This is a genomic window from Streptomyces sp. NPDC055140 (assembly GCF_053607285.1).
This window is the reverse complement of record NZ_JBSGTG010000037.1, coordinates 1-57671: the sequence shown is the minus strand read 5'-3', so window position 1 is coordinate 57671 and position 57671 is coordinate 1. Positions and strand designations below refer to the sequence as shown.

Genomic DNA, 57671 nt, shown 5'->3' with positions numbered 1-57671 from the left:
GGCCACGCCCGCCAGCAGGTGCTGGCAGGCGAGGGGGACGAGACGCTGAAGGGGCAGACGCTCGTCGACCGGTTCCACGGGTGGTGCCGCCGTGCCGGTCACCGGTCCAGCCACGGCAGCTCGGCCGCGGAGTAACGGTAGGAGCGGAACACGGCGTTGGGCTCGGACGGGAAGAGCTTGCGGACCTCTTCCTCTTCATAGCCGCCGAAGAACGGGACGATGTACTCCCAGCACAGATAACCGTCCTCGGTCACCTCGAAGAGGCGGCCCGCGGGGGAGTCGGTGACCAGGGTGTTGCCGTTCGGGAGGCGCTGGGCGCTGCCCATGAACGGCGCGAAGAACGCCTCGCGGGCCGGGTCGTGGTACTCCCACACGACCTTGCCGCTGGAGCGCTCGATCTCGATGACACGGCTGAAGGGCACGTCCCAGTGCGGCCGGAAGACGCCGTTGTCGAAGACGAGGATGTTGCCGTTCGGCAGTTCGGTCGGGCAGTGCTGCTGCGAGACGACGCCCGGCTCGGAGCGCCAGACGATGTCGCCGGTGGCGCGCTCGATGACGACGACGGCCGACACCGAGCGGAAGCTGGCGAGGATGTTCCCGTCGGCGAGCGGCAGCACGCTGTTGATGAGGGGATAGTGCTCGCGGGAGTAGTCGGGATGGAGCGGGAGGTCGCCGCGGTCGAGGCGCTCGGAGACCTTCCACTCCCAGGTCCGGTTCCCGTCGGCGTCGACCTCCACGATCGTGTCCGCCCACACCGTGTCGCCTCCCGCCTCGGAGCCGGGCACGCCGCCGCGCACGGCGGCAGCCGCCTCACCGGTCAGGGCTTCCAGGGCGGTGTAGAGGATCCGGCCGTCGCCGTAGTGGTGGGCGTCGTGGTGCTGGAGCGGGTCGCGGTGTTCGCGTACGACGGTGCCGTCCGGGGTGATCTCCTGCATGAGGCCGCCGCGGTACTTGTGCCACATGGGGAACAGGGCGGGCTCGTCGGGCAGGACGCCGTTGTGGGCGAGGTTGCCGTTGGTGAGGATGCGCGCGTGCCGGCCGGGGCGGTGCGGCAGGTTCCACTGGTGGGCGACGGTGCCGCGGATGTCGACGAGATACACCTCACCGCTGCCGGTCAGAGGCGCGAACAGCGTGTAGCCGCCGTACGAGGCGTCCTCGTCCAGGGCTATCAGGCCGGTGCCGCGCCGGCGTCGCTGGTTCTGGTCCACACGAGCCATTTGAGACCCTCCAAAGGTCCGGGGCGTCGTCGCTTACTTAACTTTTTTAAGTGACAGTGAAGGAGTTAACCACGGCGGTAGGGTGTTCAGGAACAGCGGTCGGACCGAAAGGGCGTTACAAGTTCATGAACGGCGACAAGGGAGACGGCGACGACACCCCGCGCGTGGGCCCCGGCATCCGGCGCAGGCGCCGCTCTCTGGAGCTGACCCTCGCCGAGGTTGCGCGCAGGGCCGGGGTCTCGGTCCCGTTCCTCAGCCAGATCGAGAACGGGCGCTCGCGCCCCAGCATGAGTTCGCTGCAACGCATCGCCGACGCCCTCGACACGACCGCCGTCCAGCTGCTCGCCTCGGCCGAGGCCCCGCGGCCGGTCGACGTCGTGCGCGGCAGCACCCGCTCCGCGGCAGACGGCGGCACCCGCCCGCTGGTCCGCGGCCACCAGCCGCTGCATGCCCTGGAGTTCACCGGCGACCACGACTGGGACCGCCAGTACCGCCACCGCGGCGACGAGATTCTCTACGTCGCCGACGGCTCGGCCGAGGTCGAGGCGGACGGCAAGCGCTACGTTCTCGAGCGCGGCGACACTCTGTACTGTGCAGCCGAAATCCCGCACCGTTGGCGCCCGTTGGAGCCCAGCACCCGGGTCCTGGTCGTGGGCATCGCTGACCATGTGCAGATCCTCGGCGACCGGGACCGCTGACCCAGCGGTACGCCATGTTCGGTCAGCTCGCCGCGGCCGGGCGAGGTGACGGAGATCGATTCAACTCCGCTGCACATGCTGGTCGTTCGCGATGACGGAACGGCGGACACCGTAGAGCTGACCAGCATCGTCGACATCGCCATGCCGCCGGCAGTGGCGGTGCTGCGGCCGTCGACGAAGGCGGTGGACACCGCGCTGCTGCCGGCCAGGCCGATGAAGCCGGTGCGGCCGGGCCGGTGCCCCTTGTCCAGAACGCCCCGTCTCCCGCAAGGCACCTTCCGGGGTCCGTGCGCCAGCAGGATGGGCACGGCGATGTCGGGGATCGTTCGCGGGAAGCCGGCGCAGGAGATCGTTCGTACGGTGCGTGAGGCGAGGACCGTGCGCATGACGTCGTCGCGGCACCACATCCCCGTGGGCGTCGGCGAAGCGAGTTCGGCCGGACCCGGCACCGCGAACGTGCCGGCGACAGCGGTACACGGCTGGCGCAAGCGATGTTGGGCCCAATCGGAGACACTGCTCGGCCGGGCCGCAGCGCTGACCGCTGTGGACCGGCACCCGCACGGCCGGGTCCGGAGGCGGCCCGACTGCCGCCGGACTGTGCCCGGGAACGACCAGCTCAGTATTTGTCGGCGGCGATGAGCGGCCCGTAGTAGCGGCCCGGGATAGGCCGGTGCGGGTCCCCGAAGAAGCCGTACCGGCGGTCGTGGTCGTTGTATTTGCGTGCGTCGTTGACCAGCATGCGAAGGTTGCGGGCGGGGGAGGAGTCGCCGCAGCGTCCGGTGTCGATGCACAGGGCGAGTACGCCGGATACGACGGGGGCGGCGAAGCTGGTGCCGTCGCCGAACGCGTGGTGGTGGGGGAGGGGGGAGTTGCTCTCATTGCAGACGCCGGGCGCGGCAAGAGTGTGCTTGCGATCGGCCGCCGACCGGGCGAAGTTGCTGAACTCCAGCGCGGCCTCGTCGTCGGCTTCTCCGAAGAAGCCGAAGTCGCGGCCGTAGCAGATGGGTGCCACCTTCGCGCCGGGCCTGCCGTCGAAGTCGGCCATCGCGGTGGTGGTGATCACCTCGTTGTAAGCCGCAGGAAGGACGCTGGCCACGTCGACATGCGCATTGCCGGCGGCGGCCACCGGCGTGACGCCGACTGCCACGGTGTTGCAGATCGCGAGGTGGAAGGGGTCCTGGTTCACCACGCCGCACTGACCGTCGTCCCTCTCCGCCGGCGTGAAGTCAGTGCTGGCAAGACTCATGTTGAAGAGGGCGATGTCGTTGTCGGGGTCAGCGTCCGTACGGGTGGAGGACACCCAGTCGATCCCGCACAGCAGGGCCGCGTCAGTGATATCCCCTTGGTCGTCCGCGACCTTCACCGCCCACTGCGGAGTGCCAGGCGCGACTCCCACGAGGCCTTGGTCGTCGTCCCTGGCGCCGATGATCCCGGCGGCCATGGTTCCGTGGCCGCTCGGATCCTGCAGGCTCGTGCCGGGAAGGACAGGACTGCCGCTCAGGCAGTCGACGCCTCCCCGGACGTTGAGGTCGGGCACGTCAGCCGCGATGCCGCTGTCCAGGACGGCGACATTCACGTCGACCGATCCCTTGCCGTTGCCGGACCGGGCAGAAGAGCGGTCGGCCCGGACCCGGTTCGCGAACACGGGCTGACATTGCCGGATCGGGGGGACGTCGTCGAGTACTTCCTGACAGTCGCGCAGCGGGGGGTTCGGCAGGGGAGGCGGGGGAGCCGGCAGGGGAGGTGGGGAGGCCTTGTACGACCGCTGCGCGGCGACGAACCGGACCTGCGGGTCCTTCTCCAACGCGGTGGCCTGGGCCGGAGTCATGGTTGCCGCGTAGCCCTTGAGCGCGTGCCTGTACACCGCCGTCGCACCGGATCCGCCGTAGGCGCGCGTGTGCCGGCTTGCGGCGGCCGTCGGGTCAGCCACCGAGTCCTGGAGCACGACCACGTAGCCGCGCTCGTCCTCAGCGGCCGCCGCCGTGTGCCGGGGCAAGCCAGCCAGGCTGATCAGGGCAAGGCAGGAGATGCTCACCGCTGCCCTGCGGCCGAGACGTTTCACGCGAATTCCTCTCATCGTCGCCTCCCCGGTCCCGCAGGCCGAGCTCGAGGCATCGTGACCGTGCAGGAACGAACGGAGCCGCAACATCCCTCGAACGAGGGCGTGCCCATGGTCGATCCGGACGTGTGCTGGAAAGCCGCTTCCCTCCCAATACCGAACCGAGCTGCGGCACCATGTGCCGTTGGCTTCACGGATTGCGACCGGAGCGTCGCGAAACGACCGTCTGGCGACACTCGCACCCGGTGATCACGAACCCGTGGTGCCGGTAGGAACCGTGTCACCGGTTCATGCTTTGTTAAGTTCCGGCTCTGGCCTTTTTTGTGCTGAGGCGCGCGCACGGTGGGCAGCGGTTGAGGTACTCCTGCGCCGCGAACTCGCGCCCAGCCGCCCACACGGGCTCCGGTGGCTCCAAGGGCGTCGGAGAGCTTCACCCCTGCCCTCGCCTGTTTAGCAGCGAGCTGCGCGGCGAAGCTGTGGCCCCCGTCCTGCCACTGGGCTTCAGCAGCAGTGGGTCTCGACGGCGCCGGCGACGGCTTCGAGACGGCAGAAGCAGGACGCCTCGATCGGTACGTCCGCCACGGCGACCGCAATCTTCAACTGCTGGGCCACAATGTGTGCCTCCCCCACCTTGCCCAGACGGACCAGGCACTCGTGGAATCCATGCAACGCCCAGACGTTGCCGGGGTGTTGCAGGGAGCGAGGCAGCGTGTCGTCGAGCCCCAGGTCGGCGCGGTAGACGGCAGCCGCCTCCGCGACGCGCCCCTGTTCCAGGAGCAGGGCTCCGTATGCGTGTCGGGCGGGCTGCATCCAGCCCCACGGCTCGTCGTAGGGAAGGTTGTCGTCCAGGGCGATCGACCGCTCAAGCGCGGCGAAAGCCGCGTCGTAATGGCCCCGGCGGTACTCCAGTTCGCCGTCGAGCATCGCTGAGGCGATCGCGAGGATGTCGGCGCAGGTGTTGTTGAAGAGCATCCGCGTCTCCGGGACCCGGGAGACCGCCTCATGGAACAGTTCACGCTCGGCCTCTGCCTCAGTGATCCGCGCGGTGGCCGAGAAGGCGACACCGCGGGCGTAGTGGAGCATCGCGGTCGTCACGCAGTACAGCCGCGGTTCGGCAGGCATCGGCAACTGCAGGATGTCGGACCAGCGGCCGAAACGGATCAGCACATGGACGCGCATGGCGAGGAAGCCCTCCAGCCAGTCCGCCATGGGTGGGCTCTCCACCCGCAGCAGTTCTTCGGGGATGGAGGCTTCGAGTTGCGCGGCGGTCTCCAGCGCGGTCTTGGACTGGCCGAGGAACATCGCACCGTAAATCTTGAAGTGGTAGTTGTGCGACCGGTACAGGGTGTAAAAGTTCATCGCGCCGGCCCGCGCGTGGAACTTCTCGTCGGCGACGATCGCGCTGCTGTTGTCCGACACGACGCGTCGGTAGTCGCCGCAGAGCACATCCAGATGCGTGGGCATGTGCTGAAGATGGCCGGCGTCCGGCACCAGGCCACGCAGCCGATCGGCCACGGGCAGCGCGGTCTCGGGGGTGGACGACATCTCCGTCAGGTGGATGTACATGTGCAGCAGTCCGGGGTGCTCCGTCCCGGCCTCGGTGGCCATGGCCCGCTCCAGGACGGCTCTGGCCTCCAGCGTGCGAGCGCCCTCCGCCGGCTCGCCGGTCCGTAGGTTCCACAGCTGCCAGGGCGTGAGGTTCATCAGGGCGTCGGCATAGAGCGTTGCTACATCAGGATCTTCGGGGGCGAGTTCGTACACGGCGCGCATACTGTCCGCGTACGCCTCGCTCCACACCGAGCAGTCCTCGACGGCCTCCGCGTGCGGGTAGCGGGCCTGCAGCGCCCGGATCAAAGCCTGTTCGACGGGGGTGGCTGCGGCCGCCTTCCTTTGCGCCCGCTCCACGGCGGCGTGGGCGCGGTCGACGCTCCGGGCCAGGTCATCGTCGTCGAAGAACTCCCAGGGCTTGTTGTAGTTCGGGCCGAGGGCGTAGGCGATGCCCCAGTAGGCCATGGCGCAGTCGGGATCCGCCGCGGCGGCCGCCTCGAAACAGCAGACGGCTTCCTCGTGGTGGAAGGCATAAGACCAGACCAATCCGCGATCGAACCACGTCTGGGCAGAGGGAGAGGACGTCGTCACGGGGCGGCTGTGGGTGCCGAGATCGTAGTAATCCATGCGTCTCTCCTCAAGGAGACCCGGTGGAGAGAATGAGCCGGTCCGCCCGGCCGGACATGGACACGCGCCACGCCCGGCACGCGCTGTCCCCCCGCGGTCGAGGCTCCGAGGGACATCTACCGTCGAGGCTAGGCCGTTTCTTGAGGATCATCGGAGCGCTGGTCTGGTGTGTCTTTGACTGACGCCCAGCTGCACGGCCTGCATAAGCTGTTCCACCGCCCCAAGCCTCGTACCCACCACCAGGCGAGATCGGCAGAGCCCCTCAGCCTCGCCGGCCCGCCCGGATCAGGGCAGCGTCGTCGGCAGGCATCCACGCGGGACGAAGTACCAGCTCTGCAGCCCCACGCCGTCGGTGCTGCCGCCGCGCGGATCGCGCACCATCACGTAGTGGCCGTCGCGGCTGACGTAGCGCCACAGCACTGTCTGGCCGATAGCGACCTGGGTGTTCAGCGGAGCACTCGGGGTGGTGGGCACCGCCCACGGGCGCACGTTCCCGTAGCCCGTGATGTGGCTGCCGTCGTACGTGGCGCAGCCTGATCCGGCGACCGTGGTCACGGTGGCACCGTCCGACGTTCCGCCTCCGATCTGGCCGTTGGTGAACTCCGACGTCGGCATGGTCACCGGGTCACCGCACTCGTTGGCGTGCGCCTCGTCGCCGGAGGCCGCGCCGTCGTAGATCCACAGACATGAGTTGAGGTCGCCGTAGATGTGGCCCCAGCGATAGCCGCCCTGGGGGTCGCCCTGGATGTCGACGGTCCAGCCGCGGTAGGCGGTGCCGATGACGTACGAGGCGGGGGAGCGGCGCAACAGTGTGTAATCGCTGTCGACGCTCTTGCGGACGGCGGCCTGAGCGGCGGGGACGCCGCCGGTGTACGGCAGGGCGAGGCCGACGGCGGCGGCAGCTGCGGCGAGCGCCGCGGTCAGGGCCGCGCGGCGGGGTGAGCGGGTGGTGCTCCTGTTTCGCATGACTTCTCCTGCCGTGAGGTGACCACGACGGCCTTGCCGGCCGCCCGGGTGAGCGTGGTGCGGCCGAGCGGGGCGTGGACGGCGGCCGGGCGGAATCCGGGCCAGGCGCGCCGCGTGCCGGCAACTGACCTCGATTAATGGGGACTTGGGGTGATTCGAGTGACGGGCGGTGCGATCCCAGGACCATGGCACCCCCCAAATCCCGGAAGGCGCAAGGGTTTCACGGAATCCGTGCTGCGGACCGTCACCGCCTGCTCATCGTTCCCCCGGATTGGCCGGATTGGCCGGATTGGCCGGATTGGCGCGTCCGGCGGCCCACGCCCACTGCGCATCAGCCGACGGCACAACCCGAGAGCGAAGGTGGGTGACGTTGGTGACACAGGCCGATGCCGGTGAAACCCAGATGCTTCGACAGGTACCGGTCGGGTAGCGTGCGCGCCATGTCGAGTCCTGAGTCAGACAAGGTGGGGGCTTTCGGTCACGCCGTCAGCCCCCTGAAGCCCTGAACGCGTAGCCCTGTCGTTGCGCCGCATTCTGCGGTGGGACGAGTGTGCCCGTGGGGCTGGCCGCGGTGACGAGATGACCTTCTCGTGCTTCTCCTCACCTCGGAGCCTTCGATGCCTTTCCCGCTGTACCTGCTTGCCATGGCGGTCTTCGCCATGGGCACCTCGGAGTTCATGCTCGCCGGGCTGTTGCCGGACATCGCCTCAGATTTCGACGTCACAGTCGGGACAGCAAGCGTGCTCACCTCAGCCTTCGCGATCGGCATGATGGTCGGCGCCCCGCTTGTGGCCGCGCTTGCGCGCAACTGGCCCAGGCGCTCCAACCTTCTCGGATTCGTCCTTACTTTCGCGGCAGCTCACGCTGTGGGCGCCATCACCACGAGCTTTCCGGTCCTGGTTGCCACCCGGGTCGTTGCCGCGCTCGCGAACGCAGGGTTCATCGCCGTCGCCCTGACGGCTGCCGCCACGCTGGTTCCGGCCGACAAGAAGGGGCGTGCGCTGGCCGTCCTGCTGTCGGGCACGACGGTGGCGACCGTCGCCGGTGTCCCTGGCGGGTCGGTACTCGGCACGATGCTCGGCTGGCGGGCCACATTCTGGGCAGTCGCCGCTTTCTGCCTGCCTGCAGCCCTCGGCATTCTGAAGGGCATCCCAGCTGGACAGGGGAAGGAAGACGCGACTGGCGGGCCGACCTTGCGAGCGGAGCTCGCCCCGCTCACACGGCCGCGGTTGATCCTGGTGATGCTGCTCGGCGCGCTGGTGAACGCGGCAACTTTTGGAAGCTTCACCTTCCTCGCCCCCGTCGTGACCGACACCGCCGGGCTGAGCGAGCTGTGGATCTCTGTCGTTCTGGTGCTCTTCGGAGCCGGTTCCTTCGTCGGCGTCACCGTCGCGGGCCGGCTGTCCGACCGGCGTCCAGGTCTGGTCATCGCAGTCGGTGGTCCGCTGCTGCTCGTCGGCTGGCCGGCCCTGGCGGTACTGGCCGACAAGCCGGTCGCCCTGTGCACCCTGGTGTTCGTACAAGGTGCGCTGTCGTTCGCACTCGGCAGCACGCTGATCACGCGGGTCCTCTACGAGGCAGCGGAGGCCCCTACCATGGCCGGCTCGTATGCGACCGCAGCACTCAACTTCGGTGCCGCCGCCGGTCCCCTCGTCGCCGCGACCACCCTCAGTACCGAGGTCGGGGACCTCGGACCGCTGTGGGCGAGCGGGCTCCTGGTCGCTGTCGCGCTGCTCATCGCGTTCCCCCTCCGCACTGTGGTCGCGGCCGGCCGAAGCGCCGACGTGCTCCAGCGACGCATGTGAACGCTCTCCGCCCTTGGGACAACGGGATGAACCCGCCGCCCCAACTCTCGGAAGACCTACCGCCCCCCACATAAGCGGTGCCATCCAATGCAACTCGTTCTGACTGAGAGGAGAGCGGTTCTGTTCTCTGTCGGCTGCTGGTCAGCCGTGGGGTGTCAGTGGTGCCGCATAGCATCCCCATCATGCGTGAGTTCTTCGTGGTCGACGGGCGGAAGCTGTCGTATCTGGACTTCGGTGGTCCGGGTACTCCGCTTTTGGCCCTGCACGGGCACTACAACGAGGCGACGGCGTTCGCGTCCATGGCTGAGGCGCTGGCGCCGCGGTGGAGGGTGATCGCGCTCGATCAACGCGGGCACGGTGAGTCCGATCGTGCTCAGAGCTACGAGCGGGACGATTACGTCGCTGAAGTAGCTGCGTTCCATCGGCATCTGAACATCGGCCCGGTGGCGGTGCTGGGCCACTCGCTGGGCGGAGTGAACGCATACCAGTACGCTGCCCGGCAGCCGGATCGGGTCTGTGCGCTGATAGTCGAGGACATCGGCGCGGTGGTGGACAGTGACTGGTCATTCACCCTGCGCCTGCCTCGCCTAACGCCTTCGCGTCAGGAACTGGTGGCCGCACTGGGCTCGGCGGCTGCCTACCTGGAGTGTTCCTTCCGCCGGTCCGAGGGCGGCTGGGGATTCTCGTTCGACATCGAGCACACGGTGGCGTCCCAGAAGGCACTCAATGGTGACCACTGGCAGGACTGGACGGCGGTGGCCTGCCCCACTCTGCTGATCCGTGGAACACGCAGCGATGAGCTGGCGGCCGCCCATGCCGGGGAAATGATCACCCGTCGTGTCGGCAAGGCCTGCCTCGCCGAGCTGCCTGCCGGTCATGTCGTGCACCACGATGCTCCGGCCCAGTTCGCCGCCGCCGTCGAGGATTTTCTGTCCGTTCAGGGCTGATCCGCAGAAGAGCTGCATGGGGATGGCCGGAAACCGTACGGCGTGAAGAACCGCGCTGATGAATTGAAGCGCTCTGGGGCATTCAAGCAGCTTGCCTTCCACTCCTGTTGTGCCTACGAGAAGCCGGATGGCAGCCACGTGACGGGCGACAGCTGGGACCTGGAGTCGTGGCGCCCCGACGTCTTTTGGGACTACGCGCTGAACCCGGTCACCGTTCCCGTCCACCGGTGCAACTGGACCTGACCGGCCGATGGCCGCACCGTCCCGTCCTGAGAGAACGCGGGCGGGGACGGCGCGCCGTAAGCCAGAGGTGGCTGCCCCACGTGTGGTCGGCGCAGACCATTACGCCATCCGCGAGGGCCGCCACTACGGCACTGTCCTCGTCGGCATCGAGGCCGGCGGCCCCATCGATCTGCTGCCCGACCGGGAGGCATCGAGTCTGGCGGCGTGGCTCGCCGACCGGCCAGGTGTTGGAATCGTGTGCCGGGACAGGTCACCGTTCTTCACCGAAGGTGCCGCCACAGGCGCCCCTCAGGTCATCCAGGTCGTGGACCGGTTGCATCTCTGACACAACCTGGGCGAAGCCGTCGAACGGGCCGTCGCCCAGCTCCGTCGATGCCTCCGAGCCCTCGTCCCTGCGGTCCGCGAATCCGAGCGGAGCCCGACCCGGAAGAGGAACCGTCCAACTCACCGAGAAAGCGATACCAGGAGCCCTAGGGTTGTCCCGCAACTGATATCAGCCTGAGGGTGGTTGGTCAGGACTGGATCCTGGGGATCACTGGAGCGCTCCGCCGCCACGGTCGCGTCGTTCTCGTGGACTGGGTTTGATCACTTGAAGTCCAAGGCGGCCCAGGACGCAACGGGTGACGGGCGGATCCTCCTGGGGAAAAGAGCGGCAGGATCCTCCTGGTACGCGGTACGGTGCGCCGATGTCAGCGATCAAGAAGTTCCAAGTCACCTTTGACTGCGCAGAACCGGAGCGCCTCGCTCGCTTCTGGTGTGAAGTGTTGGGGTACGTCATACCGCCGCCACCGGAGGGGCTCACCACCTGGGACGATTTCAACCGCACTCTGCCTCCTGAGAAGCAGGGATCCTGGTTCGCCTGCAGTGATCCCTCAGGCGTGGGCCCGCGCCTGTACTTCCAGCGCGTCCCCGAAGGAAAGATCGTCAAGAATCGGGTGCATCTCGACGTCCGGGTCGGCACCGGGCTTGTGGGGGACGAGCGCCTCGCCACGCTCGAAGCCGAGTGCGCACGACTGGTCGCGCTCGGTGCGACCCACGTGCAAACGCTGTACGCCGATGAGGAAAACGAGTCGTGCATCCCGATGCTGGACATCGAGGGCAACGAGTTCTGCATCGACTGAACATTCTCCGAGCCGGCGAGGTAGGGAGCCACCTTGCGGTGAGAGGTGTTGTGCTCCTCTTTCCAAGCCGGCAGTTCGGTCTGGCCGTGTCCTCGGTCCGGTGCTCGGAATTGGGTCGCTCGTGAGCGGTGAGCGGACGTAGCGTCCGTCCATGGACTGGAGCGCATGGCACGATCAGTACGACCTGGCCGACTCGTGGATGGCACGACGGTTACAGACGGTTCAAGCCCAGGTCGGCGCTGCGCTGTCCGGTGCCCCGGACGGTGATTTGAGGGTGATCAGCCTCTGCGCCGGGGAGGGCCGCGATCTTCTGGACGTTCTGGCTGGGCACCCCCGTCGCGACGATGTACGGGCGAAGCTCGTCGAGCTGGATCCGCGCAACACGTCGGCCGCGGCGGAACGGGCCGGCCGGGCCGGCCTGCAACACGTCGAGGTGGTGACGGGTGACGCCGGCCTTATCGACCAGTACGAGGACACGGCCCCTGCGGATCTCGTCCTCATCTGCGGCGTCTTCGGCAACATCACCGACGCTGACATCGAGCACACAATCGCCGCCTGCAGTCAGCTGTGCAAGGTCGGCGGAACCGTCATCTGGACCCGGCACCGCGCCGCACCCGACCGAGTACCGCAGATCTGCGAATGGTTCGAAGCGCAGGGCTTCGAACTTCAGTGGCTATCGGCAGCGGACGCCGGTTTCGGGGTCGGTGTGCACCGGTTCGCCGGAACACCCCACCCCGTGCACCGCGGCGACCGCCTGTTCGAGTTCGTCGGCTACGACGTGCTCCGTCAGGCAGCCACCACCGAATCCACCGCCGGAAACAAGCGCACGCCTCACGGCCAACGCCAGCTGTAGCCGACTGGAGCGTGCTCAGCGGTACTCCACCCATCACCAAGTTGCTATCGACGCCGACACCCTTCGCGTCGTCGCGGTCGGCCGGCCTCTGCCGGGCAACCGCAACGACTGCAGAGCCTGGGGGGAATCGGGAGCGAAGGCCGCCGTCGGCAACACCATGACGATCGCCGACGGCGGCTATCCAGGAACCGGACTCCTGATGCCGCACCGCCGCCGGGCCGGCGAGGAACTGCCCGACTGGAAACAGGACCACAACCGCTCCCACAAGCAGGTACGCGCCCGCGTCGAGCACACCTTCGCCCGAATGAAGACCTGGAAGATCCTCCGCGACTGCCGTCTCAAGGACAACGGCGTTCACCACGCCATGCTCGGCGTCGCCCGCCTGCACAACCTCAACCTCTCCAGAGAGGTCGGTCGTCACACAGCGACCGGCTCGCACTCATCCGAAGATCATTGCGGGACAAGCCTTTGCACGGGAATGTGGGAAACCGGCCCGTTCGACAGCGACCTCGCCGCAGATTTGTCGATGGACTCGACCTGATGACGATATGCCGGGGTCGCGAGGTCGCCGTGCCCGCCGCGGCCGTCGTCGGCGCAGTCGTGTCTACGGAGCGGTGCGCGCGGCATTGGCCCGCTCACGCACCTGGTCCGGATAGCGCTCCGTGAAGCGGGCCGCCAGGACAAGCAGGACCACCGGGATGATCCAGTTGAACCAGTCGGCGCCGGACGTCGTGTGCAGCGCGACCAGTCCGAGTGCGGCCGTGGCGACGAAGACGCAGCCCCAGACCAGGGTGAGCACACGGTTCACGTGCCGGAAGAGGGGAGTGCCCCAGACCTCCCGGGGCGTGGACTCCCGCGCGTACTGCTCGGTGAACGGCACGAATGCCAGCGATCCCAGCGCCACCGCCGCGATGACCGAACTGGACAGCACCTGGGCGTACGTCTCCAGCCAGAGCATGTCCTGACGGTCGAGAAAGAGTGCCAGGACAGCCATGACGCCGAAGAAGAGGATGCCGGCGACCTCCAGTGCCTTGAAGGAACCCCGGCGCAGATCCGGCAGGTTCAGCACCACTGCGGCGACGAGAGCCGCCAGCGCGGCGTACTCCCAAGTACTGGGAGACGCAATGACGTCGAAGATGATCCACGGAGCGAATGCGAATAGCAGATTCCCGGTCCGTCGCCCGGAATTCGCTGGCTCCACCGTGCACCTCCGGTGTCTGGCCCGAAGCGGCACAGTGCCGCCTGTCCATGGTGATTCCGTGCGGCACGGCGCCGCCTCTCCATGGTGATACGGAGCCGCGGCGCCCGCACCATCTCACTCACGCGTTGCAGCAGGTCCGCTCCGGCGATTGAATGGAAGGTCGGAACGGCACCCGACCAGGTGCGAACATCCCCCGTCGAGGGAGGCCATCACGGCCACGCACGCCCCGTAGCCGTTCGGCCAGACCCGCGTCCTCCACCTTTCAGGCCGGTTCGCCCCGGTCGCCGAGGAAGTGGACGAGACCGGGCTGCAGGTGACGGGGGACGGGCGGCAACTGGTGGGGCGAGCTGCAGGACGTTGAAGGGACGGTCAACGGGGCCAGCGGCGCCGACGCCGGATCTCCCTGACCGTCTACTGCGGTGTCGACGGTGTTCGGCTGACTTCTTCATTGCTGCCGGCGGTCAAGGCTTCCCGGGAGTTTGGACGCGGGTGCCGTAATCGCGAAGCCAACTGATCGTGCGATGGCGTGGTTCTGACGCGTGGTCCCGGACATGCCCTTTGAGCTGGGGTTGCTGCAATCCAACGCCGTTTCCTGGAACCGAAGTTGCTGAGACAGAACCCGGACATGCACAGGATCATTTCAGGATCGACTCGGCCCTAGTGTCATCGGTGTCAGTCAGGAAACACCGCAACCGACAGCCGCTGGAGATCATGATGCGTTCGCGTCTCGCCGCCCGTTCCGCCCGTCTCGTCCTGGCCGCGGCGGCCGTGACGGCTCTCGCCGCCACCACCACCGCCTGCAACAACGACGACACCGCGGACGCCGGCAGCTCCGCGACTCCCTCCGCCGTCGCCTCCGCCGACAGCGGCGGGAGCGGCAGCTCCTCCAGCGACAGCCCCTCCACCGCCGGCTCCAACTCCGGCGGCTCCACGGACAAGACCGGCTCCGGCGGCTCCACGGACAAGACCGGCTCCGGCGACGACAGCAAGAGCGGCTCCGGAGGCGGCGGGAAGAGTGGCTACGGACAGTCCTGTGGCACCAACGACCTGGACTTCACGGTCACCTCTCAGTCCCAGGCCGGCGGCTACTACCTCGTCGCCGCCAAGGCCAAGTCCGGCATCACCTGCTACTTGGATGTCAACACGCCCAGCGTGTCCTTCGGCTCCGGCGCCGACGGCGTCGCCTCGCCCGTCGGACAGGGTGGCGAAGACCCCATCAAGCTCACCGGCTCCGCCGTCGCGTACACCGGTATCAGCCCCAAGACCACCAAGAGCAACGCCGGCAAGGAATTCGAGAACGTCATCATCGCCACCACCGACAACGATCCCAACCCCGCCGAGCTCAAGCTCCCCGACACCGCCAACGTCGACAAGCCCATCGTCACCAACTGGTCCACCAACCGCGCCGAGACCGTCCCTGTCATCGTCTGACGAAGCCGACCGGGATCGTCGACATCGCGCTACGCACCACGACATCCGTCGACGCGGCCATCCCCGCGCACGAACAGCGGTGGCTGGGACCACATAGCCGTGTCGCTCGGTTGGACGGAGGGCCGGTGTCGTCGTGACCGCGTTCGAGCTGTGGTGGCCCGGCGAGGGCGCGTCTCCACACACGCGTCCTCCTGCTCGACGGGGACGAGGTGTTCACCACCCCCGCCCAGCAGCTCTTCGCGCGCCGCCCGCCGCGGCTGCCGAGTCGACGTCTCACAGTCCGAGTACCCGGTGAACACACCCGTGTACGGGACAAGCCGTAGTCATTTGGGCGGCGGAGCCTAGCTGGTCGTGCCAGGGCTGCCGACGATCTCGAAAGCGTCGTGACGCGAGTCGGCACGGGCCCAAATCCCACACCCACCACGGTGGTTGAAGGCTCCTGACCAGAGAAAATGGGCGGGAGCCGTCGCCGCTTCCGGTCCCCGTGGGGTGTCGCTGTTGCCCGTTGTTCCCCGCCCGATCGGGCACGGGAGGGGCACGGCCCGGCAGCCGGTCACCACCTGAACTCGGTTCTCCGCCCCGGCCGACTGCGGCCTGAGTGGGGTCGGGACTGGCGCGTGGGCGCCACTGTCCGGGAGTGTGTGAGCGTAACCGCACGGCCGTCCGAGGGAGTACCACATGGTGCAGCAGGGGATCATCGCGGTGGAGCGCATGGCCGGCTCGGCCGCAGCACAGGATGTGGACGCGTTCAGGCTGATCTACGCCGAAGCCTTCGCCGAGCCTCCTTATGACGAGACCGAGGACGACGTCGCTGCCGCCTTCCGCCGTTTCCCCGTCCAGGCTCGCAACCGCACCTTCCGCGCCACCCTGGCACGGTGCGAGGACGGCGAGCCGGTCGGCATGGCGTACGGCTACTCGCTCGGTTCCGACACGGGCTGGTGGGACGAACTGACCGAGCCGGTGCCCGAGGACATGCGGCGCGAGGACGGGCACCGCACCTTCGGGCTCATGGAACTCGCCGTGCGCGGACCGTGGCGTGGACAGGGCATCGCGCGTCGTCTGCACGAGATGCTGCTCGACGGCATCGGGCCCAAGCGGGTGCTGTTGAACGTCCACCCGGGCAGCAAGGCGGCGTCGGCCGCTTACCGGGCGTGGGGATACCGCAAGATCGGCGAGGCGCGGCTGTGGGGGGAGAGCGCGGACCTGCATGACGTGATGCTGCTCGATCTGCGCTGAGAGCAGTCAGTGAACGGATGAGTGTATTCCGGGTCGAGTTGCATGCAGGAGACGGCGGCGACGGCAATACCTCGGGTTTTTCACCGTGGGGGATATCCCGCTCGGATCTCCCCAGCCGGGAGCGGCGACGGACTCCGACTCTCTTGCGCCCAGACCGACGTGGACCATGGCCTGCAGGTCGTCGTCGGTGCAGTGGAGGGCTGCCCGGTGGGCGGCAGCGGGTTCGACGATGGAACGGACGTCGGCCAGGTCGCGCATGAGGCGCTGTGCGCCGCCTCGTTCGACCTGCCAGCGGATGAGGTCCGCGTCCAGCAGGGAAGTGCACCTGGCCGAGATCGACGAGGTGCCGACCGCCGGCTCCCTCTTGTGTCCCTGAGCTTGCCCGGTCAGCAGTCTCCGCCGACGTCGCTGCGGGCGGCCGAGCAACTGCCCGAGCACGGATGTTGATCCGCTTCTGGTGACAGCCCGTCACAGCGGAGATAGGTAGGCAGCCGCGCAGGTGGGACAGCCGCTCCTCACCGGACGAAGTACTTCCGATTGCCGTGGGGTGAGGCCTTGTCAGGGCGCTGCTTCCTGGATAGGACTGTCCGCGTAGGTGATCACCGGAACGTGCGTGTGCCGTCCGGGTGGTCACCTCGGTCGTGGTTGCCGGCTGCGCGGTGGAGGTGACGATCAGGGTGATGGCCGAGGGCGTCATTCCGTTGGGGTCTCACGGGCGTAGGGCGATGGGAGCGCCCTACCGGGCGGACAGAGCGCCAAGAGGTCGGCACGCGGACCACCGATGACCACACCGGGTGAGACCGAATGATCCCCTGATCCTCGAAGGAGAGTGGAGCAACTCTTGACGCTCGCCTCCCTGAAGGGAGGGGATTCTTACGGCTCGCGCCGTGAGGTTTCCTGTTTCATTGCCGACTGCCCGCCCGGAGAACACCGTTGAGGTCTTACATCAGCTCCGCAGGCTGCAACCGCCCGTCCGGCGGCCAGAAGGTTCTTCGCTGCGTTCACGTCCCGGTCATGGGTTGTGCCGCAGTCACACGTCCATGTGCGGACGCTGAGCGGCATCTTGTCAGCCAGGGTGCCGCAGGAGGAGCACAGTTTCGAGGAGGGGAACCATCGGTCGATGGCGATCACCTCGCGCCCGTACCAGGCGGCTTTGTACTCCAGCATGCTGCGGAACTGGGACCATGCGGCATCGCTGATGGCGCGGGCCAGTTTCCGGTTCTTGACCATGTTGTGCACGGTCAGGTTCTCGATCACGAGCGTTTGGTTTTCACGCACGAGCCGAGTGGTGATCTTGTGCAGGGTGTCGCGGCGGCGGTCTGCGATCCGGGCGTGGATCTTGGCGACTTTGCGCCGCGCCTTGGCCCGGTTCGCCGAGCCTTTGGTCTTCTTCGCCAGCCTGCGCTGAGCTTTCGCCAGTGCGGCGCGGTCGCGGCGCTCGTGCCGCGGGTTGGCGATCTTCTCGCCCGTCGAGAGGGTCAGGAGGTGGTCGAGACCGGCATCGATGCCGACCTCGGCATCAGTGGTGGGCAGGTGCTTGATGCTGGGGTCGTCGCACAACAGGGACACGAACCAGCGTCCGGCCGCGTCCTGCGACACGGTCACCGTGGTGGGGCTCATCCCTTCCGGCAACGGTCTCGACCACGCGATGTGCAGGGACTCGCTCATCTTCGCGAGTCTCAGCTCGCCGTCCCTGAAACGGAACGCCGAGGTGGTGTACTCGGCGGACTTCCGCGACTTCTTCCGGCTCTTGAAGCGCGGGTATTTGGCCCGCTTGCCGAAGAAGTGGATAAACGCCGCCTGCAGGTGCCGCAGGGCCTGCTGGAGCGGGACCGACGACACCTCGTTCAGATACGCCAGTTCCTCGGTCTTCTTCCACGCCGTCAGCATCGCGGAGCTCTGGCTGTAGTTGATCCGCTCCTGCCGCGCCCACGCTTCGGTCCGGGCGGCAAGCGCCAAGTTGTAGACCTTCCGCACACATCCGAACGTGCGCGACAGCTCCGCTGCCTGCGCGTCCGTCGGATAGAAGCGGTACTTGAATGCCCGCTTCACACGGCTCGTGGTCACACTCACAAACTAGCGTCGCCTCACGTGACGCCCAAACTCGCGGGTCAGAGCACTGCGATCCGCCCTTGCGGCGCATCCCAGCCCGCTGCCCTGCTCTGCAGGAGTCCGATTCTTCTTCGCCCTGAAGGGCGGAGTATCTACGGAGGTATCCGATGAGTCATGCGCAGAACTCCGGGGTGAGCCGGCGTCGCGTTCTGGGAGCGGCCGGGCTGGCCGTTGCCGCGGCGGGGCTGCAGGCCGGCGCCGCGTTCGCGCTGCCGGCGTCGGCACTGCCCGACGAGGCCCGCCGGCGCCGACACGCCGCACGGGTCACGATCACGCGCGACGACTGGGGTGTTCCCCACATCGTGGGCGAGACCGATGCCGACGCGGTGTTCGGGATGATGTACGCCCAGGCAGAGGACGACTTCAACCGGATCGAGCGGAACTACCTCGTCGCCATGGGCCGTCTCGCCGAGGCCGAGGGCGAGAGCGCGATATGGCAGGACCTGCGCCAGCGGCTGTTCCTCGACCCGGAGGAGTTGAAGAAGGACTACGCGAAGTGCCCGGCGTGGCTGCGCGCGTTGATGCGGGCCTGGGCGGACGGACTCAACCACTACCTCGCGACACATCCCGAGGTGCGCCCGCGGGTGCTCGACCGGTTCGAGCCGTGGATGCCGCTCAGCTTCTCCGAAGGCAGCATCGGCGGCGACATCGAATCAGTGCTGCTCACGCAGCTCGAGGCGTTCTACGACAAGACCGACGTACCGATGACCGACGAGGAGCGCGGCCTCGTGCAGCGCGAACCCACGGGGTCCAACGGCTTCGCGATCGCACCCAGCCACACGCGGGACGGCCACGCACTGCTGCTGATCAACCCGCACACCAGCTTCTTCTTCCGCGCGGAACAACATGTGACGAGCCGCGAGGGACTCAACGCCTACGGTGCCGCCACCTGGGGGCAGTTCTTCATCTACCAGGGCTTCAACGCGGACACGGGCTGGATGCACACGACGAGCGGTGTCGACAACATCGACGAGTTCGCCGAGACGATCGTGACAGGGGCCGACGGTGCTCGCTCCTACCGTTACGGCGAGGAACTACGCCCCGTCACGGCGAAGAAGGTCACGCTCTCCTTCCGTACCGATGAGGGCGGGCAGAAGGAGCGAACCTTCACGACGTACGCAACGCACCACGGCCCGATCGTGCGTGAGACGGACGGCAAGTGGATCGCGTGTGCGCTGATGAACAAGCCCGTCGAGGCGCTCCTGCAGAGCTTCCTGCGCACCACGACGCGGGACTATGCTGGCTATATCAAGGTCGCGGGCCTCAAGGCGAACAGCTCGAACAACACCCTCTTCGCGGACTCGAAGGGTGAGATCGCCTTCCTGATGCCGCAGTTCATGCCGGTGAGGGACGACCGGTTCGATTATCTCAAGGCGGTCGACGGCAGTGATCCGGCGACCGACTGGCATGGCCTGCACAGCCTGGACAGCATGCCGCGGGCCGTGAACCCGAAGAACGGCTGGGCGTTCAACACCAACAACTGGCCCTGGACGGCCGCCGGCGCGGACAGCCCCCACAAGGCCGACTTTCCGCGCTACTTCGACCGGTTCGGTGAGAACCCGCGCGGGCCGCATGCCATCCGGGTACTGAGTGCGCGCGACGACTTCACCCCGCAGACGCTGATCGAGGCCGCATTCGACCCGTATCTCACCGCCTTCGCGCGGCTGTTGCCGGGGCTCGTGGCGGCGTGGGACCAACTGCCCAAGGGGAACGGGCGGAAGGAGAAGCTGGCCGGTCCGATCGGCCTGCTGCGCGACTGGGACCTCCGGTGGTCAGCAGACTCGACCGCGACATCAGTAGCCGTGTTCTGGGGCGAGGACATGTGGGCACTCACAGTCCAGGCGGCGGCGGACGCCGGAATGTCGGTATGGGACTACATCGCTGACCGTGCCACGGATGCGCAGAGGCTCGGCGCACTCGAGACGGCGATACAGCGGCTGCAGTGGGACTTCGGCGGCTGGCAGGTGCCGTGGGGTGACATCAATCGCTACCAGCGCAACGACGGTGCGATCGTTCAGGAGTTCAGGGACGACAAGCCCAGCATCCCGGTGCCCTTCACCTCCTCGCGATGGGGCTCGCTCGCCTCGTTCGGCGCGATGGCCTACCCGGGAACCAAGCGTTACTACGGCACCAGTGGCAACAGTTTCGTGGCGGTCGTGGAGTTCGGGCCACGACTGCGCGCCTGGGCGGTGACGGCGGGCGGAGTGAGCGGACACCCCGACTCGCCACACTTCGGCGACCAGGCCGAACGCTATGCGCGGGGCGCCCTGCGGCCCGTCTACTTCTATCCCGAGGACCTCAAGGGGCACGTCGAGCGGAGGTACCGCCCCGGCATGTGACCGGCCGTCCGGGAACGGGGGCGGGGTACGGAGTGGCTGAACGGGTTCGCGGAGCCGCGTACGGGCCCCCGAGCCGTGGTCCCGGTTCCTGGCCGGCCCAGCTCGGCGCTGTTTCTCGGATCATGTGCGGAGCCAGATCAGGAGTGCTGCGAGTGTGATGGTGCCGAGGTAGATGCAGGCGCGTTTTTCGTAGAGGGTGGCGACGGCTCGGAGATCACGGCCGTGACGTGCAAGGTGGACTCGCTCCTGCAGAGCAACGGAGAGCGCACGGCCAGGTGGGACCTAGCCGCCTGAGGTGATCGGGTACCGGGGCACCGTCCGCTTCCGTTGGAGTGAAGAACTCGATGATCCGCTGCCCTCCGCGCCTCGACGCGTAATGGTTCCTTTGAGGCAATCAGGATCGAAGGGAGCAAGGTTTTGCATATGAGGCGTATCGGAACAATTCTGGGCGCTGCGGCGCTCACCATGCTGACCATTCCGGCGAACGCTCACGCCGCGGCAGTCGCCTGCGGCGGTGGTGTGTCGACCGGCCGGTTGGCCGTCAATGGCTGCATCAGCGCCCAGCGCGGGAAAGAAGGCAGGGTCTACACGCGGGAGATCACGGCGTACGTCAAGGCACGCAACACAGGGCCGAGGGCGGTGAACGTCTCCTACGAGGCGTTCTTTCGTGTCGTCGACGGTGGTTACTGGGTGAAGTTGGGCAGCGGTCGCACCTATGTCCCGGCCGGTGGGACTGTCGAGCCCACGGAGGTGGGAAGCTCGACTCGGGTGTGCGCGCCTGGTGTGAAGGTCGAGATTCGCGTACACGCCCGTGCTGACGGGGGCGCCTGGAGCGGCTGGTCCACGGCTGGCACGGCGCAGTGCCAGACCTGAGCGGCTGAACACGCGATGCCCGAAGGCCGGGGGTGGCACTGGTGAAGCTTCACCCGACGTGCACGCTGGTCCCGGCGGGCCGCAGTTCGTCGTGCCGGACCGGGTGAGGAGCGTGCGGCCTTCGGCCATGCGCAGCACCGTAGTGGTGGGGCCGGTTGATCCCGTACTCAACGGCATGACGCTCGCGGTGGTAGGTCTTGTCGAACTTCGGTGGCCGGCCCGCGTGCACCGTTCGATGGGTGAAGTATTGCGCGGCCCCGGGTGAGGTCCGGGGCCGTTGTCTGGCGTTCGGCAGGTTGGGGCGGTACGCCAGCTCCGCCGCGACCTGCCTGACACGCTCCCGCGTCCGGGGATCGACCTTGCCGAGTCCGTTCAGGGCGTGTGACACGGTCGTGCGCGAAACGCCGGCGACGCGTGCCACATCGGCGATCGTCGGTGGCCTCGGGCCGGGGGCGGAAGTAGCCGTCTGCGCAAGGACTCCTCGCCGGCGGGGACGGTGGACAGGTCCAGTTTCGCCGACGCAGCAGATGCCCGGGTTGGATCACCGGTGCGTCCATCCGGGTCACGTCCGGACGTCCCCCGAGCCAGAGGCGCTCAGTGGGGGTAGGTCGTTTCGCGCAAGGTGACCTCGGGATCCATGAGGAGATCAGCTATGTACGCAGTAATTCGGCGTTACGAAGGAGTGACTGACTCCGCCGAGGCAGGACGCCAGGTGGACGAGGGATTCGTGCCTCTCCTCCGCGGAGTCCCCGGTTTCGTGGCTTACTACTGGGTGGACGCCGGGGACGGAGTCATGGTCTCCACCAGCGTCTTTGAAGACCGATCCGGGGCCGAAGATTCGATCAACCGGGCGGCGGACTTCGTACGGGACAGGCTCTCGTCGCTGCTCCCCAACCCTCCTCAGGTCACGGCCGGCCCGGTTGTGGCTGCTGGGTAGCGACCGCCTCGAACCTGTGGCACTCAGGGCTCGAGTGAATGTCCAGTGGGCATCGTCGGGTCACTGTCCGCAGGTGCATGCCGCCGCGGTCGTTGCTTCGGCCGCGGGCCGGCTGGTGCAGCATCCGTCGCCGTTTGCGTCGGGCTGGGCGCTCTTGCCGATGGTGTCGGCGTCGGCCTTGACGACGTAGACCTCCCAGGGCTCCTGGCCGGGTCCGTGGACCCACACCTTGTCCTGGAGCGCGTAGCAGCAGGAGGTGTCGTTCTCCTCGAACGTTGCCAGGCCGGCGTCCTTCAGCCGCCCAGTTGCGGCGGTGACCTGGTCGGTGGTCTCGACCTCGACGCCGAGGTGGTCGAGGCGGGTTTCCTGGTCGGGCTCGCCCTCGATGAGGACTAGCTTCAACGGGGGTTCGGTGATGGCGAAGTTGGCGTAGCCTTCGCGCCGCTTGGCCGGTTCGGTGCCGAACAGCTTCGAGTAGAAGGTGATAGATGCTTCCAGATCACTGACACGCAGGGCGAGCTGAGCGCGAGACATGGCGGTGCTCCCATCGAGGTGCATTGATGTTCTTCGATGCAAGATTGCGCCTTGCATCGAAGCCTGTCAACATAGACGTATGTCGAAGCAAGAACTTGTGGTGTTGGGCCGGACCGGCGAGACCGACGCCTGCTGCCCGGGGCTGCTGACCGCCCCGCTGGACGAGGATCAGGCCGTTGAGCTGGCGAAAGTGTTCAAGGCGCTGGGTGATCCGGTGCGCCTGCGTCTGCTGTCGATGATCGCCTCACAGGCAGGCGGGGAAGTCTGCGTCTGCGACCTGACGCCGGCCTTCGACCTGTCGCAGCCGACGATCTCGCATCACCTCAAGCTGCTGCGGCAGGCCGGTCTGATCGACTGCGAGCGGCGCGGGACGTGGGTCTACTACTGGCTGCTTCCTGAGATGACCGACCGACTCGCGGGAATCCTGAGCCGCCCGGCCGGCGAGCTGCTGCCCGCACGCCCGGGGACTGCCGGGGCTGTTTCGTGAGCACGAGCGCACCTGATCACGGCGTGGCAGGGCGCCTGTCGTTCCTGGATCGCTACCTTGCCGTGTGGATCCTTGCCGCGATGGCGGTCGGGCTCGGTCTGGGCCGTCTCGTACCGGGACTCGGTGATGCGTTGGCCACGGTGACCGTGAGCGGGGTGTCCCTGCCGATCGCGCTGGGCCTGCTCGTGATGATGTACCCGGTATTGGCCAAGGTCCGCTATGACCGTCTCGACACCGTCACCCGCGACCGGCGCCTGCTGCTGCCCTCGCTGCTGCTGAACTGGATCGTCGGCCCGGCGCTCATGTTCGCCCTGGCCTGGATCTTCCTGCCGGACCTGCCCGAGTACCGCACCGGGCTGATCATCGTCGGCCTCGCCCGCTGCATCGCGATGGTCATCATATGGAACGACCTGGCCTGCGGACACCGCGAAGCAGCGGCCGTACTGGTGGCGCTCAACTCCGTGTTCCAGGTGATCGCGTTCTCGGCGCTCGGCTGGTTCTACCTGACGGTTCTGCCCGGCTGGCTGGGCCTGGAACAGACCGGCCTCGACGTGTCGGTGTGGGAGATCGCCCGCAGCGTGCTCATCTTCCTGGGCATCCCACTCGCGGCCGGATACCTCACCCGCCGTATCGGCGAGAAGGCCAAAGGCCGCACCTGGTACGAGGCGAAGCTGATCCCGCGCATCGGCCCGTTCGCCCTGTACGGGCTGCTGTTCACCATCGTCATCCTCTTCGCCCTCCAGGGCGACGCCATCACCTCCAAGCCCCTTGACGTGGTCCGCATCGCCCTGCCGCTGTTGGTCTACTTCGCGCTCATGTGGGCCGGATCGATGCTGCTGGGCAAGGCCGTTGGCCTGGACTACCCGCGCGCCACCACGCTGGCTTTCACCGCCGCGGGCAACAACTTCGAGCTGGCCATCGCCGTGGCCATTGCGACGTTCGGCGCCTCTTCCGGGCAGGCCCTGGCCGGTGTCGTCGGCCCGCTCATCGAGGTACCGGTGCTCATCGGGCTCGTGTACGTGGCGCTGTACGCCCGGCGCTACTTCACCGCCCCCAACTCGCCCGCGCTCCAGGAAGATCCCGCCCATGTCTGACGCCGTCCTGCCCTCGGTCCTGTTCGTCTGCGTCCACAACGCCGGACGCTCCCAGATGGCCGCTGCCTTTCTGACCCACCTCGCCGGAGATCGCGTACAGGTGCGCTCGGCGGGCTCCGCGCCGGCCGACTCCGTCAACTCGGCCGTGGTCCAAGCGCTTACCGAGGTCGGCATCGACATCTCCGCCGAAGTCCCCAAGGTGCTCACCGCGGAAGCCGTCCAGGCATCCGACGTCGTCATCACCATGGGCTGCGGAGACGCCTGCCCCGTGTTCCCGGGCAAGCGCTACCTCGACTGGCAACTCACCGACCCCGCAGGTCAAGGAGTCGACGCGGTCCGCCCGATCCGCGACGAGATCGAACACCGTGTCCGGGGCCTGATCGACGAGATCGCACCCGAGCCCCGCTCATGACCGCACGCCCGGACATCCGCATCACATCGATGCGCCCCGAGCACGCCGGTGCCGTCCTGAAGATCTACCAACTCGGCATCGACGATGGAAACGCCACCTTCGAAACCACCGCACCCACGTGGCAGCACTTCCACGCCACCAAACTCCCTGAACACCGCCACGTGGCCCTCGACCCGGTCGGCTCCGTCCTCGGCTGGATTGCCGCCTCCGCAGTCTCCGACCGCTGCGTCTACGCCGGCGTGGTCGAGGACTCCGTGTACGTCCACCCCGACGTCCGCGGTCGAGGCATCGCCAGTGCTCTGCTCGGCGCCCTGATCACCTCGACCGAGGCGGCAGGGATCTGGACCATCCAGTCCGGCATCTTCCCCGAGAACGCAGCCAGTCTCGCCGTCCACCGCAGTCGCGGCTTCCGTGAGATCGGCACCCGCGAGCGCATCGGCCAGCACCACGGAGTGTGGCGTGACGTCCTCATGATCGAACGACGCAGCCAAGCCATCACGTAGGTCGCGGGCACGCCCTTGCGCTTCCTCGTCCCGACGAAGCTGACGATCCAGCCCACACGGCCGTTGCTATACCACTGTTCCGCGAGTGAACCATCACGCTGCCTACGGTTGAGCGGGACACCCGCCGCCCATCTGCCTCAGTCACCTGTAGGCACCGCAGGTCACACCCTCGCCATGCCCAAAATCATATGGGACTGGACAACTGGCCGGCTGTGACGGTGGTTCCGCCATTTGGCCGTGGTCGGCTAGCGCGCGTTGCCGGGCCGCGGTGCCGTTGACGCAGATGCGTGACGACGTCCAGCACGGCAGGGCGTCCGGCCCTCAGCTGTGGAAGGACGAGGCATGCACATATCTGGACCGACAGCGGGCCGTCGGGTTTGTGCCGCGGTCATCGCCGCGTTGGTGACCTACTCGACCGTTCTGACCGGGCAGAACCTCGCTGCGGCCGAACGTATACCCACAGCTTCGGTGCCAGCCCCGAAGCTGGACTGGAAACCCTGCGTTCAAGGCAGCCCGTTCGACTGCGCGACCGCGAAGGTGCCGCTGGACTACAACAACCCAGGTCGTCGCACCATCGAACTGGCAGTCATCAAACGGAAGGCGACCGACCCTGGTCGACGTATCGGCACCCTGCTCTTCAACCCCGGCGGACCCGGCGGGCCGGGAACGGTCCAGATGCCGCAGAACTACGAGTTCTTCCCGCGCGAGGTGCGGGAGCGGTTCGACATCGTCAGCTGGGACCCCCGCGGGATCGGCAGCAGCACCGCGGTGAACTGCTTCGCGACTCCCGGGGAGGCCGCCGCGTGGAACGCGGGCAAACCGGCCGGCGTCCCGGTGGGCGCACAGCAGAGAGCGGCCGTGTTCGCCGCGTACCAGGACCTGGCCCGGCGCTGTGAGCGGCGTGACCCCGAGCTGCTGCGCCATGTGGGCACCGTTGACACCGCTCGCGACCTCGACGGGCTGCGCCAGGCGGTGGGCGACGCGCAACTCACCTACCTCGGAATCTCCTACGGCTCGATCCTGGGCGCCACCTACGCCAACATGTTCCCCGACAGGGTCCGCGCCATGGTCCTCGACAGCAATATCGATCCGCAGGCCTGGACGAACCACGCCTCCGACGCGGACCCCCGGCTGAACACGTTCCTGCGTATGGGCTTGGACCGCGCCGCGGCAGTGGTCCTGGACCGGTTCCTCAGCCTGTGCGGAGCCACGGACACCGCGGGCTGCGCCTTCTCCGCCGGCGGCCCGAAAGCGACCCGGGACAGATTCGACGAGCTGATGCGGCGGCTGCGGGCGCATCCCGTGGGTGAGTGGACCTACGGCCGCACGATCGCCGACGTGATGAGCAGCCTCTACATCGTCCACCCGGGCTGGACGGAGCTCGCCGGCAGGCTGCGGGATCTCTGGGAGGGCCGCGTGCCCAAGGCGGCCTCGCTCCCGCCCCTGCCGCCGGTTCCGCATCCGAATCCGTATGTCGGCGAAGAACAGGCGAGTGCGGTGGTCTGCGGCGACAGCCCCAATCCGCGTGACCCCGCCGCCTACCCCGCCATGGAAGAGGCCGCCGCCCGACGCGCGGGCGACGCCGGACGCTACTGGACCTGGGCCACGGTGCCGTGTCTCTCCTGGCCGGCCGTCGCGGCCGACCGCTACCGGGGCCCGTGGAACAGGCCGACGGCACACCCGATCTTGGTGGTCGGCACCAAGTACGACCCCGCCACTCCCTACGCGGACGCGCAGGCGATGGCCGGCGAATTGGCCGACGCCCGCCTGCTCACCAACGAGGGATACGGTCACACCGCGCTGATCAACCCCAGCAGCTGCGTCAAGACGTACGAGAGCCGGTACCTCGTCGACGGCACGCTACCGCCGGCCGGAACGACCTGCCGGCAGGACAAGCCCCCCTTCCCCGCGCGCAAGCCGGTCGGCGGCGTCGCCACCGGCGGCGGCGGGACGGCCGGCACCGTCCACTGAGCCGGTCCCAGCCCCGGCCTGGGCACGGGCCGACTCGATCGAGCTCCAGAATGCTCACGGATCCACGAACTGAACAGCGCCGTGGAGCCGGGCAGCTGGGGTGCTCAGAACGGCCAACAGAAGCGCTCAGTCACAACAGACGTGTGACTGGACGCTGTAGGCGGCCCCACCTGCCAAGTGCGCGCTCATCGACCACCCGACAGACGAAGCCCTCGGCATGCCGAGGGCTTCGCCCCGGCGAGCGGAACCTGGGCCGGGTTCCGCTGCGGATCTGCGCCTGGCCTTCCGACCCACCCACGGGTACCGGCTGGTGTCCCGGTAGCGTCCGTTCCATGATCGCCCTCGATGCCCTCGATGCCCTCGATGCGCTCGTCCGCCTCTGCCCTCCGCCCGCCGATCCGCCACCCGCGGTGGACTGGGCGCAAGCGGAGCGCGCCTTCGGCGCGACTCTGCCCGCCGACTACAAGCAGCTCGTCGAGACATACGGCGACGGCATCTTCGACGAGACGATCTGGCTGCTCGTCCCCGACTCCGCCTACGACGACTGCGACCTGCACGCGCAGATGACGGAACGGGACGAGGTCCTGGCCGAACTGTGGGAGTTCGAGGACAAGCCCGTAGGCCTGCAGGAGGTGGGGGCGAGGGTCCTGCCGTGGGCATTCGAGGAGGGCACGGGGGCGTTCCTGTACTGGTTGGCGCGGCCAGGTCAGCACCCCGACGAGTGGACCGTGCTTTACAACGAGGGGCGCGGCCCCCTGTGGGAGCACCACGACATGGGGTGCCTCGCCTTCCTGCTGGCGGTGCTGACCGGAACGGCGGAAACGGAGTACTTCGTCTACGTCCACGAAGTGCTGAAGCCGACGGTGCACCGCTTCGCGACGGCCGACCAGATCCTTGGAACGGCCGGGCAGTGATGCCACCGCCGCTCTCGATGACCTGACTCGCCGCTGACACATCTAACTGAGCGCGGTACTTGGCCAGACCGGCCAAGTACCGCGCTCAGTCACACCAGCACAGTTTGCGAATGGCCACCGTTCTTCGCGGACGGCCGCTTCGCCCAGGGCTACGCGGCTATCGTCCGTCCAGATGAGGGGTGGGGATCGTGAGTAGGGTCCGATGCACCTTGGGTCTCAAGTGAACTGGTCCGCCTCTGTCACTCTGGCTTTCATCCTCTGGCGTCGGTGACGCTCGAGCTGTCCATGTAGTCGCGGGCCCGCGTGATCAGTCCCCTGTGGATGTGGAGTATCAAAAGACCGGGGACGGTGAAGCCGGTGTGTCTGGTCGGCAGCGTTCCCACCACGACGTGCTCGGCGATGATCACTTCCGGATCGGCGGTCTCGTAGGCCGCGATCTTCCTGATCTCCTGTACTTGGACGGGGCTTGTGCCCCAGGCCGCCCGGTATCCCGCGCGCACCGCCTCGCGTCCCTCGTAGCGCGGAGGGAAGCCGGGAGAGGTGAACGGGAACTCGTGCACCGCGTCCATGGCATAAAGATCGGCGAGATCGTCTGGGGACTTGTCGAGCATGGCCTGGTAGTAGCGGTTCAGCACCTCGCGAGGGGTGCGAACAGCAGGTGTATCCACACGCGACACAGAGGCCTCCATTCGCTCAACACTTGTTGACCCACTTACCGTAGGGTCGGCTGACAGTTCGGTCAACGGCTGTAGAGTGAATCGGTGTCCACTCCTCGCCAGTCCCGCACCGAGCGTCGCCGAGCGACCGAGGCGCGCATCCTCGACAGCGCCCGGGAGCTGTTCGCCGAGAAGGGATTCGATCGCACCACCATCCGAGCCGTGGCGACTGCGGCGAGCGTCGACCCGGCTCTGGTCATGCAGTACTTCGGCTCGAAGCGCGAGCTTTTCGCCCAAGCCGTGCAGGCGCTCCCCGTACTGCCAGCAACCACTGACACCGACGCGCTCGTCGATCAGCTCCTGGCCACGCTCGGCCTCAAGCTCGGCGGCCTTCCCGAGGGCACTCTGGCGATGATGCGCTCCATGCTCACCGACCCGGCAGCAGCCGATCAGGTCCGCGTCACCCTCGATCGGCAGATCGACAGCGTGAGCGCCAACCTGCCCGCAGCCGAGGACGCCGAGCTGCGCGCCGCACTGTTCGTCACCGCCTTGCTGGGCGTCACCATCGGCCACCAGTTCCTCCGCCTGGCAGCTCTTCGTGACGCCCCAGCCGACCGCATCGCCGCCCTGCTGCGCCCGGCGTTCAAGGCTCTGGCAGGACCTCCGGGCTGAAAACGGCGGCGCTGCCGATGCGTTGTGCCGCTGGGGCGTGTGAGTGGCACGGTGCGGTGCTACGCATCACTCCCACCCTGCCACCTGTCGGCCTGATCGAATTTCCCGCCTGACGCTCGTTAAGAGTCGGTCTAGGCGAGGACCTGGTTCCCGGCCCGTCGCACATCACGGGGGCTGGGAACCAGGTCCGTCGCGCGCATCATGAGAACGTGCCGCCTCAAGATCGCCATCCACACGTAATACAAATGCCGGTGATGCCGCGCGGACGGCACTGCCGGCGGTGGAAGAACCTCCCGATCTCGGTGCCGAGTTCGGTCTGCGTCCTGGCGCAGGGCTCTTCGCCAGCAGGTTCCGGAACGCCCGCCGGACTCGGGCCGGGGCGAACTTGTGCGGCTCGCTCTTCTTCTTCCACGGCCGACGGAGACCGACCGCGAGTGGCCGGGCGAGCTGCATCTGGATGTGAGCCCGGCGATCAGCGGCCATAGGACCATGTGCGGCACGGGTGCGTCGCGGGCTGTGCAGCGCTGCATGGTCACGGGGGAGGCCATGACGCGAAGGCCACGGTTTTCATTCGATCTCCGGCATGCTGATGGGCTCAACTTCGGTGTGTGCCATCAGTTGTACGGTTGCGTGGTCGCCGTCTTGGCACTCGGCCCACTCCCAGTAGTGGCAATCGGATCCGGGGCCCGTCTGGACGTAGCCCAGGTCTGTGAGGGCCCGTCCGCGTGCGCGCAGGGTGGGGGCTTCGGTGCTGGGCAGGTTCATCGAGGGCCACTCATCGGCCGGGACCCCGTACAAGACCACGGCGATCTCCCAACTCGCGTCGCCTGGCAAGCGGGTCAGTTGGGCGCGGGTGAAGTGGCCCTGGGCGGTCGGGTCCGTTTGAGGCCCTGGCAGTTTGGGCCGCGGGTCGAGGACGTCCGCCAGGGCGTCGTGGGGATCGGGGAGCGGAGCGGGGGATTCGGAAGTCACGAGTTCTCCTCACTGCAGGTTCATGGTCGTGTGCCAGGAGTCCCCCGCCGATGGGGCACGCTGGCGCGACTTTGTGGATCGTCGACCAGCGGAGTCCGGCCCGCTCTCGGGCGATGTCTTGAACACGCGTGCCGGGCCAGTTCTCAGGCGAACAGTTCGCCGCCCAGTGCCTCACTTCCAAGTACCGGACGGGGAAGGGACTCGGCAGGCAGGATCTGCGGGCGTGGGATCGCTGCTCAGCGGGGGAGTGTGGCATGGATCGATTTGCCGCCGGGATGGGGATGGATGGTGAGCGTTCGGGCCAGGCGGCGGACCATGGGCCAGCCGATGCCCCCAGTGCCACCGGACAGGTCGGGACTGCGGTCCTGGGGATGCGCGGGGCTGGGATCGTCGACGGTGACGTGGATCTGCCGCCGGTCGGCGCTCAGATGAAGTGCCGTTACGGTGCCTGCGTGGCGCCTGGCGTTCGTGACGAGTTCTGAGACCAGCAGGAGCAGGTCCTGGGCGGTCGGCGTCGGTGGGGCGGGGTGGAGGCAGGCGAGGAACCCGCTCGCCGCGTCACGGGCGTCGGTCGCTTTCTGCGGGTGGCTGAGGGCCTCGGCCGGGTGGGCCTGGTGGTCTTCGACCGTTGGCGGGTGCTGCATGGGCTTCACCCCTCGGGAGGACTTCGATGCGGCTGCCGTTACACAGCGCATCTACCCCGCGGGAGCGCGATGAAAATGATGCGTCTTCCGTTGGGTGCTTCGGAGCCGTCGCCAGCGGTCGTACGGGGAGGTGAATTCGCAGGTAGGAGTTTGGTGAAGGCTTAGGCGGTGTCCTCAGCCCGGGCCGAGGCGCAACTCGCTTGGCATACCGGAGAGTGATCTGTTGTATGACGGTCTGTTACCTGGGTACGGGGAGTGGTGAGCGTTGCCGCTCCGCGACGGGCAGTCGACGTCAATGTCGCAGTCGGCCCCATGGCCCCGCCAATGGCGAGTAATGCCGAGAGAAAGGAACCACCCCATGCAGAGCGTCTGGGCCTACGCGGCAGGCATCGGCTATCAGGGACAGGAGCAGGCGGCGTTGGCAGGATTCACCCTCACGGCGCCCGACGGGATCGTCGGCCGGGTGGAACGCCAGTTGGATCAGTCCGGCATGCAACACCTGGTCGTCGACACCGGCGTGTGGGTGTTCGGCAGAAGCGTCCTGATCCCGGCCGGCATCGTTGCCGCCATCGACACGGGTGCCCAGACCGTGACGGTCACTCACACCAGGGACGAGATCAAGGCCGCGCCCCGCTTCACCCTCGACAGCCAGACCACCGAGCCCGCCTACCTCACCGAAGTGGGCAACTACTACGCCACGTTGGAGCGGTCAGCGCTTCTGTGAACGTAGGCGGCGACGCGAGCATGTGCTTGCGCCGCAACACGACTGCAGCCCCCTCCGGGTACCTGGGTCACGGACTTCCCCGGAATTGAGGGCTGGTCGCCTCAGCAGGACGCTCCCCTCCTGCTGGCGCGTCTCGCAACCTTCTGCGGAATCGAGCGGCGTCCGGTGCGGTGCATCGCATGGCGACCGAATGCCCTGGTGGTCCTGGTACTGGGCCGTATTCGGCTGTTTGGCCAACGAAGCGAGGTGCTGTGCCGGGCGTCGCGAGCATTGGAACTCTTCGACCTGTGATGATGGAGCGTTCGTTGCAGGTGATCGACGAGGAGCTCCAGGCCGCGGGGCCGATGTTTCGCCGCCGTCTGACGCTCGTGGAAACGCGCTGTAGGTGATGTGGTGAACTGGTTGACCTCGCTGCCGGCGGTGGTGCTGGTTGTGGGCTGGCTCTTCCTTGCCCTACTGGTCGCGGCCGTGGCACGGGTCGGCGTCCGGGCGCTCGTACCGGTCGGGGAACAGGACCGGGTGCCGCAGATCGCTACGCCCCTGATGCCTACACTCGGCGCTGCCTTCGCGATCTTCGCGGCACTCACACTGGCCAGCGAGGCCAGTTACCTGCGCGCAGCAGAGGGGTTGGTGAGCGACGAGGCTGCCGCAGCCTCCCGCCTGGGGTGGGCGGCGACAAGTCCGCGAGTCCAGTCGGATCCCATCCACGCGGCACTGCTGGACTACCTGCAGACCGCGCGTGTCAGGGAATGGGAGGGTGCGGCAGCGGCGTCCGGTGACGACCCGGCCACCGCTCGCGCGATCGCACGACTGGAGCGGAGCGTGCGCGCCGAGGCGGCCCGGCCCGAGCTGGGGACCCCGGCGAGCACGGAGCTGCTGGTTTCCCTGGACAGCGTCACCAGTAGTCGTCGCGCCCGCATTGCGGCCGCCTCGCGTGACGTTCCCGCGCTCTACGTCGTCACGCTTGTGGTCAGCGGACTGGCCTTGATCGTGAACGCCGGAGCACTGATCTTCCGCAGCAGCCTGCGAACGTCACTGCTCGTCGTGGGCGTTGCGAGCGTGGTCGGGCTGAGCCTGGCATTGCTCTTCGCGCTCAGCGCGCCCTGGAATGGACCGTTCATCGTGAGTGGGCATCCACTCGACGGCGTCATCGGGGACCTGAAGTCCGGCTTCTTCGGCCGCGGGCCGTAGGCGGCGGGCGCGATCAATACGCCGACGGCGAAGCTCGCTCGCGGTCGGCCAGTGGCTTGTCATGCAGCCTTGGCCGGGTAATCGGGCCATTGGCGGATCGGTGACTGCGGCGCGAAGTTGGTCTTGGGCTCGGCACGGGAGTTGCGCCAACGGATGTAGGCGCCGGTGGCGGCGAACTCGGCTCCGATCCAGTTCAGCCAGGAGCCGTAGGTCGGCCGGAAGACCAGCAGCAGCAGCAGTAGCTCCCTCGAGTTGAAGTGACTTGTCGAGCGGGTTGCCGAATGGGCAGGAGAGCAGAGCTCTTCGCTCGGAGCGCTGACGTTAACGATTGCCAATTGGGGGCAGAAGGCCCCTTGCCGCCAGATCAGCCTTTTCTCGACGGGGGTTCGGGCATGAGTCAGGAGCCATGGCAGGTGGGCGAGTGTCGGTCCGACGAAGGCCATGGGGCGGTGCCACGTCAGATCACAGCGACTCAAGCGCGTCATGCTACGCGCGAATTCTTCTGTGGCCTTGTGCCCACGCCCTCTCAGGAGAGGGTCGAGAGCGCCATTGTCGTGGTCTCGGAACTCGTTACGAATGCGTTCCGGCATGCAGGAGGCGTCACAGGACTTCATCTGGCCGCTGACCGTGACGTCGTGGAGATCGCCGTGCGCGACCCCAGCCCCGCGTTCCCGCGTGAACGTCCCTCTGACCTCGACGGCCACGAGGGCGGGTTCGGCTGGCCCCTGATTCGGATGCTCGCGCGCACCGTCACCGTCCGTCCCTCCCACAACGGCGGCAAGGTCATCAGCGCTGTTCTCGATCGCTGACGGCCGGCCCCGGACCGCGGTCAGGCTCGCTCCTCAGCGCAACCCCTATGGCCGCACATGATCCGGATGAGGCCGGGCAGCCGTCGGCGATGGGAAAGATGGGCAACGTCGAAAGAGTGATGGAGAAGTGGGCCGCAGATCTGGTGGACCGGGTCTTCCGGCCGAAGCGGGAGAGCGTGGAGGTCGTGTCGACGCTCCGGCGCGAATGCGACGATAACATCATGATTCTGGGACGGGGACGCACACTCGTTCCCAACGCCTTCACAGTCGCGCTCCCTCAGGAGAGCCATCGTGAACTCGGCTCGCATGCACATCAGTTGGGGCCAGTGTTGGCCGCGAAGGTGCGAGATCACGCCGCCTCGCACAGCTACGTCTTCGCTGGACCGGTGACCGTCACACTGGAGCCCGACCCTACGGTGGACACGGGGGGATACCGCATCCAGAGCTCGATCGTTCCGGCCCGGCGCCCGCCTCCCGAGTGACTGCTGGTTGATCACAGCCAGGCACCTGCCGACTTGTGCATGAGTCAAAACTCTTGCTGCACGAACGCATGGTGACGTCATGTCTGGGAAAGTGGTGGGCTTGAACCGATCCGGGAGTGTGGTCATGACTGTTCAGTCGCAGGCGAGGGACGCGGAGGGTACGAAGCACGTCGAGGCGTTGGCGTCGGCACAGCTGGACACGCAGGCCGGCGTTGGCGAGCTGCCCTGGATCGAGGATGCAGGGAAGGTCGCTCCTAAGGACGCGCGGAATCTGTCGAAGCTGTTCTTCGACCGGCTCCAACTCCTCGAAGAGGGCACCCGCGAGCATCAGTACGCCCGGAACACACTCATCGAGATGAACCTGTCGCTCGTACGGTTCGCCGGGCGCCGGTTCATGAACCGTGGCGACGGTGACATGGAGGACATCGTCCAGGTCGGAACCATCGGTCTGATCAAGGCGATCGACCGGTTCGATCTGTCCCGCGAGGTCGAGTTCTCCACGTTCGCCATTCCCTACGTCGTCGGTGAGATCAAGCGGTACTTCCGCGACACGACCTGGGCGGTCCATGTGCCCCGGCGGCTCCAGGAGCTGCGGGTCGACATCGCCAAGGCCAAGGAGGAGCTCGCAGTCGTCCTGGACCGCGACCCCACGGTCAAGGAGCTTGCCGAGCACATGGAACTGAGCGAGGACGAGGTCATCGAGGGCGTCGTCGCCGCGAACGGCTATACCGCCGGCTCCCTGGACATGCCCGCCGACGCGGGCGAGGCGGGACCGGCTCAGGTTCAGGGCCGTACGGTGGCCGACTTCATCGGTGAGCCTGACCCCGGCATGGAGACCGTCGAGGACCTGCTCTGTCTGAATCCTCTTCTGAGCCGTCTTACCGACCGGGAGCGCCGCATCATCGAGATGCGTTTCGGGCAGGAGATGACCCAGAGCCAGATCGGCGAGGGCCTCGGCGTCTCCCAGATGCAGGTCTCCCGCCTCCTGAGCCGCACACTGGCCAAACTACGGACCGGCATGCTCGCCGACGACTGATCTCCGTAATCCAGTGATCCCCATAATCCAGCCTGGTCCGCACGCGCGCATCGCGCACTGTTCGAGGTTGCAATGTCAGCGCTGGGCCGGCCGCACTCGGCCAGGCCCGACACCGGATGAGTCCCAGAACTGGCAGGCCCCAGAAGGGCGTCAGTCGCGCGAGCCGGCGTCGAAAGACCTCCCCCTCGCGCAGCTTGCGGAAGCGCAGCGCGGACCAGGTTTCGTCCACCGCGATCTGGGCGATCGGACGCATCCCGTACTCGGCCAGGATCCGCCAGAGCGAGTCCCGGTTGATGTCCGCCTTGTTTCCCTTCGGGTGGACGACCCAGAAGTTGACCGGGCCCGTCAGCCCGTCTCGGTGCTCGTCGAGCAGCCTGCTTAGCGCGCTCTCGTCCGCTGCGAACATCAGCCCGGTCGTCGCCGTGCTCAAGATGTCCGCCACATCGACATCTACCGGCAGCTCCCCGATCAGGCACCTGCGTCGGCGATGCTCTGAAACGGAAGGGCGTGCTGGGTACCGGCGTGACCAGATATCAGAGCACCAGCGAGGAGGGCGACATCGTGCCGCCTGCCCGTTCGAAGTCGTAATACGCGGGCAAGCCGTGCCGGCGACGTCCGGCACCAGGTTCAGGTTCAGGTTCAGGTTCAGGTCGAGGTCGAGGTTGAGGTCGACGGTGAGGCGGCGCTCTGAAGTGGGCAGCGGGCGCTGCAGTGGACTGGGACAGCCCCCTCCTGTGCACGTCACCCAGACGTCACCAGCAGCGCGGCCAACACGCAAACAGCCGCCACAGCCACTATTGCCATCCGTGACTGTTCCATTCGGGCCAATAGATCCCTGGCTCGCCCCAGGTGATCAGCTCGGTCTCTGTGGCCGGTCTTCGTGACGTCGCAGCCACCACCGAGAAGCTCACCGTCGACATCGTCGCCGGCCAGCCAGTAGGCGCCGTTCAGTCGGGCGAAGGCCACGGCGTCCGTGCTTTCATCCCACGTCTCCATGCCGGGCTCAACGATCCACGCCGCCGTGGGCAACGCGCCGCTCCAGCATCGTGAACGGTCCTGTCGGCCCGAGGTCGTTGGGTCACGTGGAGCGAGGGTGCCGTTGGGGGACATCCGATGTGGCTTGTGCGATGAGGAGGGCGACGTCGTCGTGGTCGTCCGTGTCCCGCAGGGCGTCAACGAGCCACCGGCAGGTTTCGTCGAGCGGTCTGCGCGGTTCTTCCAGGGTGCGCAGGAGGGCATTGAGGCGCTCGTCGATGGGTTGGTGGCGGGTTTCGACGAGGCCGTCGGTGTAGAGGACGAGCCGGTCGCCGGGATTCAGGTCGAACGCGGTGGTGTGGAAGGGGACGCCGCCGACGCCGAGGGGTGCGCCAGGGGCCAGCTCGAGGAGTTGAGGGAGCCGACCGGATGATGCGAGGACGGGCGGGAGGTGTCCGGCGTTCGCGATGTGACACCGGTGGGTGTGAGGGTCGTAGGTGGCGTAGATGCAGGTGGCGATGTAGTGCTCGAGCCCGCACGTGATCTTGTCGAGGTGGCGAAGGACCTCGGCGGGAGCCAGGTCGAGGTCGGCGAAGGCAGACGTTGCGGTGCGTAGGCGGCCCATGGTGGCGGCGGCGTCAATGCCGTTGCCCATGACGTCACCGATCACCAGCGCGGTCTTGTCGCGGGCAAGGGGGATGACGTCGTACCAGTCGCCTCCGACCTCGATGGACGCTTGGGCGGGCTGGTAGAAGGAGGTGACGTTCAGGCCGGTGGGCTGTGGGAGCTCGCCGGGCAGGAGGCTTCGCTGGAGGGTTTCGGCGGTGCTGCGGACGCTCTGGTACAAGCGGGCGTTGTCGATGGAGACGCCCGCGCGGGCAGCCAGCTCTACGGCGAGCAGCACATCGTCCTCATCGAACGGGAGCTGGTTGCGCGCCCGCAGCAGACCAAAAGCGCCGAGGACCTCGTTGCGGGCGATCAGTGGGACCGCGAGGTAGGAGTGCACGCCTGCCTGGGCGAAGACTGCCGCGCTGTCAGCGCTGAGGGCGATGCGTTCCAGATCCTCCGGTCCGACATGGGTGACGACGACGGGCCGACCGGTGTGAACGCATTGGGTGATCAGTCGGTCCGCTCCGTACGGGGCGCGGTCGACGGCCTGCAGGGCAGCTGCGGCTGGAGTGGGATAGGCGGCGGCCACGGCGAGCGGGCGAAACAGCTCCGGTTCTTCGGAGGGAGAGGAGCGGCGCAGGGCCGGCGCGGCGTCAAGGACATCGACCGACGCAATGTCGGCCAGATCCGGCACCGCTACCTTCACCAGTTCCTGGGCGGTGTGCTCAACCTCCAGGGTCGTGCCGACACGGGCGGATGCGTCGGCGATCAGGGTCAGGCGGCGCCGGGCCCGGTCCGCCTCGGTAGCGGCCCGGTGGCGTTCGCTGACGTCGATGACCGAGTACGCCACACCGATCACCCGCCCGCCGGAGCCTTCGAGCCGGTAGTGCGACACCGACCAAGCGTGATCGTGGTCCGGATCGGCACGGGTGCGGCCGACGGTGTGCTGGTCGATCAGGGGGGTGCCGGCAAGCAGCACCCGGCGCATCGCGGACTCGATCGAGCCGACGTCGAGGGACGTGAGGATGTCGTGCGGGTACCGGCCGAGGTGATCGGCCGCCGGGATGCCGTCGATGCGCTCCAGCTCCGGGTTGACCAGCACATAGCGCAGGTCCGTGTCCAGCAGAGCGATGCCGATGGGAGCCTGCGCGACCAGTCGCTGCGACAGGGCCAGGTCGGTCTCCACCCGCTGCAGTGTGCTCTGGTCGGCAGCGATGCCCAGGGCGTAGATGTCGCCGAGGTCGTCCACCAGGCGCATGTTGCGGAACTCGACCAGGCGCGTGCTGCCGTCCTTGTGCCGGATCGGGAACGCGCCCGCCCAGCTCTCACCGGTCCCCATCACCTCGGCGAACAGTCTGACCACCAGGTCCCGCTGCTCCTCGTGGACCAGCAGACGTGCCGCGTACCGGCCCAGAGCCTCTTCGGCCGCGTAGCCGAACACCTCATCGGCCTGCGGGCTCCAGAACACGATCCGCCCAGCGGCGTCCAGCACGACCGCAGCCACGCTGAGCAGATCGAGCAACCCTCCCGGCGGCGCCGGCCCCGCCCCGCCGTCCCCCTCCGGGCGTGGCTCGTGTACATCCATCCTGGAGAGCTCCCTCCTCAGCGCAAGCCCGCTCAGGACGCGTGCCGGTCGAGGCTTTCTCTTCCATGCTGCTCCCGGAACCCTGTGTGTGCACGATCCGGCAGCACCCCGACGCTCGTGCGCACCGCCTGCGCCAGCTGGGCCGCCTCGACCACAATGGCTGACAAAATGCCGCTCAGCGTCCGCACGTGGACGTGTGACTGCGGCGCGACCCCTGCTTCTTCTTGTTCTCTGTTCTGTTTCTGCGGTTGTGGGATCAATGGCGTGCGGCGACTGCAGCGCTCCGAGCGCGTGCATCCGTGAGGCATCGTCTGCGCCGCTGCCTGGACTGCTCACGAGGGCGAACCCGTAATCAGGACGAATACCCCTATCCATACGCAACAGGGGCGGAGCACAATGAACGACGAGCACACCAGGAGGTGGGCCGGATCGCGAGTCCCGTAATCGCGATCTTCTTCGTGGCCCACTCCGAGGGCGCGGACTCCGGGAGTCCGCAGCACAGCGGAGTGCGGCCGAATTGTGAGCCGCGCACGGCACTCAGTCGAGGAGGCTGTCATGGCGTGGGCATCATGGACCACCCCCGGGATTTTCACCGGCCGGGGTGGCGTCCCTACAGACGAGGCGGGCGTTGTCACGGGCAACGTGACCGTCCACACCACCTGGGACGGCCAAGAGGCTGATGTGTCGGTCCAGTACACCGGCACCTTGGAATGGTTCACCGTCACCGGCAGTCCGGTGCCCTGCCGGACCGAGCGGCACAGCCGGGATCTGCACCAAGCGGTGATCGAACAAATCAAGGCAGGCAGCGGCGCCACGATTCCCCAGCTCCACCACGCCGCCGTGCCGTAGTCGGCCGGTGCGGCGCCGTTCGACCAGGATCCGCCTGCTGCACGGTGAGGTCGATGCGGGCGCACGCTCCCAGCCACAGCAATTGCTCCCGCTGAGGCTCCGACGGACCCGGGGCGCTGTGCGAGCCGGCCGCTGTGCGAGCCGCGCGGCGCCACGTTCGTGGGCGCTTTCCCGCGATCGGCGAGGACCGGACGTTCCGGCTGGACCGCATCGCCGACGCGTGGACCCTGCCCCGCTCGTTCGAACCGCCCGCCGACCTCGCCCCGGCGCGTCCTGTCGGGGCTCGCGACGGCTCCGTACCGCCATGAGGTGGCCGTGCGCGTCCAGGGGATGGCCGAGCGTATCCGCTCGCGACTCCCCGCCGGCGTCGCGAGCGTGGCGCAGCTGCCCTCCTCGCACGGCATGGAGGAGGACCCCGAGCCCTGGTTGCGCGTTTCGCTGCGGGGGGAGCGGCTCGACTGGCTGCCCGCCGTGCTCGCGTCGCCCGAACGGCCGCTCGTCATCGAAGGGCCGGACGAACTGCGGGGCCTCGTCGAGGCGCTCGCCGCCCGGCTGGCCGCTTCGGCCCCGCGGAGACCGCCTCGCGTGTGATCGGCCCCCGCGCCCGAGGCAGGCTGTCAGAGGCCGGGTCCGTCCCCGCCGCGCGCGTTCTGCGATGCGGCGCCCTGGGGGGTGCGGCCTGTGGCCGCTCGGGATCGCCAGTGCTAGAAAGGTCACATGGCGAATCGTTTCGCCGACTTGAGAAGCCTGTTCAGGTCCCTGGTCAGCAGAAGCCCGCGAAGCGTAGCCGGGCAGGTGTTCGTCCTCCAGGTGGCGCTGGTTGTGCTGCTCGTGGCCGGGGGCGTCTTCGCCCTGGTCCTCCAGTCGGACCGGGACAGCTTCGCCGAGGCCAAGCGCCGTTCCGTCGCCGTGGCACAGACGTTCGCGCACTCTCCCGGCGTGGTGGCGGCACTGGAGAGCCCCGACCCGAGCAAGATCCTCCAGCCGCTGACGGAGGCGGCGCGCAAGGCCGCGGGCGTCGACTTCATCGTGGTCCTGGACACCAAGGGCATCCGTTACACCCACCCCCGGCCGAACTTGATCGGAAAACAGTTCGTGGGCACCATCGGGCCGTCGCTCGCGGGGAAGGTGTACACGGAGAGCGTGAATGGCCCACTCGGCCGGGAGGTCCAGTCCACCGTCCCCATCAACAACGCCGACGGCAAGGTCGTGGGGCTCGTTTCCGCGGGGCTGAAGGTCAAGAACGTGGCCAGTCAGGTGGACCGGCAACTGCCGATCATCCTGGGCGCCGGTGCCGGGGCGCTCGTGGTGGCCACCGCGGGCACGGCACTGGTGGGCCGACGGCTGCGCCGGCAGACCCACAGCCTGGCCCCGGACGAGATGACCCGCATGTACGACCACCACGACACGGTGCTGCACTCCGTGCGCGAAGGGGTGCTGATAGTCGGCGCCGACGGGCGGCTGCTGCTGGCGAACGACGAGGCCAGACGGCTGCTGGAGCTGCCCCCTGATGTCGAGGGGCAGTTCGTGTCGGAACTGTCGAGCCTCGACCCCGAGACGGCGGCGCTGCTCGTCTCCGGGCGCGAGGTCACCGACGAGGTGCACTTCGCCGGAGAGCGGCTGCTGGCGGTCAACCAGCGGCACACGGACAGCGGCAGCGGCCCCATGGGGACGGTGGTGACGCTGCGCGACTCCACCGAGCTGCGGGCGGTGACCGGCAGGGCGGAGATCGCGCGGGAGCGGCTCAAGCTGCTGTACGACGCCGGACTGGGCATCGGCACCACCCTGGACGTCCTGAGCACCGCCGACGAGCTGGCGCAGGTCGCCGTCCCCCGTTTCGCCGACTTCGTCACCGTGGACCTGGCCGACGCCGTACTGCGCGGTGAGGAGCCGGCCCCCACCGCGACGGACATGCGGCGTACGGCCGTGTACGGCATCCGGGACGACCACCCGCTCTACGAGGCGGGCATGCTGATCGACTTCCTGCCGTCCACCCCCCAGGCCCGCGGCTACGGGAGCGGCCACGCCGAGCTGGTGGCCGAGTTGTCGACTGCCACGGGCTGGCACGCGCAGGACCCGGAGCGCACCAAGAGGATCATGGACTACGGTATTCACACGCTCATCGCCGCCCCGATCAAGGCCCGTGGCGTCGTGCTGGGCATGGCCAACTTCTGGCGCTCCCAGCAGCACGGGCCCTTCGACGAGGAGGATTTGTCGCTCGCCGAGGAGCTGGTGGCCCGAGCAGCGGTCAGCATCGACAACGCCCGCCGCTACACCCGCGAGCACGCCCTCGCGGTGACCCTCCAGCGCAGCCTGCTGCCGCGAGCCCTGCCCGAACAGAGCGCCCTCGACGTCGGCTTCCGCTACCTCCCCGCCCAGTCGGGCGTGAGCGGCGACTGGTTCGACGTGATTCCGCTGTCGGGCAGCCGGGTCGCGCTGACCGTCGGCGACGTGGTCGGCCACGGCCTGCACGCCGCCGCCACCATGGGCCGGCTGCGGACCGCGGTGCACAACTTCTCCTCGCTCGATCTGCCGCCCGACGAGCTGCTGAGCCACGTGGACGACCTCGTCGGCCGTATCGACCAGGACGAGCCGGATGCGGAGAGCGCCACGGGCATTGTGGGTGCCACCTGTCTGTACGCGATCTACGATCCGGTGACGCGCCGCTGTGTCGTGGCGCGTGCCGGGCACCTGGCGCCGGCGCTGGTTCTCCCCGACGGCACCGTCACCTTCCTGGAGTTGCCGACCGGGCCGCCCCTCGGTCTGGGCGGGCTGCCGTTCCAGACCGCCGAGCTGGACCTTCCGGACGGCGCCCAGCTCGTCCTGTACACCGATGGCCTCATCGAGGACCGCAGGCGCGATCTGGACGTGGGCATGGAGCTGCTGCGCCAAGCGCTGTCGGGCCACCCCGACAGGTCGCCCGAGGAGAGCTGCCAGGCAGTGCTCGACGAGCTGCTGCCCGAGCGTCCCAAGGACGACGTCGCCCTGCTGATCGCCCGCACGCGGGGGCTGCCGCGCGACCGGATTGCCGACTGGGACGTGCCGCTCGACCCGGCAGCCGTCGCGGGGATGCGCGACGAGGTGGCCCGCAAGCTCGACGAGTGGGGCCTGTCCGAGCTGGCCTTCAGTGTGGAACTGGTGCTGAGCGAGCTGATCACCAACGCCATCCGTTACGGCTCCGAGCCGATCCACGTACGGCTGATCCGCGACCGTACGCTGATCTGCGAGGTCGCCGACGGCAGCAACACCTCCCCGCACCTGCGGTATGCCGCGACGATGGACGAGGGCGGCCGCGGCCTGTTCCTGGTGTCGCAGATCGCCGAGCGCTGGGGTACCCGGTACACGCCCCAGGGCAAGGTGATCTGGGCCGAACAGGCTCTTCCCGAGGTCTCTGAGGAGTCCGGCCCGGCGGCGGCTCCGACGGGGGAAGAGGCGCCCGACCGGGACGGCGTTTAGGGCGAGGGCGCTCAGGGCGGCGGGGTGGACTGGGTGCCGTCCGGGCGGGAAGGGGCACGGACTCGGTCGACCCGACACCGGGAGCGGACCTCGCGCCGACGCGGGCGGGCCGGCGATTCGTGCGGGTCGGGCCGTGTGATGCGGCGCGCGTCCCATCGTGTCGGACAGGCCGGGGGGTTACGGTTCGTGACCGCTCCGCGTGCACCCGAATGCGCCACCCGGTAACGTCGAAACGCGCGTTCCGCCCAAACCGTTGCGGCCTGGTCCCGTCAGTGGCCACCGCCGATGTTGTCGGCAGAGGAACGAGATCACATGCCAAAGCGCAGCATCCACGCGGTGTGCATCCACGCGGTGACTGCCGCGGCCGCTCTGGCCTGCCTGGCAGCATTCGGCACCACACCGATCAGTGCCCCATCGGCAGCTGCCCAGGCCGCCGGGCCCAGCCCGACAGCCCCCCGGTTCGTGCCCGGCGCCTGTCCGAAGCCGCCCGAGCCCATCGAAGCGCTGAGCAAGGCACGGTGCGGTTTCCTGGAGGTCCCCGAGAACCGCTCCCGCCCCGGCGGCCGGACCGTCAAGCTGGCCGTGGCGGTCATTCCGGCCGCTGCGAAGAAGCCCTCCGAGGACCCGGTGGTGTTCATGGCGGGCGGCCCCGGTGCCGACACGTTCGACGACATTCCCTTCCTCATGGACTCCGGCCTGAACAAGGACCGCGAGCTGATCATCATGGCCCAGCGCGGCAACCTCTACGACCAGCCGAACCTCGCCTGCCCTGAGGTCGACCGATTCAACGAGAGGGCCGTGGGCCTGGGCTATGACTCACACCAGGCGGAACAACTCATGCTGAAGGCGGTGAAGGACTGCCGGGGCCGCCTGACGGCCGCCGGCGTCGACCTGAGCGCCTACAACACCACCGAGAACGCCGCGGACTTCGCCGACCTGCGCAAGGCGCTGGACATCCCCAAGTGGAACGTCTACGGGTACTCCTACGGCAGCAACCTGGCCCTCACCTACCTGCGCCTGCACCCCGAGGGAATCCGGGCGGTGGCGATCGACTCGATCACACCTCCCCAAGCCGTGACCCTGCCGTGGGGATGGGGCAGCGCCGCCGAGGGGATCCACAACATCTTCAAGGCGTGCGCGGCGCAGCCCGCCTGCAAGGACCGGTACCCGGACCTCCCCCGCATGCTGACGGAGCAGGTGCGCAAGCTGGAGGCTCACCCCCTGACTCTGAACGTCACGCCGCCGAGCGGAGGAAAGCCGGTCAAGGTCGTCCTCGACGGAGGCGCGCTGCTGAACCTGATCGTCGCCTTCACCCCCCGGCCCAAGGACATCCCGGCGGCGCTCGACGAGCTCAGCCGCGGAAATCCGAGGCGCTTCGCGCAGGCCCGCGCGGCCGGCTCGGTCCAGAACGTCGGTGCCTTCGCGCACGGACTGACGAACTCGATAGCGTGCAGCGAGTGGGCTCCGGGCTACTCGGAATCCGACGTGCTGAAAGCGGGGCGCAAGGCATTCCCCGGGTGGCCGGACACGGTCCTGGCCCAGGTGCCGCAGCTGCCCTTCCAGTACCCGGTGTGCGGGATCTGGAAGGTTCCGGACCGCGCGAAGGTACAGCGAGTGGCCACGGTCAGCTCGGTGTCGGCGCTCGTCGTCTCCGGCACGTTCGACGTGAAGACCGGGGCAAGTTGGGCGAAGGGCGTGGCCCGCAACCTGTCCCGCTCGACCGCCATACAGGTCCCCGGAATCGGCCACTGGGTGGTCCCTCAGTCGCCTTGCGCGCAGCGCGTGCTGGCGTCGTTCTTCGCTCGCCCGACCGCCCCCGACACCTCGTGCGTGGACGATCTCGAACCCGAACCGTTCACGAGCACCCCGAAACCGAAATGACTGGGAGGGCGGATGACTCTCCACCACGCGCCCCGTCGTCGACGCACCGTACGACGACTTCAGGCCACATCGGTCGGCACAGCAACCGGTCTCCTCGTCACCGGCCTGCTCGCAGCGCCTGCTCAGGCACAGTCCCGCACCGACACCAGCGCCAGCCCCGAGGCGCCGATCGGCACGGCCGCCCGCACGGTGGGCGACGCCGGATACGAACCGGGCCCCTGCCCCAGGACGCCGGAACCGATCGAGGCGCTCAAGGGGGCCCGCTGTGGATCCCTCACCGTGCCTGAGAACCGCGCCAAATCGACCGGTAAAACGATCAAACTCGGTGTCGCGATCGTGCCGGCCGCGTCCGCCACACCGAAACCCGACCCCATCGTGTGGCTCGCGGGCGGACCCGGGGACGACGCGGTCGGGGAGGCGCAGATGGCGATCGACGGCGGCCTGAACCGCGACCGTGACGTGATCCTCATGTCCCAGCGCGGTACGTACTCGGCCCAGCCAAACCTCCTGTGCCCCAACATCGACAGGTTCAACGCGCAAGCGGTCGGTCTCGTCTACGACGCGCCGTCAACCGAGCGCCTGCACGTCGAGGCCACGAAGGCCTGCCACGACCAACTGGCGGCCCGCGGCATCGACCTCAGTGCCTACAACGACACCGAGAGCGCCGCCGACTACGACGACCTGCGCACCGCGCTCGGCATCAAGCAGTGGAACCTGTACGCCATCTCGTACGGCACCCACCTGGCACTGGTCTACATGCGCCTGCACCCCGACGGGCTCCGCTCGGTGGGCCTCGACGGCATACTGCCGCCGTCCAAGGGCGGGTCGGCCCTGACCTGGAGCAGCGCCCGGCAGGGCTTCGACGGTCTGTTCAAGGCCTGCGCGGACCAGCCCGCGTGCAACAAGCGCTACCCGAACCTGTCGGCCACCTTCGACAAGCTCGTCCGCGACCTCGAAGCCAAGCCGGTCACCACCACGGTCAAGCTCCCAGGGAGCGACAAGCCGGTAAAGGTCGTACTGGACGGCGGGGCCCTGGTGAACTGGATGACCTCCGCCACCCACGTGGCGCCCCAAGTACCCATCGCCCTCGACGAGCTGGCGCACGGCAAGCCCCAGCGGATCGCCCAGCAGTGGGCCGGCGGCAAGCTCAGCCCCCAGGCCCTGGGCAGGGTTGCACACGGTCTCGTCTACGGCGTCTTCTGCAGCGCGTGGACGCCGTACGAGAGCGAGGAAGAGGCGCTGCGAGCCGGACAGGAGGCGTTTCCGTCCTTCCCCCGCTCGGTCCAGGCCCAAGCCCCTCAGCTCACGTTCCTCCGCCCGGACTGCGACGTATGGAACGTTCCCGCGGCACCTCGCTCGATCCGGGACGTGACCCGCGGCGACATCCCCACTCTCGCCCTGTCGGGCAGCTTCGACTCCCAGACCGGGGCGGACAACGGGCCGTACGTCGCCAGTACGTTGAGCAAGGCCAAGGTCGTCACGGTCCCGTACGAGCCGCACGTGGTGTTCGCCACCTCGAAGTGCGCCCAGGAGATCACCGTCTCCTTCTTCGACACCCCGGCCGCACCGAAGACCGCATGCCTGAAGAGCCTCGAACCGCCCAAGTTCGAGATCGGTCGCTGAGTCCCTGGCTACTCCACCGAACACCCACCCCGACCAGCCCTACGAGCCGGGCGCGGAGACCTGGCCGGTCCTCACCTCCGTCAACGACACCGCACGCCTCGACCCACGCGCCGCTCTGGGCGGCACGACCAAGCCACCGGCGCGCGACCGGAGAAGGCGGCCAAGGTCGCCCTGATCGGCGGCTTCTCGGGAGACCAGTGTGTTCCAGCACGGTGCCGGCCTGGGCATCGACATCGAGGTCGTCAAACGGCCGACAGTGAAAGGCTTTCAGCCGCTGCCGAAAAGGTGGGTGATCGAGCGCACCTTCGGCCGGCTGATGCAGCGCCGGCGGCTGGCACGAGACTACGAACCCTGCCTCAAAGGTTCCGGGCAATGATCCACTGGGCAATGGCCAACAAAATGAGCCGCGAACTCACGGGAGAATCCGCACCACCCTGGCGAATCGAATCCGGTGAGTCGGTCAACACGCCCTGAACGTTGGTCAGATGCCCTCCTAGGCTCTCGCGGGGTGACGCTCGAAGAACCTTTGACCCGTGGCGCTCGCGCACCCTCCGGAGGCCGGGCGGACCCGCTTCTGTGACTGAGCGCTCCGGTTGGCCCGACTGGTCAACCAGAGCGCCCGAAGGAAGTGCTGGCCGGCGCGGTCGCCGGAGGCGAGGCACCGCCCCGGTGTCCGGTCAGCGGGTGGCGAGGAACTCGAGCGTGTCGATCACGCGGTTCGAGAAGCCCCACTCGTTGTCGTACCACGCTGCCACCTTGACGTGGCGGCCGTCGACGCGGGTGAGGGCCGAGTCAAAGATCGACGAGGCGGGATTGCCCGTGATGTCGGACGACACGAGCGGGTCCTCCGAGTACTCGAGGATGCCGGCCAGCGGCCCCTCCGCTGCGGCGCGGTAGGCCGCCAACACGTCGTCACGCGTCACGTCGCGGGCGACGGTCGTGTTGAGTTCGACGATCGAGCCCACCGGCACCGGTACGCGGATCGAGTCACCCGACAACTTGCCGTCGAGGTTCGGCAGCACCAGGCCGATCGCCTTGGCGGCGCCGGTCGTGGTCGGCACGATGTTGACGCCGGCGGCCCGGGCACGACGAGCGTCGCGGTGCGGACCGTCCTGCAGGTTCTGCTCCTGCGTGTAGGCGTGCACGGTCGTCATGAACCCGTGCTCGATGCCGGCGAGTTCGTCGAGGACCGCGGCCAGCGGCGCGAGCGCGTTGGTGGTGCATGAGGCGTTCGAGACGATCGTGTGCACGGCCGGGTCGTAGGCGTCGGTGTTGACCCCGAACGCGAGCGTGACGTCGGCGCCGTCCGACGGCGCGCTGACGAGTACCTTCTTCGTGCCCGCGTCGAGGTGGGCGCGGGCAGCCTTGGCCGAGGTGAAGCGGCCGGTGGCTTCCAGGACGATGTCGACGCCGAGTTCGGCCCACGGCAGCTGCGCCGGTTCGCGCTCGGCCAGCACCGTGATCCGACGGCCGTCGACGACGAGGACGTCCCCGTCGACGGTCACCGGGCGGCCGAGCCGGCCGGCCGTGCTGTCGTAGGCGAGCAGCCGGGCGAGAGTGGCGGGCTCCGTCAGGTCGTTGACGGCGACGATCTCGAGGGCGCTGTCGCGCTCCAGCAGTGCGCGCAGCACATTGCGTCCGATGCGGCCGAATCCGTTGATGGCGATGCGAGTCATGAGTGATGTCCCTTCCTTTCGCCACCAGGCTCGCCCGCGGCCAGGGCCGCTGACAGTGGCGGGATCGCCACGGTTCGAAAGGATCCCGCCATTCCGTCACGCGGTGCCGGGCTGCCTACTCGCCCCGGGTGAAGGTGCGCCGGTACTCGCTCGGTGTGGTGCCGAGGATGCGCTGGAAGTGCAGGCGCAGGTTCGCGCCGGTGCCGAGCCCGACGTCGGCGGCGATCTGTTCGACGCTGCGCTGCGAGCGCTCGAGCAGTTCGCGGGCCAGGTCGATGCGGGCGCGCATCACCCACTGCATCGGCGTGTAGCCGGTCTCCTCGACGAAGCGCCGGGAGAACGTGCGCGGCGAGACCCCCGCCTGCCGCGCCAGTGTGTCGAGGGTGAGGGGCTCGCCGAGTCGGTGCAGCGCCCACTCGCGGGTGGCGGCGAACCGCTCGCCGAGCGGCTCGGGGACGCTGCGCGGCACGTACTGGGCCTGGCCGCCGCTGCGGTAGGGGGCCGCAACCAGACGCCGGGCCGCGTGGTTGGACGCGGCCACTCCGAGGTCGCCGCGCAGGATGTGCAGGCACAGGTCGATGCCGGAGGCGGCGCCGGCCGAGGTGAGCACGCTGCCCTCGTCGACGAACAGCACGTTCTCGTCGACCTGGACGAGCGGATGCCTGGCCACGAGTGCCCGTGTGTAGTGCCAGTGCGTCGTGGCGCGTTTGCCGTCGAGCAGGCCCGTGGCGGCGAGCGCGAAGGCGCCCGTCGAGATGGCGGCGAGCCGCGCGCCCCGGTCGTGGGCGGCGATCAGTGCGTCGACGACGGCCTGCGGCGGGTCGTCGCGGTCCGGGAACCGGTAGCCGGGGACGAAGACGATGTCGGCCCACGCAAGCGCGTCGAGGCCGTGGGCGACGCAGTACGCGAGGCCATCGCCGCCGGCCACGAGACCGGGTGCCGCCCCGCACACCCGCACCTCGTACGGCATGCTCGCGCGGGTCGTGAAAACCTGCGCGGGAATTCCGACGTCGAGCGGCTTCGCACCCTCGAGCACAAGGACGGCGACGCGATGCAGGCGGGAGGCTGACACAGTGAGAGGTTACGTGGGGAGTGACTTCGATACGTCCACCGCGCGGACCGGGCAGACGACACACCGGCCGGGCTGTCTTCCACGTTGCAGTCCACCGCCCGTCCCACCGTCCGCCCGCCTCCGGCCGACCTGACACCAAACCCGCGCTCAAGAGGAACCTCTACCCTCCACGCTCTCCAGGACCCCATCAGCCCTGTCGGCCCAAGTCGGCTGCGCACGGCCGACTGAAGCGCTCAGTTACAGCTTCACAACCATCGGCCACCTCGCTGGGCGGGGCACAAGAGCAGGTCGGGGGAACGAGAGGACGAACGGCACGGCGCGCAGCGCAGTGGCGCTGTTAGGGGCGTGGGCATCCGAGCGCAGCCAGGCGTCGGCGAACTCGGCGACATAGCCGGATGGATCGGCCGACTATGTCGCGGCAGAGCTGGTGCGGGCTGGTGCGGGGGCGCCTCGGGCGACCACGGTGGTGGGCGGCTGGGCGAGAGCCAGGGCGAAGGCGGCCGGGCCGGCGATAAGGCGTCCAACTCCGGGGTTGCACAGAGTCCGACGGCCGACTGCGCACCCTCGTTCTCAGAGGCTGCGCAGTGTGGTGCGCAGCCTCCTCACGACCCGATGCGCAGTGACCGGTGCCGGTGCCGGAGACGTGTCATTCATGCCGTGCGCGAGCACCGCCGCTCGATCGGCCTGGTCTGTTACCGGCTCTTCGCCGACGAGCACATCGGGCTTGAGGCGGTCGCCTCCGTCACAGGCCAGGCCCCGGCTTCCAGGGCAGTCCGCCGTCGCCACAGGGTGGAGGTGCCGCGCGGTCGTCGGGTGGGCGCGTCGATGGTGGAGCTGGCTGCCGCGGTTGAGGAGGTGCTGCTAGGACTCGGTGACGGCATCGCCAAGGTCGAGAACACTCCTGTGCCAGCAAAGGTTGATCAGCGACAGCAAGGGTTGAGTGGCGCGGGCCATAGCGCTCATCGGCTGTGGAGGGGGAGGGGCAGGCAGCCGACTCTATTCGTCAGAGCGCTATGCCCTTATTGTGCAGATATTCTGGGAAGTGTGATCGAGTCTGGGCAGCCGCGGCTCCGTCGGCGCTACGGCCGGGGGAGGCTCGTGCGGCTGTCGCCGGTCATTCTGACCGTCGTGATCGCCAGCCTGGCTTACACCACTCCGCCGGAAATGGCCTTCAGCCGCCTCCTGCCCGCGGCGCCAGCCCTGGCCGCCGCTATGTGGCCGGTCCTTCCCACCGTCCTGCTCGGGACGGTCTGCCTCTTTCTGATGATCGGCCTCAGCCTTGTCTTCCCTGATCTGGGAACGTGGTGGACGGCCGCAGGGATCATCGCGGTCACCGTGGCCGCCGCGTACGGAAGCCATGTCCGGCTCCAGCGGGAGCGCACCCTCTTCCAGGTCCGGCTCGTCGCCGACGTGGCGCAACAGGTGGTGCTGAGCCCTATGCCACGCCGCTTCGGGAACGTCGAGATTGAGTCGCTGTACCTCGCGGCCGCGGCGGAGGCCCGCATCGGCGGGGACTTCTACGAGGTGGTCGACACGCCATACGGGGTCAGGCTGCTCATCGGAGACGTGCGGGGCAAGGGCCTGCCGGCAGTGGGAGCGGCCGCGGCGATCGTCAACGCTTTCCGGGAGGCGGCCTACGCAGAGACCGACATGGTCAACGTCGCACGCAGGCTGGACGCCAGCAGTACCCGTCACAACGCCGCCTTTCCCCCCGACGGGCCGATGGAGCGCTTCGCCACCGCCCTTCTCGCCGAGATCCCGCACGAGGGCAGACGTATCGACATCCTCAACTGCGGGCACCCTCCGCCGCTGCTCCTGAACCGCAGGAATCTCCGTGTCCTCGAATCTGCCATCCCCTCGCCACTGCTCAGCCTCGCGGAGCTGATCGGCGATCACTACACCATCGACACCTTCGACTTCGACCCCGGCGACCTGCTGCTCCTCTATACGGACGGGATTGCCGAGGCCCGCGCCCGCGACGGCGAGTTCTTCCCGCTGGCAGCTTGGATGCGTCGACAGCCCCCGACACCGCCACGCGAACTGCTCACGGCGCTTCACCACGACCTCCTCCGCCACAGCAGAGGGCGCCTTGACGACGACATCGCCGCCCTCGCCGTACGCCTGGGTAAGCCCTGAGGCACGGATTCCCAGCCAGCGGCCCGCACCACTCAACCTCGATGGGATGCACTCAAGGTGAGTGGCACAGGACATTTTCCGCGGAAAATCCGAGCAGCTCGAACCTGCCCGACCACAGTTACTGACATCACCTCGCGCCACCGCTTTGTGGTGTCTAGTCTGGTGTCATGTCGATTACCCCGATGACGCTGCGCGTCCCCGATGAACTGGCTCCCGCGATCAGGCAGGCGGCGAAGGCGGCCGGGCTGAGCACCAACGCCTACATCGTCCGTGCCGCCCGCCGCGCCGCGACCCTGGACGCCGGTCACCAGCTCGCTGCGCTCGGTCTCGGCCAGGATCTGGCGGGCGAGGGTGACAGTCTGTGACCCGAGAGATCAAGCGCGGGGACGTCTGGTCCCTGCCCGACGACCGACACGTCCTGGTGGTCTCCCTGACCGGCCTCGATGAGGCGTACGGGGCCGTCCTCGCGATCGTGCTGCACTCCGCCGGTCGCTACCCCGACACCGCGATGTCCGTCGGTATCACCGACCCGATCTCCTGCACGGCAGTCGCCGTGAATCTCCAGCAACTGCGCGCCGTCCGTTTCGCCGAGGCGACCCACCGCGGCACCGTCGACCCCGCCACCATGGCCCGCGTCGACCAGGCCCTATGCGCCGTCCTCGACCTCTGACCGCCAGTCATGCTTCTGCACGCCCTGGAAGACGGCGTAGTTCGAGTCGCAGGAGAGGACGTGCGAGCAGGGGCCGGATTCGTCCGGGCGTTGCCCCACCGGTAACGGCGTCCGCGGTGGAGGGCACGACCGGCTGAACGGAAATCAAAAGGGTCCGGCACGCAATCCGCGTGCTGGACCCTTTTTCTGTTTCTGTATGCGGGGGTTTTGAGGGTTTGGTATCGGCTCCACTCGGCCCCACCATTCACAGCATCTGGATGTGTCGATGGCCCACTACCGCCGCGTCCACCCCCCATCGGGTGGTTGGTCGGCACTCCTCGGGCTGTGCCGTCGTTCCGCGAGGGCGTCTCCAGCTGCGTAGATAGCAGTGGGTGACCGCTCGAGATGCACGGGGTGACGGGGCCTGTTTCTCTGGTGTGGCCCGCTCTTCCTCATCACCCAAGGAGTGATCATGAGCGCTGCAGGCGAGTCCGGTCGTATCCAGCAGATGCGTGCTAAGGCTCAGGACCTCGAACAGGCCGCGGAACGCGCCACTGACCCGCAGGAGCGTCAGCGTCTGAAGGACAAGGCCCGCCAGCTCAAGGAGCAGAGCGAGCATGCAGGCGGTACGGGCAAGCCGGGCATCGACCCGAAGCTGTAGGCCCGGCAGTTCCGAGCACAGACGCCGGCCGGTGGCCAGCCTCCGTGGCCTTTTTGGCACGCGAGAGGCCCCCGGCCGGTCACTGCTGTCTCCGCTCAACCGCCCGCAGCCCCGGCAGGCACGTCGGCACTACTGCCCAGGCGCAGCAGCAGGTGAGCCGCGAGTTCGATGACGGGCGGCTCAAGCTCGGCGTTCTCCACGCGGAGCGCCCCCAGGAACCGCAACCTGTGTGCCGTGTCGTCAGGCCCGGCTTCGCTGATGGGCCGCGTCGGCGAGGCGGGCGAGATCGCCAAGGCGGCCGTGTTCCTGCTCTCGGACGACTCCTCGTACATCACCTGCGCCGAGCTCGCCGTGGACGGCGGCTGGACCACGGGCCCGACGGTCAAGTACGTCATGGGCCAGTAAGGGCCGCAGGTGCCGAAGGCGCCCCGGGTGCGGTAGGCGCGGTAGGTGCCATACGCACGGCAGGTACCCCGAAGGGCCCGGTTCTCCGTGAGGAGGCCGGGCCCTTCGCCGTACCTCCTCGCGGAGAACCGCCTGTCGGGCCGCGGAGAACTGCCTGTCGCACCCCTGATCAAAGTCCGATTGCGTCTGCGGCATGCCCGAACCTGTTTACTTTCTGGAAATCCAGTCGTAGTCTCAGATCGAAACCACAGACTCGGGCACATCCGGGCGAGACGTCGGAGGCAGACGGACATGTACGCACCGGAGCGGCAGCAGGAAATCCTCCGCCTCGCGCGTGACGGCGGACGCGTGGACGTGCTGTCACTCGCCGAGGAGTTCCAGGTCACCGCGGAGACCATCCGCCGTGACCTGAAGACCCTGGACAGGGCCGGTCTCGTACGGCGTGTGCACGGCGGTGCCATACCGGCCGGGCGGCTCGACTTCGAGCCCGACGTCGCCGAGCGCGAGGGCACCGCGGCCGACGAGAAGGACCGCATCGCCCGGCTCGCGCTCGCCGAACTCCCCGAGGACGGCACCGTGATCCTCGACGCGGGCACCACCGTCGCCCGCCTTGCCGCGGCCCTGCCCCTGGAGTCGACGCTCACCGTCGTCACCCACGGCCTGCCCGTGGCGGCCCGCCTCGCCGACCACCCCGGCATCCAGCTGCACCTCGTCGGAGGCCGCGTCCGCCACCGCACCCGCGCCGCCGTCGACGCCTGGGCCCTGCGGGCATACGGGGAGATCCGCGCCGACGTCCTCTTCCTCGCGGCCAACGGGTTCTCCACCGAACACGGCCTGACCACCCCCGACCTCGCCGAGGCCGCCGTGAAGCGCGCGGCCGTCTCCGCCGCCCGCCGGGTCGTGCTGCTCGCCGACTCCGCCAAGTACGGGCAGGAGCACTTCGCCCGCTTCGGCGGCCTGGGCGACGTGGACGTGCTGATCACCGACAGCGGCCTCAGTGACGCGGACGCGGCCGCCATCGAGAAGGGCGGCACGGAGGTGGTCCGCGCATGAGCCCTCCGACTCCGGAACCGGCTCCAGACACCGGGGCATCGGCCCCGACACCGGCATCGGCTCCGGCACCCCCACGCAAGCCACCACGCAAGCCACCACGGAAGACACACGCGGCATGATCCTCACCGTCACCCCCAACCCGTCCCTGGACCGCACCTACGAAGTCCCCGCACTCGACCGGGGCGAGGTCCTGCGCGCCACCGGCGAGCGCATGGACCCGGGCGGCAAAGGCGTCAACGTCTCGCGGGCCGTTGCCGCCGCCGGCGCCCCCACACTCGCCGTGCTCCCGCTGGGCGGCGCGCCCGGCGCCCTGGTCGCCGAACTCCTCGACGCCCAGGGGATCAGCGTCGACCCCGTACCCGTAGCCGGACAGACCCGGTCCAACATCGCGCTCGCCGAGCCGGACGGAACCCTGACGAAGATCAACGCGCCGGGTCCCGAACTCACCCCGGAAGAAGCCGAATCACTGCTCACCGTCGTCGGCGAGCGCTCCGCGGGCGCCGACTGGATCGCCTGCTGCGGCAGCCTCCCGCGCGGCCTCACCCCGCCCTGGTACGCCGAGCTGGTCGCCCGCGCCCACGCGGCCGGCGCCCGTATCGCCCTCGACACCTCGGGCCCGGCCCTCCTCGCGGCCCTGCGCGAACGGCCCGACGTCGTCAAGCCGAACGCGGAGGAGCTCGCCGAGGCGGTCGGCCGTCCGCTCGCCACCGTCGGCGACGCCCTCAAGGCGGCCGAGGAGCTGCGGGACCTCGGAGCGCGCGCCGTACTCGCCTCCCTCGGCTCGGACGGGCAGCTGCTCGTGGACGGCTCGGGCGCCTGGTTCGCCACCGCCCCGGTCGACACCGTCCGCAGCAACGTCGGCGCGGGCGACTCCTCCCTGGCCGGCTTCCTCATCGCGGGCGGCACCGGCCCGCGGGCGCTGGCCTCGGCCGTTGCCCACGGCGCCGCGGCGGTCCAGCTCCCGGGCAGCGCGATGCCGACCCCGGCCGACCTGGACCCGGACGCGGTGACCCTCACGTCGGACGTCCCGCTGGACCGCGCACTGAAGGAGCCCGCGCCATGACGGCCTGCGCCCCGTCCCTGAATACGCCCCACCCGGTCGCCTCCGGCCTGATCACTCCCCACGCTCCCTTCTGGAGCCGCCGTTCCCGCGGCGAAACCCCCGTCCCCACCCCCGCCGTCAAGGCGATACGCGTGCGAAGGAGCCCGCGATGAGCGAGATGATCACCGCGGACCTGGTCGATCTCGACCTGTCCGCCACCACCAAAGAGGCGGCGGCCCGCGCCCTCGCCGAACGGATGGTCGCCCGGGGCCGGGTGACCGATCTGGACGGTTTTCTGGCCGACGTCGCGGCACGCGAGGCGCAGATGCCGACCGGCCTCGACGGCGGCATCGGCATCCCGCACTGCCGTAGCGAGCACGTGAGCGAGCCGACCCTCGCCTTCGGCCGCAGCGCCGACGGGATCGACTTCGGGGCGCCGGACGGCCCGGCCGACCTGATCTTCCTCATCGCCGCGCCCGCCGGAGCGGACGACGCTCACCTCACCATCCTGTCGTCGCTGGCACGGCAGTTGATGGACGAGGACTTCAAGGCGGCGCTGCGCACGGCGACCGACGCGGGGGCCACGGCGGCGCTGATCCGCGGAGACGAACCCGAGCCCACTACAGAGCCGGAGCAGACTACAGAGCCGGAGTCCGCTACAGAGCCGGAGTCCGCTACAGGGCCGGAGCCCACGCCCGAGCCCGAGACCGCTCCCGCGGCCCCCGCCGCGAAGTTCAAGATCGTGGCAGTCACCTCCTGCCCCACCGGCATCGCCCACACCTACATGGCGGCCGAGTCCCTGGAGAAGGCAGGCCGGGACGCGGGGGACGTGGAGGTGGTGGTCGAGACGCAGGGCTCGGCCGGGTTCACCCGTCTCGCCCCCGGCGTGATCGCCGCCGCGGATGGCGTGATCTTCGCGCACGACGTGCCCGTACGGGAGAAGGACCGCTTCGCCGGGAAGCCCACCGTCGACGTCGGCGTGAAGGCCGGCATCAACCGGCCCGCCGCACTCATCGGCGAGGTGCGCGAGAAGGCCGCGCGCGGCGAGACGACCTCGGGCGCCGCGTCCGCGAGCCCCGTGGACCGGGCCGGTGAGGCCGGCGACGGCTACGGCACCAAGCTGCGCAAGTGGCTGATGAGCGGCGTCAGTTACATGGTCCCCTTCGTCGCGGCCGGCGGTCTCCTCATCGCCCTCGGCTTCGCGATCGGCGGCTACACCATCAACAAGGCGCCGTCCGTCGCCGAGCACTTCGTGTGGACCCAGACCGACAGCTGGGCCGCGCTGCTCTTCCAGGTCGGCTCCGTCGCCTTCGCGTTCCTCGTCCCGGTCCTCGCGGGCTTCATCGCGTACGGGATGGCCGACCGGCCGGGGCTCGTGCCCGGGTTCGTCGGCGGTTCGATCGCGCTCACCATCAACGCCGGCTTCCTCGGCGGCCTCGCCGCCGGTCTCATCGCGGGCGGCGTCGTGATGGCGATCCAGAAGGTGAACGTGCCTCCCGTGCTGCGGGGGATCATGCCGGTGGTCGTCATCCCGCTGATCTCCTCCGCGGTGGTCGGCTTCCTGATGTTCCTCGTCATCGGTAAGCCCATCGCCTCCCTCCAGCGCGCCCTGACGGACTGGCTGAACTCCCTGTCCGGCGCCAACGCGATCATCCTCGGTGTCATTCTCGGCCTGATGATGTGCTTCGACCTGGGCGGCCCGCTGAACAAGGTCGCGTACGCCTTCGCGGTCGGCGGCCTCGCGAACCCCACCGAGGGCTCGCTCAAGGTCATGGCCGCGGTGATGGCCGCCGGCATGGTCCCGCCGCTGGCCATGGCCCTCGCGACGACCGTGCGCGGCCGGCTCTTCACCAAGACCGAGCGCGAGAACGGCAAGGCGGCCTGGGTGCTCGGCGCCTCGTTCATCACGGAGGGCGCGATCCCGTTCGCGGCGGCGGACCCGCTGCGCGTCATCCCCGCCTCGATGGCGGGTGGCGCGGTCACCGGCGCCCTGTCGATGGCCTTCAGCTGCACCCTGCGCGCCCCGCACGGCGGCATCTTCGTGGTCCCGCTGATCGGCAACCCGTTCCTCTACCTCATCGCGATCGCCGCCGGAGTCTGTGTGTCGACGGCCTTGGTCGTGATCCTGAAGGGCATGCGGAAGTCCGCGCCCGAGGGCGGGGCGGACGGGGCGGGCGACGCGACGGCGCAGAAGGGGGAGGAGCCGAAGATACCGGTGGCCGCCTGACAGGAGATTCAGGTGGCCACCTGACAGCAGATACCGGTAGACACCTGACAGTTCGGAACTGTCCACTCATGCGAGATACACCACGGTCCGGGACCAAAGTCCCGGACCGTGGTGTTGGCTGGGGCCATGCCTGAGCACGTGTCGATCTTTCTGCAGATGGGCGTGGCGTTCCTCGCGGTCGCCACCGTGGTGTGGGTGGTCGGTCTCGTCCGGCTGGTCCGCCATGTGGGCTGGGGCACCGAGCGGCCCCTCGCCTCGCTGCCGGGTCAGGGCGGGCCCGCCCTGGAGTCCGTGCCCCTGACACCGGACGAGCGGGACGCGTTCGCCGGCCTGGTAAGGCAGTTCAGCGTGCTCTTGCGAGGAACCCCGGGGGTTCACCCCCGGGAGGAATCGCATCCTGTGGTGGCGATGCGCAGCATCGCCGCGGCAACGGGCGCGGAGCGCACGCAAGAAACCGG

49 protein-coding genes and 5 pseudogenes (1 of these 54 running past the window's edge) are annotated in these 57671 nt (G+C 68.5%); 38 read left to right on the top strand and 16 right to left on the bottom strand.

Features of this window, described 5'->3' with window-relative positions; genetic code table 11:
* Together ACWFR4_RS41475 and ACWFR4_RS41470 are read right to left on the bottom strand one after the other, a co-directional pair.
* Positions 1-114 carry the 5' end (the start) of a uracil-xanthine permease family protein gene (locus ACWFR4_RS41475; protein ID WP_453656743.1) on the bottom strand. Its footprint begins 1260 nt before the window's first position, so the window shows 114 of its 1374 coding nt (coding positions 1-114); the start codon lies at positions 112-114; the stop codon falls past the left edge of the window.
* Complete coding sequence (locus ACWFR4_RS41470) at positions 99-1217, bottom strand: aryl-sulfate sulfotransferase (protein ID WP_453656742.1); 1119 nt, start codon at positions 1215-1217, stop codon at positions 99-101. The genes ACWFR4_RS41475 and ACWFR4_RS41470 overlap by 16 nt, the downstream gene beginning before the upstream one ends.
* A gap of 125 nt (positions 1218-1342) precedes the next feature.
* On the opposite strand from ACWFR4_RS41470, the gene ACWFR4_RS41465 reads away from it, so the two are divergent.
* Positions 1343-1915: a helix-turn-helix domain-containing protein gene (locus ACWFR4_RS41465; protein WP_453656741.1), complete on the top strand. Its 573-nt coding sequence runs from the start codon at positions 1343-1345 to the stop codon at positions 1913-1915.
* Between the two features lie 616 nt (positions 1916-2531).
* Here the strand turns inward: ACWFR4_RS41465 and ACWFR4_RS41460 are convergent.
* The 3 genes from ACWFR4_RS41460 to ACWFR4_RS41450 form a co-directional block, all read right to left on the bottom strand.
* Complete coding sequence (locus ACWFR4_RS41460) at positions 2532-3911, bottom strand: S8 family serine peptidase (RefSeq protein WP_453656740.1); 1380 nt, start codon at positions 3909-3911, stop codon at positions 2532-2534.
* Positions 3912-4475: 564 nt separating this feature from the next.
* Positions 4476-6149 (bottom strand): tetratricopeptide repeat protein, encoded by a 1674-nt coding sequence (locus tag ACWFR4_RS41455; RefSeq protein WP_453656739.1) that lies wholly within the window; start codon positions 6147-6149, stop codon positions 4476-4478.
* Positions 6150-6434: 285 nt separating this feature from the next.
* Entirely contained in the window at positions 6435-7115 is a 681-nt protein-coding gene (locus ACWFR4_RS41450; protein WP_453656738.1) for a hypothetical protein, read from the bottom strand.
* 617 nt (positions 7116-7732) lie between these two features.
* Between ACWFR4_RS41450 and ACWFR4_RS41445 the strand changes: the two genes are divergently transcribed.
* The 6 genes and pseudogenes from ACWFR4_RS41445 to ACWFR4_RS41420 all read left to right on the top strand — a co-directional run.
* A complete protein-coding gene (locus tag ACWFR4_RS41445) occupies positions 7733-8920 on the top strand; it encodes a Cmx/CmrA family chloramphenicol efflux MFS transporter (protein WP_453656737.1) in 1188 nt (395 codons plus the stop codon).
* Between the two features lie 182 nt (positions 8921-9102).
* A complete protein-coding gene (locus tag ACWFR4_RS41440) occupies positions 9103-9867 on the top strand; it encodes an alpha/beta fold hydrolase (protein WP_453656736.1) in 765 nt (254 codons plus the stop codon).
* A gap of 325 nt (positions 9868-10192) precedes the next feature.
* A complete protein-coding gene (locus ACWFR4_RS41435) occupies positions 10193-10435 on the top strand; it encodes a transposase (RefSeq protein ID WP_453656735.1) in 243 nt (80 codons plus the stop codon).
* A 361-nt stretch (positions 10436-10796) separates the two neighbouring features.
* The gene (locus ACWFR4_RS41430; protein WP_344518767.1) at positions 10797-11231 is read left to right on the top strand and encodes a VOC family protein; all 435 of its coding nucleotides are present in this window, start codon (positions 10797-10799) and stop codon (positions 11229-11231) included.
* Positions 11232-11382: 151 nt separating this feature from the next.
* On the top strand, positions 11383-12084 hold the full coding sequence (locus ACWFR4_RS41425) for a class I SAM-dependent methyltransferase (RefSeq protein ID WP_453656734.1): 702 nt from the start codon (positions 11383-11385) through the stop codon (positions 12082-12084).
* A gap of 16 nt (positions 12085-12100) precedes the next feature.
* Positions 12101-12487: pseudogene (locus ACWFR4_RS41420) on the top strand (transposase); the annotation flags it as partial.
* A gap of 201 nt (positions 12488-12688) precedes the next feature.
* Here the strand turns inward: ACWFR4_RS41420 and ACWFR4_RS41415 are convergent.
* The gene (locus tag ACWFR4_RS41415) at positions 12689-13156 is read right to left on the bottom strand and encodes a hypothetical protein (RefSeq protein WP_453656733.1); all 468 of its coding nucleotides are present in this window, start codon (positions 13154-13156) and stop codon (positions 12689-12691) included.
* An 843-nt stretch (positions 13157-13999) separates the two neighbouring features.
* On the opposite strand from ACWFR4_RS41415, the gene ACWFR4_RS41410 reads away from it, so the two are divergent.
* On the top strand, positions 14000-14716 hold the full coding sequence (locus ACWFR4_RS41410; protein WP_453656747.1) for a hypothetical protein: 717 nt from the start codon (positions 14000-14002) through the stop codon (positions 14714-14716).
* A 678-nt stretch (positions 14717-15394) separates the two neighbouring features.
* Positions 15395-15952 carry a GNAT family N-acetyltransferase gene (locus ACWFR4_RS41405; RefSeq protein ID WP_453656732.1) on the top strand — a complete coding sequence of 186 codons (558 nt, stop codon included), beginning with the start codon at positions 15395-15397 and terminating at the stop codon, positions 15950-15952.
* A gap of 873 nt (positions 15953-16825) precedes the next feature.
* Here the strand turns inward: ACWFR4_RS41405 and ACWFR4_RS41400 are convergent.
* Positions 16826-18019, bottom strand: a complete 1194-nt coding sequence (locus ACWFR4_RS41400; protein ID WP_453656731.1) for an RNA-guided endonuclease InsQ/TnpB family protein — start codon at positions 18017-18019, stop codon at positions 16826-16828.
* A gap of 152 nt (positions 18020-18171) precedes the next feature.
* Here ACWFR4_RS41400 and ACWFR4_RS41395 point away from each other — a divergent pair, with 152 nt between their 5' ends.
* Together ACWFR4_RS41395 and ACWFR4_RS41390 are read left to right on the top strand one after the other, a co-directional pair.
* The gene (locus ACWFR4_RS41395; RefSeq protein ID WP_453656730.1) at positions 18172-20403 is read left to right on the top strand and encodes a penicillin acylase family protein; all 2232 of its coding nucleotides are present in this window, start codon (positions 18172-18174) and stop codon (positions 20401-20403) included.
* A 423-nt stretch (positions 20404-20826) separates the two neighbouring features.
* Positions 20827-21276 carry a hypothetical protein gene (locus ACWFR4_RS41390; protein WP_453469907.1) on the top strand — a complete coding sequence of 150 codons (450 nt, stop codon included), beginning with the start codon at positions 20827-20829 and terminating at the stop codon, positions 21274-21276.
* Between the two features lie 274 nt (positions 21277-21550).
* Here the strand turns inward: ACWFR4_RS41390 and ACWFR4_RS41385 are convergent.
* Positions 21551-21706 (bottom strand): annotated as a pseudogene (locus ACWFR4_RS41385) (LacI family DNA-binding transcriptional regulator); the annotation flags it as partial.
* A 567-nt stretch (positions 21707-22273) separates the two neighbouring features.
* A complete protein-coding gene (locus ACWFR4_RS41380) occupies positions 22274-22747 on the bottom strand; it encodes an ArsI/CadI family heavy metal resistance metalloenzyme (RefSeq protein WP_453656729.1) in 474 nt (157 codons plus the stop codon).
* A gap of 79 nt (positions 22748-22826) precedes the next feature.
* On the opposite strand from ACWFR4_RS41380, the gene ACWFR4_RS41375 reads away from it, so the two are divergent.
* From ACWFR4_RS41375 to ACWFR4_RS41350, 6 genes are all read left to right on the top strand, one after another.
* Positions 22827-23234, top strand: coding sequence for an ArsR/SmtB family transcription factor (locus tag ACWFR4_RS41375; protein WP_453469646.1), 408 nt, complete (start codon positions 22827-22829; stop codon positions 23232-23234).
* Positions 23231-24328 carry an ACR3 family arsenite efflux transporter gene (gene arsB, locus ACWFR4_RS41370; protein WP_453469645.1) on the top strand — a complete coding sequence of 366 codons (1098 nt, stop codon included), beginning with the start codon at positions 23231-23233 and terminating at the stop codon, positions 24326-24328. Before ACWFR4_RS41375 ends, arsB begins: the two co-directional genes overlap by 4 nt.
* On the top strand, positions 24321-24740 hold the full coding sequence (locus tag ACWFR4_RS41365; protein WP_453656728.1) for an arsenate reductase ArsC: 420 nt from the start codon (positions 24321-24323) through the stop codon (positions 24738-24740). Before arsB ends, ACWFR4_RS41365 begins: the two co-directional genes overlap by 8 nt.
* The gene (locus tag ACWFR4_RS41360; RefSeq protein ID WP_453656727.1) at positions 24737-25243 is read left to right on the top strand and encodes an N-acetyltransferase family protein; all 507 of its coding nucleotides are present in this window, start codon (positions 24737-24739) and stop codon (positions 25241-25243) included. The genes ACWFR4_RS41365 and ACWFR4_RS41360 overlap by 4 nt, the downstream gene beginning before the upstream one ends.
* 468 nt (positions 25244-25711) lie before the next feature.
* The gene (locus ACWFR4_RS41355) at positions 25712-27214 is read left to right on the top strand and encodes an alpha/beta hydrolase (RefSeq protein WP_453656726.1); all 1503 of its coding nucleotides are present in this window, start codon (positions 25712-25714) and stop codon (positions 27212-27214) included.
* 332 nt (positions 27215-27546) lie between these two features.
* Positions 27547-28128 carry a hypothetical protein gene (locus ACWFR4_RS41350; protein WP_453656725.1) on the top strand — a complete coding sequence of 194 codons (582 nt, stop codon included), beginning with the start codon at positions 27547-27549 and terminating at the stop codon, positions 28126-28128.
* A 251-nt stretch (positions 28129-28379) separates the two neighbouring features.
* On the opposite strand, the gene ACWFR4_RS41345 is transcribed toward ACWFR4_RS41350, so the two are convergent.
* Positions 28380-28805, bottom strand: a complete 426-nt coding sequence (locus ACWFR4_RS41345) for a nuclear transport factor 2 family protein (RefSeq protein ID WP_453656724.1) — start codon at positions 28803-28805, stop codon at positions 28380-28382.
* Positions 28806-28889: 84 nt separating this feature from the next.
* Between ACWFR4_RS41345 and ACWFR4_RS41340 the strand changes: the two genes are divergently transcribed.
* Positions 28890-29456, top strand: coding sequence for a TetR/AcrR family transcriptional regulator (locus ACWFR4_RS41340; protein WP_453656723.1), 567 nt, complete (start codon positions 28890-28892; stop codon positions 29454-29456).
* A gap of 567 nt (positions 29457-30023) precedes the next feature.
* On the opposite strand, the gene ACWFR4_RS41335 is transcribed toward ACWFR4_RS41340, so the two are convergent.
* A complete protein-coding gene (locus ACWFR4_RS41335) occupies positions 30024-30428 on the bottom strand; it encodes a DUF6303 family protein (RefSeq protein WP_453656722.1) in 405 nt (134 codons plus the stop codon).
* Positions 30429-30664: 236 nt separating this feature from the next.
* A complete protein-coding gene (locus tag ACWFR4_RS41330; RefSeq protein ID WP_453656721.1) occupies positions 30665-31072 on the bottom strand; it encodes an ATP-binding protein in 408 nt (135 codons plus the stop codon).
* 358 nt (positions 31073-31430) lie between these two features.
* Here ACWFR4_RS41330 and ACWFR4_RS41325 point away from each other — a divergent pair, with 358 nt between their 5' ends.
* Together ACWFR4_RS41325 and ACWFR4_RS41320 are read left to right on the top strand one after the other, a co-directional pair.
* Entirely contained in the window at positions 31431-31796 is a 366-nt protein-coding gene (locus ACWFR4_RS41325) for a PRC-barrel domain containing protein (RefSeq protein WP_453656720.1), read from the top strand.
* Positions 31797-32189: 393 nt separating this feature from the next.
* Positions 32190-32987 (top strand): bestrophin-like domain, encoded by a 798-nt coding sequence (locus tag ACWFR4_RS41320; protein WP_453656719.1) that lies wholly within the window; start codon positions 32190-32192, stop codon positions 32985-32987.
* Positions 32988-33046: 59 nt separating this feature from the next.
* Here ACWFR4_RS41320 and ACWFR4_RS41315 read toward each other — a convergent pair whose 3' ends face one another.
* Entirely contained in the window at positions 33047-33430 is a 384-nt protein-coding gene (locus ACWFR4_RS41315; RefSeq protein WP_453656748.1) for a hypothetical protein, read from the bottom strand.
* Between ACWFR4_RS41315 and ACWFR4_RS41310 the strand changes: the two genes are divergently transcribed.
* The 3 genes from ACWFR4_RS41310 (at position 33380) to ACWFR4_RS41300 (ending at position 35314) form a co-directional block, all read left to right on the top strand.
* Positions 33380-33796 (top strand): ATP-binding protein, encoded by a 417-nt coding sequence (locus ACWFR4_RS41310; protein ID WP_453656718.1) that lies wholly within the window; start codon positions 33380-33382, stop codon positions 33794-33796. The two genes, ACWFR4_RS41315 and ACWFR4_RS41310, sit on opposite strands and share 51 nt — an antisense overlap.
* 47 nt (positions 33797-33843) lie before the next feature.
* Complete coding sequence (locus tag ACWFR4_RS41305; RefSeq protein ID WP_453656717.1) at positions 33844-34278, top strand: DUF3662 domain-containing protein; 435 nt, start codon at positions 33844-33846, stop codon at positions 34276-34278.
* 124 nt (positions 34279-34402) lie between these two features.
* Positions 34403-35314: an RNA polymerase sigma factor SigF gene (locus tag ACWFR4_RS41300; protein ID WP_453656716.1), complete on the top strand. Its 912-nt coding sequence runs from the start codon at positions 34403-34405 to the stop codon at positions 35312-35314.
* A gap of 1078 nt (positions 35315-36392) precedes the next feature.
* Here ACWFR4_RS41300 and ACWFR4_RS41295 read toward each other — a convergent pair.
* Complete coding sequence (locus ACWFR4_RS41295) at positions 36393-38483, bottom strand: SpoIIE family protein phosphatase (RefSeq protein WP_453656715.1); 2091 nt, start codon at positions 38481-38483, stop codon at positions 36393-36395.
* 555 nt (positions 38484-39038) lie between these two features.
* Between ACWFR4_RS41295 and ACWFR4_RS41290 the strand changes: the two genes are divergently transcribed.
* The 6 genes and pseudogenes from ACWFR4_RS41290 to ACWFR4_RS41265 form a co-directional block, all read left to right on the top strand.
* Positions 39039-39332 (top strand): hypothetical protein, encoded by a 294-nt coding sequence (locus ACWFR4_RS41290; RefSeq protein WP_453656714.1) that lies wholly within the window; start codon positions 39039-39041, stop codon positions 39330-39332.
* Between the two features lie 140 nt (positions 39333-39472).
* A pseudogene (locus ACWFR4_RS41285) lies at positions 39473-39923 on the top strand (WYL domain-containing protein); the annotation flags it as partial.
* Positions 39924-40049: 126 nt separating this feature from the next.
* A complete protein-coding gene (locus tag ACWFR4_RS41280) occupies positions 40050-42788 on the top strand; it encodes a SpoIIE family protein phosphatase (RefSeq protein ID WP_453656713.1) in 2739 nt (912 codons plus the stop codon).
* 312 nt (positions 42789-43100) lie between these two features.
* The gene (locus ACWFR4_RS41275; RefSeq protein ID WP_453656712.1) at positions 43101-44669 is read left to right on the top strand and encodes an alpha/beta fold hydrolase; all 1569 of its coding nucleotides are present in this window, start codon (positions 43101-43103) and stop codon (positions 44667-44669) included.
* A 12-nt stretch (positions 44670-44681) separates the two neighbouring features.
* A complete protein-coding gene (locus ACWFR4_RS41270; protein ID WP_453656711.1) occupies positions 44682-46292 on the top strand; it encodes an alpha/beta fold hydrolase in 1611 nt (536 codons plus the stop codon).
* A gap of 232 nt (positions 46293-46524) precedes the next feature.
* Positions 46525-46641 (top strand): annotated as a pseudogene (locus ACWFR4_RS41265) (IS5 family transposase); the annotation flags it as partial.
* A 328-nt stretch (positions 46642-46969) separates the two neighbouring features.
* Here ACWFR4_RS41265 and gap read toward each other — a convergent pair.
* Together gap and ACWFR4_RS41255 are read right to left on the bottom strand one after the other, a co-directional pair.
* On the bottom strand, positions 46970-47968 hold the full coding sequence (gap, locus tag ACWFR4_RS41260) for a type I glyceraldehyde-3-phosphate dehydrogenase (RefSeq protein ID WP_453656710.1): 999 nt from the start codon (positions 47966-47968) through the stop codon (positions 46970-46972).
* A 115-nt stretch (positions 47969-48083) separates the two neighbouring features.
* Positions 48084-49040 (bottom strand): GlxA family transcriptional regulator, encoded by a 957-nt coding sequence (locus ACWFR4_RS41255; RefSeq protein WP_453656709.1) that lies wholly within the window; start codon positions 49038-49040, stop codon positions 48084-48086.
* A 1044-nt stretch (positions 49041-50084) separates the two neighbouring features.
* Here ACWFR4_RS41255 and ACWFR4_RS41250 point away from each other — a divergent pair.
* The 9 genes and pseudogenes from ACWFR4_RS41250 to ACWFR4_RS41210 all read left to right on the top strand — a co-directional run.
* Positions 50085-51176, top strand: coding sequence for a PP2C family protein-serine/threonine phosphatase (locus ACWFR4_RS41250; protein ID WP_453469686.1), 1092 nt, complete (start codon positions 50085-50087; stop codon positions 51174-51176).
* A gap of 167 nt (positions 51177-51343) precedes the next feature.
* Complete coding sequence (locus ACWFR4_RS41245; protein WP_266569773.1) at positions 51344-51541, top strand: YlcI/YnfO family protein; 198 nt, start codon at positions 51344-51346, stop codon at positions 51539-51541.
* A complete protein-coding gene (locus ACWFR4_RS41240; protein WP_453656708.1) occupies positions 51538-51846 on the top strand; it encodes a type II toxin-antitoxin system PemK/MazF family toxin in 309 nt (102 codons plus the stop codon). The genes ACWFR4_RS41245 and ACWFR4_RS41240 overlap by 4 nt, the downstream gene beginning before the upstream one ends.
* Positions 51847-52297: 451 nt before the next feature.
* Positions 52298-52486, top strand: coding sequence for a DUF6381 family protein (locus tag ACWFR4_RS41235; protein WP_453656707.1), 189 nt, complete (start codon positions 52298-52300; stop codon positions 52484-52486).
* A gap of 246 nt (positions 52487-52732) precedes the next feature.
* Positions 52733-52891, top strand: a pseudogene (locus ACWFR4_RS41230) (SDR family oxidoreductase); the annotation flags it as partial.
* Positions 52892-53182: 291 nt separating this feature from the next.
* Positions 53183-53944, top strand: coding sequence for a DeoR/GlpR family DNA-binding transcription regulator (locus ACWFR4_RS41225; RefSeq protein WP_453656706.1), 762 nt, complete (start codon positions 53183-53185; stop codon positions 53942-53944).
* A 115-nt stretch (positions 53945-54059) separates the two neighbouring features.
* Positions 54060-55007 carry a 1-phosphofructokinase gene (gene pfkB, locus ACWFR4_RS41220; protein ID WP_453656705.1) on the top strand — a complete coding sequence of 316 codons (948 nt, stop codon included), beginning with the start codon at positions 54060-54062 and terminating at the stop codon, positions 55005-55007.
* 148 nt (positions 55008-55155) lie between these two features.
* On the top strand, positions 55156-57213 hold the full coding sequence (locus tag ACWFR4_RS41215) for a PTS fructose transporter subunit IIABC (protein ID WP_453656704.1): 2058 nt from the start codon (positions 55156-55158) through the stop codon (positions 57211-57213).
* Between the two features lie 126 nt (positions 57214-57339).
* The coding region (locus ACWFR4_RS41210; protein ID WP_453656703.1) for a hypothetical protein at positions 57340-57671 on the top strand (332 nt) is incomplete at its 3' end.

Bases quoted from the DNA above. Each gene is read 5' to 3' on its own strand.
- ACWFR4_RS41225 (WP_453656706.1), top strand. From the start codon at position 53,183: ATGTACGCACCGGAGCGGCAGCAGGAAATCCTCCGCCTCGCGCGTGAC.
- ACWFR4_RS41430 (WP_344518767.1), top strand. From the start codon at position 10,797: ATGTCAGCGATCAAGAAGTTCCAAGTCACCTTTGACTGCGCAGAACCG.
- ACWFR4_RS41465 (WP_453656741.1), top strand. From the start codon at position 1,343: ATGAACGGCGACAAGGGAGACGGCGACGACACCCCGCGCGTGGGCCCC.
- ACWFR4_RS41450 (WP_453656738.1), bottom strand. From the start codon at position 7,115: ATGCGAAACAGGAGCACCACCCGCTCACCCCGCCGCGCGGCCCTGACC.
- ACWFR4_RS41350 (WP_453656725.1), top strand. From the start codon at position 27,547: ATGATCGCCCTCGATGCCCTCGATGCCCTCGATGCGCTCGTCCGCCTC.
- ACWFR4_RS41245 (WP_266569773.1), top strand. From the start codon at position 51,344: ATGTCGATTACCCCGATGACGCTGCGCGTCCCCGATGAACTGGCTCCC.
- ACWFR4_RS41295 (WP_453656715.1), bottom strand. From the start codon at position 38,483: ATGGATGTACACGAGCCACGCCCGGAGGGGGACGGCGGGGCGGGGCCG.
- ACWFR4_RS41300 (WP_453656716.1), top strand. From the start codon at position 34,403: ATGACTGTTCAGTCGCAGGCGAGGGACGCGGAGGGTACGAAGCACGTC.
- ACWFR4_RS41315 (WP_453656748.1), bottom strand. From the start codon at position 33,430: ATGGCCTTCGTCGGACCGACACTCGCCCACCTGCCATGGCTCCTGACT.
- ACWFR4_RS41310 (WP_453656718.1), top strand. From the start codon at position 33,380: ATGAGTCAGGAGCCATGGCAGGTGGGCGAGTGTCGGTCCGACGAAGGC.
- gap (WP_453656710.1), bottom strand. From the start codon at position 47,968: ATGACTCGCATCGCCATCAACGGATTCGGCCGCATCGGACGCAATGTG.
- ACWFR4_RS41445 (WP_453656737.1), top strand. From the start codon at position 7,733: ATGCCTTTCCCGCTGTACCTGCTTGCCATGGCGGTCTTCGCCATGGGC.
- ACWFR4_RS41410 (WP_453656747.1), top strand. From the start codon at position 14,000: ATGCGTTCGCGTCTCGCCGCCCGTTCCGCCCGTCTCGTCCTGGCCGCG.
- ACWFR4_RS41365 (WP_453656728.1), top strand. From the start codon at position 24,321: ATGTCTGACGCCGTCCTGCCCTCGGTCCTGTTCGTCTGCGTCCACAAC.
- ACWFR4_RS41325 (WP_453656720.1), top strand. From the start codon at position 31,431: ATGCAGAGCGTCTGGGCCTACGCGGCAGGCATCGGCTATCAGGGACAG.
- ACWFR4_RS41275 (WP_453656712.1), top strand. From the start codon at position 43,101: ATGCCAAAGCGCAGCATCCACGCGGTGTGCATCCACGCGGTGACTGCC.
- ACWFR4_RS41395 (WP_453656730.1), top strand. From the start codon at position 18,172: ATGAGTCATGCGCAGAACTCCGGGGTGAGCCGGCGTCGCGTTCTGGGA.
- ACWFR4_RS41290 (WP_453656714.1), top strand. From the start codon at position 39,039: ATGGCGTGGGCATCATGGACCACCCCCGGGATTTTCACCGGCCGGGGT.
- ACWFR4_RS41360 (WP_453656727.1), top strand. From the start codon at position 24,737: ATGACCGCACGCCCGGACATCCGCATCACATCGATGCGCCCCGAGCAC.
- ACWFR4_RS41270 (WP_453656711.1), top strand. From the start codon at position 44,682: ATGACTCTCCACCACGCGCCCCGTCGTCGACGCACCGTACGACGACTT.
- ACWFR4_RS41215 (WP_453656704.1), top strand. From the start codon at position 55,156: ATGAGCGAGATGATCACCGCGGACCTGGTCGATCTCGACCTGTCCGCC.
- ACWFR4_RS41455 (WP_453656739.1), bottom strand. From the start codon at position 6,149: ATGGATTACTACGATCTCGGCACCCACAGCCGCCCCGTGACGACGTCC.
- pfkB (WP_453656705.1), top strand. From the start codon at position 54,060: ATGATCCTCACCGTCACCCCCAACCCGTCCCTGGACCGCACCTACGAA.
- ACWFR4_RS41235 (WP_453656707.1), top strand. From the start codon at position 52,298: ATGAGCGCTGCAGGCGAGTCCGGTCGTATCCAGCAGATGCGTGCTAAG.
- ACWFR4_RS41470 (WP_453656742.1), bottom strand. From the start codon at position 1,217: ATGGCTCGTGTGGACCAGAACCAGCGACGCCGGCGCGGCACCGGCCTG.
- ACWFR4_RS41330 (WP_453656721.1), bottom strand. From the start codon at position 31,072: ATGCAGCACCCGCCAACGGTCGAAGACCACCAGGCCCACCCGGCCGAG.
- ACWFR4_RS41305 (WP_453656717.1), top strand. From the start codon at position 33,844: ATGGCCGCACATGATCCGGATGAGGCCGGGCAGCCGTCGGCGATGGGA.
- ACWFR4_RS41405 (WP_453656732.1), top strand. From the start codon at position 15,395: ATGGTGCAGCAGGGGATCATCGCGGTGGAGCGCATGGCCGGCTCGGCC.
- ACWFR4_RS41425 (WP_453656734.1), top strand. From the start codon at position 11,383: ATGGACTGGAGCGCATGGCACGATCAGTACGACCTGGCCGACTCGTGG.
- ACWFR4_RS41390 (WP_453469907.1), top strand. From the start codon at position 20,827: ATGAGGCGTATCGGAACAATTCTGGGCGCTGCGGCGCTCACCATGCTG.
- ACWFR4_RS41380 (WP_453656729.1), bottom strand. From the start codon at position 22,747: ATGTCTCGCGCTCAGCTCGCCCTGCGTGTCAGTGATCTGGAAGCATCT.
- ACWFR4_RS41280 (WP_453656713.1), top strand. From the start codon at position 40,050: ATGGCGAATCGTTTCGCCGACTTGAGAAGCCTGTTCAGGTCCCTGGTC.
- ACWFR4_RS41440 (WP_453656736.1), top strand. From the start codon at position 9,103: ATGCGTGAGTTCTTCGTGGTCGACGGGCGGAAGCTGTCGTATCTGGAC.
- ACWFR4_RS41375 (WP_453469646.1), top strand. From the start codon at position 22,827: ATGTCGAAGCAAGAACTTGTGGTGTTGGGCCGGACCGGCGAGACCGAC.